The organism is Bradyrhizobium sp. Ses1, from assembly GCF_059512365.1.
Window position 1 is genome coordinate 1 of the sequence record NZ_JCAMOQ010000044.1, and the last position, 57671, is coordinate 57671.

The 57671-nt window shown below is 59.2% G+C and carries 34 protein-coding genes and 14 pseudogenes; 40 read left to right on the plus strand and 8 right to left on the minus strand.

Translation table 11 applies throughout. The annotated features are described in order from the left end of the window. Positions 1-1510 precede the first annotated feature (1510 nt). The 18 genes and pseudogenes from AC5ZG5_RS34155 to AC5ZG5_RS34240 all read left to right on the plus strand — a co-directional run bounded on the left by AC5ZG5_RS34155 (position 1511) and on the right by AC5ZG5_RS34240 (position 18777). Positions 1511-2986, plus strand: coding sequence for a coproporphyrinogen-III oxidase family protein (locus AC5ZG5_RS34155; protein WP_456645414.1), 1476 nt, complete (start codon positions 1511-1513; stop codon positions 2984-2986). A gap of 19 nt (positions 2987-3005) precedes the next feature. Next, positions 3006-4196, plus strand: a complete 1191-nt coding sequence (locus tag AC5ZG5_RS34160) for a hypothetical protein (RefSeq protein WP_456671239.1) — start codon at positions 3006-3008, stop codon at positions 4194-4196. An 80-nt stretch (positions 4197-4276) separates the two neighbouring features. Next, positions 4277-4807, plus strand: coding sequence for a GNAT family N-acetyltransferase (locus tag AC5ZG5_RS34165; RefSeq protein WP_456645412.1), 531 nt, complete (start codon positions 4277-4279; stop codon positions 4805-4807). Positions 4808-5294: 487 nt separating this feature from the next. Beyond that, positions 5295-6372: pseudogene (locus tag AC5ZG5_RS34170) on the plus strand (hydrogenase small subunit). 21 nt (positions 6373-6393) lie between these two features. Next, the gene (locus AC5ZG5_RS34175) at positions 6394-8184 is read left to right on the plus strand and encodes a nickel-dependent hydrogenase large subunit (RefSeq protein WP_456645411.1); all 1791 of its coding nucleotides are present in this window, start codon (positions 6394-6396) and stop codon (positions 8182-8184) included. 10 nt (positions 8185-8194) lie between these two features. Next, entirely contained in the window at positions 8195-8926 is a 732-nt protein-coding gene (gene cybH, locus AC5ZG5_RS34180; protein ID WP_456645410.1) for a Ni/Fe-hydrogenase, b-type cytochrome subunit, read from the plus strand. 12 nt (positions 8927-8938) lie between these two features. Beyond that, positions 8939-9517: a HyaD/HybD family hydrogenase maturation endopeptidase gene (locus tag AC5ZG5_RS34185; protein WP_456645422.1), complete on the plus strand. Its 579-nt coding sequence runs from the start codon at positions 8939-8941 to the stop codon at positions 9515-9517. A 16-nt stretch (positions 9518-9533) separates the two neighbouring features. Beyond that, positions 9534-9825: pseudogene (locus AC5ZG5_RS34190) on the plus strand (HypC/HybG/HupF family hydrogenase formation chaperone). Between the two features lie 205 nt (positions 9826-10030). Then, a complete protein-coding gene (locus AC5ZG5_RS34195; protein WP_456645421.1) occupies positions 10031-10444 on the plus strand; it encodes a thioredoxin domain-containing protein in 414 nt (137 codons plus the stop codon). Between the two features lie 29 nt (positions 10445-10473). Beyond that, a pseudogene (locus AC5ZG5_RS34200) lies at positions 10474-11327 on the plus strand (hydrogenase expression/formation protein); the annotation flags it as partial. Between the two features lie 308 nt (positions 11328-11635). Next, a pseudogene (gene hybE, locus AC5ZG5_RS34205) lies at positions 11636-11980 on the plus strand ([NiFe]-hydrogenase assembly chaperone HybE); the annotation flags it as partial. A gap of 79 nt (positions 11981-12059) precedes the next feature. After that, a complete protein-coding gene (locus AC5ZG5_RS34210) occupies positions 12060-12632 on the plus strand; it encodes a hypothetical protein (RefSeq protein ID WP_456645409.1) in 573 nt (190 codons plus the stop codon). Continuing rightward, positions 12625-12966, plus strand: coding sequence for a hydrogenase maturation nickel metallochaperone HypA (gene hypA, locus AC5ZG5_RS34215; protein WP_456645408.1), 342 nt, complete (start codon positions 12625-12627; stop codon positions 12964-12966). Before AC5ZG5_RS34210 ends, hypA begins: the two co-directional genes overlap by 8 nt. Beyond that, a pseudogene (gene hypB / locus AC5ZG5_RS34220) lies at positions 12966-13924 on the plus strand (hydrogenase nickel incorporation protein HypB). The gene hypA and the pseudogene hypB overlap by 1 nt, the downstream one beginning before the upstream one ends. Beyond that, a pseudogene (locus AC5ZG5_RS34225) lies at positions 13921-14765 on the plus strand (acylphosphatase); the annotation flags it as partial. The pseudogenes hypB and AC5ZG5_RS34225, both read left to right, overlap by 4 nt. Before the next feature lie 360 nt (positions 14766-15125). Further along, positions 15126-16459: pseudogene (hemN, locus tag AC5ZG5_RS34230) on the plus strand (oxygen-independent coproporphyrinogen III oxidase). Positions 16460-16882: 423 nt separating this feature from the next. Beyond that, a pseudogene (locus tag AC5ZG5_RS34235) lies at positions 16883-17008 on the plus strand (isocitrate lyase/phosphoenolpyruvate mutase family protein); the annotation flags it as partial. Between the two features lie 317 nt (positions 17009-17325). Beyond that, positions 17326-18777, plus strand: coding sequence for a carbohydrate porin (locus AC5ZG5_RS34240; protein WP_456645407.1), 1452 nt, complete (start codon positions 17326-17328; stop codon positions 18775-18777). 1002 nt (positions 18778-19779) lie between these two features. Here AC5ZG5_RS34240 and AC5ZG5_RS34245 read toward each other — a convergent pair. The 3 genes and pseudogenes from AC5ZG5_RS34245 to AC5ZG5_RS34255 all read right to left on the minus strand — a co-directional run bounded on the left by AC5ZG5_RS34245 (position 19780) and on the right by AC5ZG5_RS34255 (position 24078). Continuing rightward, positions 19780-20718 carry a TauD/TfdA dioxygenase family protein gene (locus AC5ZG5_RS34245; RefSeq protein ID WP_456645406.1) on the minus strand — a complete coding sequence of 313 codons (939 nt, stop codon included), beginning with the start codon at positions 20716-20718 and terminating at the stop codon, positions 19780-19782. A 421-nt stretch (positions 20719-21139) separates the two neighbouring features. Continuing rightward, positions 21140-22327, minus strand: a pseudogene (locus AC5ZG5_RS34250) (IS256 family transposase); the annotation flags it as partial. 779 nt (positions 22328-23106) lie between these two features. After that, complete coding sequence (locus AC5ZG5_RS34255; protein ID WP_456645405.1) at positions 23107-24078, minus strand: IS481 family transposase; 972 nt, start codon at positions 24076-24078, stop codon at positions 23107-23109. Between the two features lie 58 nt (positions 24079-24136). Between AC5ZG5_RS34255 and AC5ZG5_RS34260 the strand changes: the two are divergent. Together AC5ZG5_RS34260 and AC5ZG5_RS34265 are read left to right on the plus strand one after the other, a co-directional pair. Continuing rightward, positions 24137-24382: pseudogene (locus AC5ZG5_RS34260) on the plus strand (transposase); the annotation flags it as partial. A 562-nt stretch (positions 24383-24944) separates the two neighbouring features. Continuing rightward, the gene (locus AC5ZG5_RS34265; protein ID WP_456645404.1) at positions 24945-25136 is read left to right on the plus strand and encodes a hypothetical protein; all 192 of its coding nucleotides are present in this window, start codon (positions 24945-24947) and stop codon (positions 25134-25136) included. A 560-nt stretch (positions 25137-25696) separates the two neighbouring features. Here AC5ZG5_RS34265 and AC5ZG5_RS34270 read toward each other — a convergent pair. The 3 genes and pseudogenes from AC5ZG5_RS34270 to AC5ZG5_RS34280 form a co-directional block, all read right to left on the minus strand. Continuing rightward, positions 25697-26086: a response regulator transcription factor gene (locus tag AC5ZG5_RS34270; protein ID WP_456645403.1), complete on the minus strand. Its 390-nt coding sequence runs from the start codon at positions 26084-26086 to the stop codon at positions 25697-25699. 91 nt (positions 26087-26177) lie between these two features. Further along, positions 26178-26858 carry a response regulator transcription factor gene (locus tag AC5ZG5_RS34275; protein ID WP_456645402.1) on the minus strand — a complete coding sequence of 227 codons (681 nt, stop codon included), beginning with the start codon at positions 26856-26858 and terminating at the stop codon, positions 26178-26180. After that, positions 26855-29528, minus strand: a pseudogene (locus AC5ZG5_RS34280) (PAS domain S-box protein). Before AC5ZG5_RS34280 ends, AC5ZG5_RS34275 begins: the two are co-directional and overlap by 4 nt. A gap of 925 nt (positions 29529-30453) precedes the next feature. Here AC5ZG5_RS34280 and AC5ZG5_RS34285 point away from each other — a divergent pair. Together AC5ZG5_RS34285 and AC5ZG5_RS34290 are read left to right on the plus strand one after the other, a co-directional pair. Beyond that, positions 30454-32546 (plus strand): annotated as a pseudogene (locus AC5ZG5_RS34285) (prolyl oligopeptidase family serine peptidase). A 456-nt stretch (positions 32547-33002) separates the two neighbouring features. Continuing rightward, positions 33003-34364: pseudogene (locus AC5ZG5_RS34290) on the plus strand (glycoside hydrolase family 127 protein). A gap of 136 nt (positions 34365-34500) precedes the next feature. Here the strand turns inward: AC5ZG5_RS34290 and AC5ZG5_RS34295 are convergent. After that, the gene (locus tag AC5ZG5_RS34295; RefSeq protein ID WP_456645401.1) at positions 34501-35613 is read right to left on the minus strand and encodes a hypothetical protein; all 1113 of its coding nucleotides are present in this window, start codon (positions 35611-35613) and stop codon (positions 34501-34503) included. A gap of 982 nt (positions 35614-36595) precedes the next feature. Here AC5ZG5_RS34295 and AC5ZG5_RS34300 point away from each other — a divergent pair. The 3 genes and pseudogenes from AC5ZG5_RS34300 to AC5ZG5_RS34310 form a co-directional block, all read left to right on the plus strand. Beyond that, entirely contained in the window at positions 36596-36979 is a 384-nt protein-coding gene (locus tag AC5ZG5_RS34300; RefSeq protein WP_456645400.1) for a hypothetical protein, read from the plus strand. A gap of 582 nt (positions 36980-37561) precedes the next feature. Further along, positions 37562-39784: a hypothetical protein gene (locus AC5ZG5_RS34305; RefSeq protein ID WP_456645399.1), complete on the plus strand. Its 2223-nt coding sequence runs from the start codon at positions 37562-37564 to the stop codon at positions 39782-39784. A 23-nt stretch (positions 39785-39807) separates the two neighbouring features. Further along, a pseudogene (locus AC5ZG5_RS34310) lies at positions 39808-39999 on the plus strand (helix-turn-helix domain-containing protein); the annotation flags it as partial. Between the two features lie 998 nt (positions 40000-40997). On the opposite strand, the gene AC5ZG5_RS34315 reads toward AC5ZG5_RS34310, so the two are convergent. Continuing rightward, positions 40998-41912 carry a xanthine dehydrogenase gene (locus AC5ZG5_RS34315; protein ID WP_456645398.1) on the minus strand — a complete coding sequence of 305 codons (915 nt, stop codon included), beginning with the start codon at positions 41910-41912 and terminating at the stop codon, positions 40998-41000. Positions 41913-42419: 507 nt separating this feature from the next. On the opposite strand from AC5ZG5_RS34315, the gene AC5ZG5_RS34320 reads away from it, so the two are divergent. From AC5ZG5_RS34320 to fdxB, 15 genes are all read left to right on the plus strand, one after another. Beyond that, positions 42420-42572, plus strand: coding sequence for a hypothetical protein (locus AC5ZG5_RS34320; RefSeq protein WP_456645397.1), 153 nt, complete (start codon positions 42420-42422; stop codon positions 42570-42572). A 1073-nt stretch (positions 42573-43645) separates the two neighbouring features. After that, a complete protein-coding gene (locus tag AC5ZG5_RS34325) occupies positions 43646-43840 on the plus strand; it encodes a 4Fe-4S binding protein (RefSeq protein WP_456645419.1) in 195 nt (64 codons plus the stop codon). 10 nt (positions 43841-43850) lie between these two features. Further along, complete coding sequence (locus tag AC5ZG5_RS34330) at positions 43851-44036, plus strand: hypothetical protein (protein ID WP_456645396.1); 186 nt, start codon at positions 43851-43853, stop codon at positions 44034-44036. Further along, positions 44030-45526, plus strand: coding sequence for a Fe-S cluster assembly protein SufB (sufB, locus tag AC5ZG5_RS34335; RefSeq protein WP_456645395.1), 1497 nt, complete (start codon positions 44030-44032; stop codon positions 45524-45526). The genes AC5ZG5_RS34330 and sufB overlap by 7 nt, the downstream gene beginning before the upstream one ends. 61 nt (positions 45527-45587) lie before the next feature. Then, positions 45588-46340, plus strand: a complete 753-nt coding sequence (sufC, locus tag AC5ZG5_RS34340) for a Fe-S cluster assembly ATPase SufC (protein ID WP_456645394.1) — start codon at positions 45588-45590, stop codon at positions 46338-46340. A 19-nt stretch (positions 46341-46359) separates the two neighbouring features. Continuing rightward, a complete protein-coding gene (sufD, locus tag AC5ZG5_RS34345) occupies positions 46360-47697 on the plus strand; it encodes a Fe-S cluster assembly protein SufD (protein WP_456645393.1) in 1338 nt (445 codons plus the stop codon). Beyond that, positions 47694-48941: a cysteine desulfurase gene (locus AC5ZG5_RS34350; RefSeq protein WP_456645392.1), complete on the plus strand. Its 1248-nt coding sequence runs from the start codon at positions 47694-47696 to the stop codon at positions 48939-48941. Before sufD ends, AC5ZG5_RS34350 begins: the two co-directional genes overlap by 4 nt. Positions 48942-49849: 908 nt before the next feature. Next, a complete protein-coding gene (gene nifD, locus AC5ZG5_RS34355) occupies positions 49850-51352 on the plus strand; it encodes a nitrogenase molybdenum-iron protein alpha chain (RefSeq protein ID WP_456645391.1) in 1503 nt (500 codons plus the stop codon). A gap of 71 nt (positions 51353-51423) precedes the next feature. After that, positions 51424-52983, plus strand: a complete 1560-nt coding sequence (gene nifK, locus AC5ZG5_RS34360) for a nitrogenase molybdenum-iron protein subunit beta (protein WP_456645390.1) — start codon at positions 51424-51426, stop codon at positions 52981-52983. Between the two features lie 94 nt (positions 52984-53077). After that, positions 53078-54742, plus strand: a complete 1665-nt coding sequence (gene nifE / locus AC5ZG5_RS34365; protein ID WP_456645389.1) for a nitrogenase iron-molybdenum cofactor biosynthesis protein NifE — start codon at positions 53078-53080, stop codon at positions 54740-54742. A gap of 8 nt (positions 54743-54750) precedes the next feature. Then, entirely contained in the window at positions 54751-56157 is a 1407-nt protein-coding gene (gene nifN, locus AC5ZG5_RS34370) for a nitrogenase iron-molybdenum cofactor biosynthesis protein NifN (RefSeq protein ID WP_456645388.1), read from the plus strand. After that, complete coding sequence (gene nifX, locus AC5ZG5_RS34375; RefSeq protein ID WP_456645387.1) at positions 56154-56549, plus strand: nitrogen fixation protein NifX; 396 nt, start codon at positions 56154-56156, stop codon at positions 56547-56549. Before nifN ends, nifX begins: the two co-directional genes overlap by 4 nt. Positions 56550-56557: 8 nt before the next feature. Beyond that, entirely contained in the window at positions 56558-57028 is a 471-nt protein-coding gene (locus AC5ZG5_RS34380; protein WP_456645386.1) for a NifX-associated nitrogen fixation protein, read from the plus strand. A 9-nt stretch (positions 57029-57037) separates the two neighbouring features. Next, complete coding sequence (locus AC5ZG5_RS34385; RefSeq protein WP_208829873.1) at positions 57038-57238, plus strand: CCE_0567 family metalloprotein; 201 nt, start codon at positions 57038-57040, stop codon at positions 57236-57238. Between the two features lie 13 nt (positions 57239-57251). Beyond that, on the plus strand, positions 57252-57551 hold the full coding sequence (fdxB, locus tag AC5ZG5_RS34390; RefSeq protein ID WP_456645385.1) for a ferredoxin III, nif-specific: 300 nt from the start codon (positions 57252-57254) through the stop codon (positions 57549-57551). Positions 57552-57671: the final 120 nt, after the last annotated feature.

A 57671-nucleotide genomic window follows, 5' to 3' on the forward strand; every position in this document is an offset into this window, starting at 1 on the left:
GTCTGGACCAAGAAAAAGGTCCGTCAACGCCGCTTCACAGGGCGCCGTATCACTCAGCTCTGATTCCGGGTACTAGCGAACGACATCGTGACCTGCCTTCAGGAGACGCAAGCAAGCCTTGCGCAAGGCGAAATGGTTTCGTGACGCTATTCCTCTTCTGCTTCCGACGTTCTTCGTAGGCTTCCGGACATGTTCCGCCGTGCTCGCAAGGCACAATCATAACGGCGTGAGCGTCATCCGCCGCGCGCATCTTGGATTCGTGCCACTCACTTCCCTAAGCGGTGGGCAAAGGCCTGACACCAGACTAGAGCGCCCTCAGTAAAGCCCTGAGGCCAGTTTTCTGGGCAAGGCGTGAGGGTAGAAGCATTCGCAGGAGCTCACTGCGACGGAATCGACGCGCGCGCATCAAGGTAGTGCCGCCGAGATTGGGTCTGCGATATGGGCCTCGTGCTGGAAGCAAAAAATGCCACATCAGAGCAATACAGCCGTGTTCGGCCATCGTCGCGTCCTTGCGCCACCGTCCGCTCGCTTACGGGCTCCCGTGGCTAAAGTTTACGGCGAACGCCTCGCTCTAAATGAACCGTCGGCCCCCGAACTCTGATGACGTAAGCTGGCGCTGTGTGTAGCAGCGTGACTCCTCCGAGGCTAACTGCCCGCTCGGCCGCCGTAAGGAGGCCGGCTTTCTAATATGGCGAGTATGAGCGCCAGCCTAGAGAGTTTGCATTTGATCTCACACTGTCGAGCTCAGGGCTAATGCTGTCCCAAAGACCACGTCCATTAAGGGCCACGGGGTTCCGGAAAGCTGATCGCATGGTCGCGCCAAACGCCGGTGCACCAGCGATCGTTGGCCACCTGGCAATTGGCGCTGTATGCCGCGGCTCAGGAGATGGTAGCGCCTCGGCCCAAAGGGCTCAATCGTTGGCTCCCGTTGAAGAGTACGTGGGGTGTTGTCCAATCACCTCAGAACCCACTGTCGAGAGACGACCATGGTCACTCGATGCTCCGTGTTGTCCTGTTCGGCCGTGTCCCGTTAAGGACGCGTATGTCCGGGAGCCGACGCGGTGGCGTAAGTATTCCGTCAATACGGCGCAAAGCACATGGTTTTCGTTCCTCAAAAAAGCCCCGCGCAAGCGGACTTTGGTGGCACGTCGATTGCTGGGACACGGAAAAGGATCCGCATGACCATGCAATCCAGTCGTCGCCGCAGGAGTTCAAATGAAACTTGCTCGATCCAAACAAGTCAGCGCCATAGCTGTACGGTTGAGTGCGGTCGGTATCGCACGCATTCGCATTAGCCAAAACATCTGCCTCTCGTCGACAATCTGTAGTCGTCTCGCGCGTCCCACCGAGCGCATCGCGACCTGCGATCGGAGCTGCGGCAAGTGGGGGGCGAATGCGGGTCGCTGATTGAAATGCGCTGCTTCAGTAACGAGCAAGAAGAAATTGATGTGGCGCGGCCGCGGCTGCCAGCGCGGCTTTCCTACACGAAAGCTAATGGAGTCCCAAAGAGATGAACACGCCCAGCTATTCCGAGGCCCTGGAATTTGCGATCGACCGCTCGTACGAGATCAACCTAGACATGTTGAGATCGCGAAATCTGCACCTGGACGCGCACAACGACTATCTCGTCGGCACATATCCTCCTCTCAAGGCAATGGGTGACCTGGATGCCGAAAGATTGTTGACTCAAGTCGCCTCGTCAATTGACCTCTATTTTCATATCCCATTCTGTAATCAATATTGCACGTTTTGCCACTTCGCCAAGGAAATCAATCCATCTTCCGAGCGAGTGGAACGCTATTTGGCGGCCTTAAATAAAGAAATGACTTGGTCGGGCGCGGCGCTTGCTGGGAGAGCTGTTGAGACTGCGTTTTTTGGAGGCGGCACTCCCTCATTTTTGACGAACCATCAACTCAAAACGCTATTTGCCATGGTTAACGAGCGCTTTGATTTGTCGAAGTCAGAAGTAAGTTTTGAGTTGCATCCCTCGCTTGTGAAGCATGCGGACGCCGCGGATCGCATCTCGACTCTACTTAGAGGCGGAGTAACCCGCTTCGTACTGGGCGTTCAAAGTCTAGATCGGGATATTTTGCGCATATTGAACCGCGGGCACGGTGTGGAGGAGGTGATACAACTCGTGACATTGCTGAATGAGATGGGCGTTGAGAATCTATCGCTTGACCTCATGTATGGGCTGCCGCAGCAAACGCTTCGGAGCTGGTACGACTCAATTATCGGGCTATTGGACATTGGAATAGAGAAGTTCAACGTATTCCCATTGATGTTTAAATCGACTGACCCCGTGGCCCGCCATTTGGCTATAGGGCGCTATCAATTCGCCGGGGCCAAGGAGCGCATTATAATGCACTTCATGGCGGAGCACATCCTCACGAAGCTCGGTTATCGCCATGGACCAATTTTCTATTGGACTAAGAGGTCGCAGCCGCACTCCGTTCAACAAAGCCGTAAATACGATTCCTGGAACGACAATAACCTCGTCCCGTTTGGGGTGGGTGGATTTGGCTACATGAGCCAGTGCCAGTTCTACAACGAGGCAGATCTAGATCGCTATCTACGTAGGGTCGAAGCCGGCGAGAAACCAGTGTGGAAGGGGGTTGTACTGTCCCAGGACGACCTCATGCGCCGAACATTAATGTTTGCCTTGCGAAGCAGCGGAGTGCTGCTCTCCCGCTTCGAGCGCGAATTTGGAGTATCGATAGAAGAATACTTTTTCGGCGAGCTTGAAATCTTAAGGGAGGCAGGCCTCGTTCGCATTTCAAACGATGGCGTGCTTTCGTTAACCGACGCCGGAATTATCAACTCGGGCGCTGTATCGCTGCTATTTTTCTCTGAGAATGTACTTGAGCGGGTCGCGTACAACGATAGCAGGATAACAGACAAACGAACGGATCTAATCGAAAAGCACGACTACTCGCCCGCCGCAAGATATGGGTCGAGTGCAGAAATGCAAGCTGTTTTTCGATGAAGTGGGGGAGCGCTCGCCTATGGTCGCTACGTTGTCCTTTTCCACTCCGGAACAGCGGCGCCATCGGGCGCGGCAGATATTTTCTCATCTGTCCGATAGCTTCGATCGGGGGCAACGGCAACGGCCGCTTGGGCTTCTCAGCAATTTTGTCGCCGATCAACTGCCGCACTGCATTGCCGAGATCAAAGGCAGTGAACGGCCAGATGAAGCGGTCAAGGCACTTGGACGTAGCATTAATGCGATGATTGCATCGGCTGACCATGATGGACAGCTGCTGAAGTTGCCGGATCCCGACTTCGCCGTCGCTAAGACAGACGTCCAATATCTCGTCAATTGTGCTTATCAGATGTCGGCGTTTGCCGGCCTTGATCCCGTGCAGGCGGAGTTGACGGTGGGAGAGGCGCTGAGCCGTCTCGCCCGCTTAAGCTGCCAGCGACAGCCTAGCATTGAGGTCCTCTCCTATGAAGATATGATCCTGACGAATCCAGTGCAGAGCGATCCTCGCATATATTGCCTTGGCGCCGCCGGGGTCGAGGAGCGAGACTTTTGCTTGGGTCATCAACTCATCGAGAGCGAGCTAAAATTGGCAATCGCAGCTCTACTTGAATTGCGTGATGCGGCTGACGCGGACGCTCATCAATGTCTTGCGCTATGCTTGGAACGCCTTGAGTCAGCGAACTATGTTCTGGCCCGATTTTTTGAACATATGTCGCCCGACCTATTTAGCCAATTTCGTGTGTTTTACGGAAAAAACCCTTACAAGAATAGGCTTGGCCCAAGCGGTCGGTTTTCTGCCCGGGTCGTGGCGGTCTCAGTGCTACTGGTCGGCGAAGAACTCTTTCAGCAGAAGCCGCAATTCTATAGGGATTTGTATCGGCTGTCCGAATACTATCCGCAGGGAGGCATTCACGAGGTATTCCGCTGGTTGTCACCAGATGACAGAGGCGCGGAGCCCACGCCAGGTTGGCTGGAAGGGAAAGCGGACTTTCCTAGGTTTGCAACCATTTCGCCCGTCATCGAACGCTATGGTGGAGAAATCCGAAGGCTGCGCGCTTCGTGTGTTTGTGCGCTGGAACAGTTTACCCGGATGCACCGTACTACGGCTTTGAAATATACGGTTGAGCCGGGTCGTCCAATTGTCGGAGTCGAGGCTTCGGAAAGTGTTGAGGCTGTCCTTTCACAGCGGCTGTTAACGGCGGCGCGTCCATAGCCGGCGGTATTTGGCTAGGTAAAACATGTAGTGATGCTGAGAGGCGCAGGCATCCGACACGGGTCCAAAGGTGGCGTTCGATGTCTCAGGACGAAGTGATGTTTCGTCAATTTGAGTCAGGGGATACTGATGATGTGTGGCATCTGCATAGAAGCGCATCGGAGGCGGTTGGTGTGTGTGGCCCGGAAGGAGCGTGGGAGGATGATTTACGAAATATTGGAGAAGTATACATCGCGTCTGGCGGAGACTTCGTAGTTGCGCATATTGGTTCCAAGCTCGTTGCCATGGGTGGATTGAAGCTTATTGACGATGACGTCGCAGAGCTGAAGCGTATGCGGGTCGATCCCGCCTTTCAACGGCGAGGGCTTGGGAGGAGGATTCTTAGTGAATTGGAAACGCGAGCCGCCGCCCTGGGATTCAAGCGGATAGTACTCGACACGACAAAGATCCAAGTAGGGGCTCAAAGACTTTATGAAGCCGCTGGCTACGTTCGCCGTAAGGAAGGGATGTTACACGGATATGAAGTGATCTTCTACGATAAGCGGCTTGTCGGCCGGGATGAGCCACGTCACATAATCAACGAGGTTGTGAGCCTGGAGAATCCGCGCTAGCCCTGTAGGGACCTGGCGTCGTGAAAGGCTGAAGAAGGTGAAGGCGCTGGATTTCGGCGGGCGTCGACTGAGGAGAAGCGCGGGCGCCGCGGAAGAGCGGAAACGAGATCGACGAGTAAAGACCTGGCGATGCCCCCATCGAGGTGAGGGTTAGCCTATCAGACCGTGTCGAACAGCGACATGGTCATGCAGACGCTGCGATTACCAGGACTTCATACGGTGGTTCCGCGCTGCGTGATGTGTACGGCGTACTGATGGCATAGTCACTGAGCTGCAGCCGAAGCTTACTTGCCGCTTCTGATTGAATTCGTTCCATTTCATCGTGTCTCCTCGCCCTTGCGTGACAAGTCAAGCGCTTGGCGTCTGCAGACGACTTGGTACCTCTCATGTGTTCCAGGTCTGGTGTTGGCGTGCTTCTTGCTATCCGAACGTCAGCAACTCGTCGTAGCCGAGAATAGAGTACATGGAAGGGTTGGTGGATGGGACAATGGAAACGTTTTACGGCGTGATCAGACGCCAGGGCATCACGCGTCGCAGTTTCCACAAGTTCTGCAGTTTGACAGCAACGAGCCTAGGGCTCGGCCCGCTCGCTGCAAGCGATATTGCCAACGCACTGGAGACCAAACCGCGTGTGCCCGTGATCTGGATGCACGGGCTCGAATGCACCTGCTGCTCCGAAAGCTTCATCCGCTCGGCCCATCCGCTCGTCAAGGACGTAGTGCTGTCGATGATCTGGCTGGATTATGACGATCCAATCATGGCGGCGGCAGGACATCAGGCCGAAGCCATCCTCGAGGAGACGCGCACCAAGTACAAAGGCCAGTATGTGCTTGCCGTTGAAGGCAATCCGCCGCTGAACGAAGGCGGCATGTTCTGCATTGATAACGGCAAGCCGTTCGTCGAAAAGCTCAGGGCGATGGCGGAAGATGCCATGGCGATCATCGCTTGGGGCACTTGTGCGTCTTGGGGATGCGTGCAGGCTGCCAAGCGCAACCCGACTCACGCGACGCCAATCGATAAGGTGATCACGAACAAAACGATCATCAAGGTGCCCGGCTGCCCGCCCATCGCAGAGGTCATGACCGCCCTGCTGACCTTCATCACCACGTTCGGAAAGCTTCCCGAGCTCGACCGCCAAGCCGTCCAAAGATGTTCTATTCCCAGCGCATCCACGACAAGTGCTATCGGCGTCCCCACTTCGACGCCGGCCAGTTTGTCGAGGAGTGGGACGACGAGTCCGCGCGCAAGGGCTCCTGCCTTTACAAGATGGGCTGCAAGGGCCGACCACCTATAATGCCTGTTCGGCCGTTCGGTGGAACGGCGGCGTCTCCTTCCCGATCCAATCCGGTCATGGCTGCTTCGGCTGCTCCGAAGATGGGTTCTGGGACAAGGGCTCAGTTTACGATCGACTCTCGGCTATCAAACAGTTCGGCGTCGAGAAGAACGCTGATCAGGTCGGTATGGCCGCTGCTGGCGGAGTCGGCCTAGCCATTGCCGTGCATGCGGCGGTCACGGCCGCGAAGCGGCTGAGCCGTAAACCAGTCCGTCCAGCTCAAGAAAAATAATCGATTCAGGGGAGACCAACGATGGGCGCCCAGACACCCAATGGGTTCAAGCTCGACGATGCAGGCAAACGCATTGTCGTCGATCCCCTGACCCGGGTCGAGGGCCACCTCCGCGTTGAGGTCAATCTCGATTCCAATAATGTGATCCGCAACGCAGTCTCGTCCGGAACTATGTGGCGCGGCATCGAGACGATCCTGCGTGGACGCGATCCTCGTGATGCTTGGGCGTTCACCGGGCGGATTTGCGGCGTCTGCACCGGCACGCATGCGCTCACCTCGGTGCGCGCGGTGGAGAACGCGCTGGGCATCACCATTCCCGAGAATGCCAATTCGATCCGCAATATCATGCAGCTCTGCCTGCAGGTGCACGATCATCTTGTGCACTTCTATCATCTGCACGCGCTGGATTGGGTCGACATGATTTCCGCCCTCAACGCCGATCCCAAGGCGACCTCTGCGTTGGCGCAGTCGATCTCGTCCTGGCCGCTGTCATCCCCAGGCTATTTCAAGCATCTGCAGATCAGCCTCACCAAGTTCATGGAATCAGGGCAGCTCGGCCCGTTTAAGAATGCCTATTGGGGGCATCCAGCCTACAAGCTTCCGCCGGAAGCGAACTTGATGGCCGTGGCGCATTATCTGGAAGCGCTCGACTTCCAGAAGGACGTCGTCAAGATCCACGCCATCTATGGCGGCAAGAACCCGCATCCGAACTGGCTGGTTGGTGGTGTGGCCTGTGCCATCAATGTCGACGGCACCGGCGCGGTGGGCGCCGTCAACATGGAGCGGCTGAACCTAGTGTCCTCGATCATCGACCGCTCGATCGAATTCGTCGAGCAGGTTTATCTGCCCGACGTTGTGGCGATTGGCTCGTTCTACAAGGACTGGCTCTATGGCGGCGGTTTGTCGGGCAAGAGCGTGATGTCCTATGGCGACATTCCCGAGAACGCCAATGATTATTCCGCAAAAAGCCTGAAGCTGCCGCGCGGCGTGATCCTCAATGGCAATCTCAGGGAAGTGCTGCCGATCGATCACGGCGATCCCGAGCAGATCCAGGAGTTCGTCGCCCATTCCTGGTACAAATATCCCGACGAAACCAGGGGACTACATCCCTGGGATGGCGTGACCGAGCCGAACTTCCAGCTCGGGCCCAAGGTCAAAGGCACTAGGACCAACATCAAGGAGCTCGACGAAGGCGGCAAATATTCCTGGATCAAGACGCCGCGCTGGCGCGGCAACGCCGTAGAGGTGGGGCCGCTGGCGCGATGCATCGTAGGTTACGCGCAAGGCAAAGCGGAGTTCAAGGAGCCGGCCGACCAGCTGCTGAAGACACGCGATCTGCCCTTTGCTGCACTCTTCTCGACGCTAGGCCGCACCGCGGCGCGCGCGCTCGAATGCCAGTGGGCCGCGCACCAGATGCGCTATTTCCAGGACAAGCTTATCGCGCAGATCAAGGTGGGTGATACCGCTACCGCCAACATCGATAGATGGAAGCCGGAGAGCTGGCCGAAGCAAGCCAAGGGCTACGGTTTCACCGAGGCGCCGCGTGGTGCGCTCGGGCACTGGATCAAGATCAAGGAGACCAAGATCGACAACTACCAGTGCGTCGTGCCAACGACATGGAATGGCTCCCCGCGTGATCCCAAGGGCAATATCGGTGCATTTGAAGCCTCGCTGATGGATACGCCGATGGCTGATCCGGAGAAGCCGCTGGAAATCCTGCGCACGATCCATTCCTTTGATCCATGCCTGGCCTGCGCGACCCACGTGATGGGGCCGGATGGCCAGGAACTGGCAACGGTCAAGGTCCGGTAGGGAGGTGGCGTTGCAAGACAAATCTCCGCGAGCGCTAACCGCCGCTGTAGCACCCAACGCGGTAGGCACCGGCCGCAATGTCGAGCGTGACGTCGTCTACGTCTATGAGGCTCCGGTGCGGCTGTGGCATTGGATCAATGCCGCCGCAATCCTGGTTTTGGCTCTCACCGGCTATTTCATCGGCACTGGAATACCGACCATGCCGGGACAGGCAAGCGACAATTTCCTGTTCGGCTATATCCGCTTTGCGCATTTCTCCGCAGGGTATGTGCTCACGCTCGGCTTCCTCTTGCGCATCTATTGGGCGTTCATAGGCAACCCGGCTGCCAAGCAGATTTTCTACGTGCCGCTCTGGCGGAAGAGCTATTGGGGCGAGATATGGCATGAGATCCGCTGGTACGCTCTCATTGCGGCCAAGCCTAGGAAACGTGTCGGGCATAATCCGCTAGCCCAGCTCACGATGTTCTTCATGTTTACGCTGACGATTGCCTTTATGATCATCACCGGCTTTGCACTGTACGCGCAGGGAGCCGGAAACGACAGCTGGCAATACAAGCTGTTCGGCTGGGCGTTCTCGTTTTGGCCGAACAGCCAGGATGTCCACACCTGGCATCATCTCGGCCTGTGGGTGATCGTGGCGTTTGCGCTCGTCCACCTCTATACGGCGGTTCGCGAAGACATCGTGTCCCGCCAGAGCATCATCTCCTCGATGATTTTGGGCGAGCGCGAGTTCCGCGACTGATGGGCGATGCAGATGCTAACTCCGGAGAATACGAAGCGAATCCTGGTGCTCGGTATCGGCAATATCCTCTGGGCCGATGAGGGGTTCGGCGTGCGAGTGGTGGAGCAGTTCCATCACCGTTATGCTGTGCCTGATAACGTCACAATCCTCGACGGCGGCACGCAGGGGCTCTACCTTGTGAATTTTCTCGAGGAGGCCGATTGCCTGATCGTGTTCGATGCCATCGATTATGGACTCGCGCCCGGGCATTTGAAGCTCGTGCAAGATGACGAGGTGCCGCAATTCACCGGCGCCAAGAAGATGAGCCTGCATCAGACCGGTTTCCAGGAGGTCCTAAGTGCGGCCGACCTGCTTGGCCGCTGCCCGCGAGAGCTGGCTCTAATCGGCTGTCAGCCGCTTGATCTGGAGGATTGGGGCGGGCCGCTGACCGCTCCGGTGCGTACTCAGATTGCGCCTGCGATCGAACTTGCGTGCAAATTGCTGGCGCACTGGGGTTCTCCGGCAAAACTGCGGACCGTGCCGCTGCCGGAGCGCCTGCTCGCGAATGATGTAGATCATGCGAACTATGAGACGAGGGGGCAACCGATCTAGCGGCTCGCGGATTACCATGTGCCTTGGCTTGCCAATGACCATTGTTGAGACCGACGTCATGTCGGCTCTTTGCGAGCATGGCAATGAACAGCGGCGTGTCTCAGTGATGCTGCTGTCCGAGCCGCCGGTCGGCGCCAAACTTCTTGTCCATATCGATACCGCGGTGCGCCTCTTGGATGACGACGAAGCGCGGCTGATCGCGGACGCGCTCGACGGCCTTAATGCGGCCCTCAATGATCACGATTGCGGCCGCTTCTTTGCGGACTTGATCGGCCCGCGAGCCGCAACTGCCCGAGCACCTGCGCTAGCCTGGTGCTGCTTGCGGATACTGCCTTGCCCATGCGTGCCACTATCCACGCAAACCAAATTTCCTGCCGAAAAAGCTTTACGCGTAATATGTCAAGTGGCGTTGCACTGCTGATCCGACCGGGAACGCGATGCGAAGGACAACGATTGGCACATGCTTTGCTAACATTCATCCAGCAGAACCATCGACAATCAGAGAGGCCGCTGATGGAGTTCCAGCCAGAGAAACGTGATCTGACGCGGCTCCGTCCGTCCGAGGTAGGGACCGCAAGCGTCGCTATCGGTTCGGCTGCGGCCGATGCCGAAGGTACGGTCGCAGTGCTGTTGTCGGACGGCGGTTCCGCACGTCGGCCCAAGGCGATCGGCATCCCAATCTTACTTCCCGAACCGGTCGACACGCTTCACGGGCGCCTGGTCGGAGCGGTGATCGCGCGCGACGCTGAAGGTGAGCTGGACCTGCGGTTCGGCGTGCGCGTGCAGCCGAGGCCGACCGTTTCCCGCCGGCGCGAGACGCTCGGCCTGATTGCCAAGACCAAGCAGATCTATATCGACCGCATGTCGAAGCTCATTGGTCGCCCGCGAGCCAATGGCACGTCCGTCCTCAAAAGCGTCATCCCCTAGCACACAACGGAACGTCGTATCATGAAACAGGTGTCTGGGTCGCGCCCGACAGCCGAGCAGCCGGTGAGCGTGTTTCCCATCGTCGAGGAAAGTCTCGGCATAGTCCATAGCGCGCTCACGGCTGCAGGTGCGTTCGCACAACCCGCTTCGCTCAATGGCGTCGAGCTTGCAACGAACTGTCCGAATGCCATCGCGCTGTTGTCTTCCGTCGCAGCTGCCGTTGCCGGCCAGAGAGCGCGAGGTGCCGACGCGGCTGTTTAGGCTCGGTAACCTCACCGATCTCGAGCGCAAGCTGATTGCGGACGTGCTTGGGGAAGGCGAGGTCGCCGGCTTCGTTGCGCTGCCGTGTGGCTCTTTGGCGCAAATCCAGGAATCGGCACTTGCGGGAATCTGGCGTGTGCGTATCGAGACGGGCGCCGCACACGAATATGTCGAGGTCGGCGCGATCCCGGAGATCGTGCGTCGCGCCGCTACCGACCTCACGTTGAGCGATCTCATGATCGGCGCGGCGCCAGACGGCGCGATGAACGTGCTGCCGGTGCTCGCGGAAATCCGCGAGCGGGCGCTGACCTGGCGACCGGGTATGCGTTCGCAGATCATCAACTTCACCCTGCTGCCGATGAGCCCGGCCGACCTGGCGTTTCTGCAGCAAAGCGTCGGCAACGGGCCGATCCAGCTCATCTCGCGCGGCTATGGGACCTGCCGAGTGCTTGCGACGGGCATCCGGAACGTCTGGTCCGTGCAGTTCTTCAATGCCCTGGACACTATCATTCTGGATACGCTGGAGGTCGGCGGCGTGCCGACCGTTGCGCTCGCTGCCGAGGAGGATTTCTGGGATTCCGCCGAACGCCTTCAAGAAATCATCAAAGTCTACTTCGAATGATGAGCTTCGAGAATTGTGGCGTCTGGAACGATCTCGCTGACGGAGCGTGCATGGAGTGCGGCATCTGCTGGATAGTCCACGACGCGGCTGAGGGGATGAGGCCGCGCAGATTGCGGCGGGAATACCTTTCGCCGTCTTGCCCGAAAATGGGCGTTCTCCAAATTGCAACTCGCTAGCCTCGAACTTCATGGCGATTGAAGATGACCGCTGACTTCGAACAGCATCCCCGCAGGAGCGGGCACGCCGATGCGTCCGCCGCTTGGGGCGAAATGCTCGCGGCAGCCTATCGGGATATCGCCGATCGCACCATGCGCGAGCTGCCGATCTTTAACGAGGCCTTGAGCGTCGAAGCTGTCGGCTTTCGCGCGCTCGAGGGCAGGGTCGTCGGCGTGGTGGTCACGCCATGGTTCATGAACGTGGTCACACCCGTGCGTGACGGCACTTCGCCATCGTCTCTGGACCTGGGATCGAGGCTGCGCTTGCGATTTCCGGCCGGCCACGTCGAGTTCACCGTCTGCGAGCTCGCGGCCGTGGGCTCGATCGCGAGCTGCTCACTGTTCTCGCCCATGCTTGAGTTCGACGATATGGTGTCCGCTCGCGCGACCGCCGAAGTAGCTCTCGCGGCGCTGATGTCTCCGGCCAACCGCGCGGCATCACATGAGCCCGATGCGCCACATATCAGTTCGATCGACCGCCGGCATTTTCTGCTGGGAGTACTGACCGAGCCTGCGCATGAGCCTCGCCGTCCGCAACCAGATCGATGTTACCGTACGGCTTGCTGGCAACGCCATTGCCGCGATCGAAATTCTGCCGCGGGCGCGGCCCCCATTGGCGCGGCTGTTCGCCGGCAAGCCGCCCGCTTCACTGCTCAACGTACTATCCCGAATCTTCTCGTTGTGTGCCGCCGCGCACCAGGTGGCATTCCTGTCCGCGAGCGAGGCAGCCTGCGGCGAGGAGATCAGCGTTGCGACACGGCAGCATCGTATCGCCTTGATCGTTGCCGAGCGGCTTGCGGAATTGCTGCGGAGCCTGTTTGTCCGCTACTTCGCGCTGGATACCGCCAGTGTCGCAGCGATCCGCGCCCTGATGGACGCGGTATCGATGCTTCTTGGCAGCACAGAGCCCAGCGGCGGCCAGGTTCCGACCGAGTGGAATTTCCATGCGCGCGGACCGGTTGTCCGCGGCCTGCAGGGCGCGGTACTGACGGCGAGACAACAGGGAGAGGGCGCGGTTCGGGCGATGATCGCATCGTTCGACCCTTGCGTCGGTTTCACACTCAATTTTCGCGAAGTTGGCGATGCATGAAATGGCGTTTTGTGAGGGCATCGTCGAGATCGTCGAGGAGGAGGCGCGGCGGCGATCATTTTCCAAAGTGAGGACTGTGTTTCTGGAGATCGGAGCGCTGAGCCATGTCGCTCCCGAAGCGATGAAGTTCTGCTTTGGGGCCGTTGCCGCGCGGACCATCGCCGATGGCCCCGCTCTCGAGATCGTCGAATTGCCTGGCGTTGCCTGGTGCATGGCCTGTTCAAGGAGCGTTGAGATTGCCCAGCGCTATTGTGCGTGTCCCTGCTGCGGCAGCTATCAGCTGCAGGTGCCAGCGGGCGAAGAGATGCGAGTGAAAGAGTTGGAGGTCGACTGATGTGTACCTTATGTGGCTGCAGCGAAGGAACGGCCTCGATCGAACGCGCCCACGGGCAAGTTGCGCAAGCCAAGGGCAATCAGCATGATCATGCGTATGATCATTACGGTCACCAGCATGATCATGTGCATAGCGGCGAGGATGTGCATCATGCTCACCACCATCACGACGGCCATTATCACGTTACAGATCATAGCGGTCAGCATGCTCACGGCGGAGGGTCGCTTGTGGATTGCGGGGCCGATCCGGCCGGCTTGAACGTGGCGGGCATGAGCAACGAGCGGGTCATTCAGATCGAGCGCGACATCCTCCACAAGAACAACAGGATCGCGGCCGAAAACCGCGCGCGCTTTCTGGCCGATGACCTGCTCGTGTTTAATCTTGTTTCCGGTCCAGGCGTCGGCAAAACCTCGCTGCTCGTCCGCGCGGTGTCTGAGCTCAGGGGAGCCGGCCGGTTGGGGTCATCGAGGGCGACCAGCAGACCTCGAACGATGCATATCGCATTCGCGCGACCGGCGTGCCCGCAATCCAGATCAATACCGAGAAGGGCTGCCACCTCGATGCGGCGATGGTCGCCCAGGCCTTTCACCACTTGCCGCCGCTCAACGGGGGTATTCTCTTCATCGAGAATGTCGGGAATCTGGTCTGTCCCGCGGCGTTCGATCTCGGCGAGGCCTGTAAGATCGTGGTGTTCTCGACCGCCGAGGGTGAAGACAAGCCGCTCAAATATCCGGATATGTTCGCCGCATCGTCGCTGATGCTGATCAACAAGATTGATCTGGCGCCGGTTCTCGAGTTCGATTTGGCCCAGACCATCGAATATGCGAGACGCATCAATCCGAAGATCGAGGTGCTGACGGTTTCGGCGCGTACGGGCGAGGGCTTTACCGCGCTCTACGCTTGGATCCGGGAGCAGGGCGCGCATCAGAGGCATTCAGTCGAGGACGCAATGCGATGATCGCGAGCAGAGACGCCATGATCCGCGATGGAACGCGGTTGTGCGTGCGCGTCAGTGGTGCCGTGCAGGGCGTCGGCTTTCGTCCGTATGTTTATCGTCTCGCTACGCGCTACGGGTTAACCGGATTCGTCGCGAACGATCCCGATGGCGTGATCATCGAGATCGAGGGCGACCGGACGTCCGAGTTTATGGCCGCTTTGCCGCTCGAAAGGCCTCCATTGGCGCGGATTGACCACATGTCCGTTCAGGAAATTGGCTTGCTTGGGGCGAAAGACTTTTCGATCCGCGCCAGCGAAAGCGGAAGGGTGTCGACGCGGATCGCCGCCGATACCAAGACGTGCCAGCAATGTCTCGATGAGTTGTTCGACCCGAACAGCCGCTATTACCTTTATCCCTTCATCAACTGCTCCCATTGCGGCCCACGCTATACTATGGCCGACGGCTTCCCTACGATCGCCGCAACACCGCAATGAGGGAGTTTGCAATGTGTGCGGCCTGCGCGAGCGAATATGCCGATCCGGCGAGCCGGAGGTTTCATGCTGAAGCGATTGCGTGCCCGACATGTGGTTTTCGGCTCAGTCATGGTGTCAACGACATTGCCGCGGCGATCGCCAGCGGCCAAATCGTCGGCATAAAATGAGTTGGCGGCTACCAGTTGCTTTGCGACGCTCGCAACCAAGACGCCGTGCAGCGATTGCGCAGGAACAAGCAGCGCGACCAGAAGCCGTTCGCGGTCATGATTGGTCTTGCAGAGCAGGTCAGCGAGATCGCGGAGGCGAGTGTTGCCGAGCTCGCACTGCTCGAATCCGTCGCTCGCCCAATCGTTGTTTTGCGTTCGCGCAAGCGCAGTTCTGCTATTTCGTTCAGGAGCTGGACCTGGCGTTCCTCATCAGTCACTCCTTCCGCCTCGACGTGTCGATCAAACCGAAGACGCGGGATACCGCTCGAAAGCGGAACGAGGCGCAGATCAATCGTCGACATGACGTCCGCTTCAACGTCAGTCATTTGATAAATTCCTTTCCCTGGGAAACATCAAAATCAATGTCAGGGAGTGACTATCACCCCCGCTAACGGGTCGCCGTAGCATCGACATCGACGGGACGCAGATTTCGCGCGTGAAGCGAAGCGATTGATATAGCGCAAAGACACAGGAGAGCGCAGCCGTTAGGTTGGTTCTGGTATAAGCATGGGACAATAACCGTTGCAGACCTCAATCCTGCAAAAGTATTGCGATGCGCGCCTGCCTTGGTACACCATCTATCCAACTGTACCGGAGTTCTCCACGGCGATTGGCCCCACCGATTGTGAGAAATGGCTGAGGTGCCTGGCGGCTGAGGAATCCGTATCGCTGTATCTCCACATTCCGTTCTGCCGGTCGATCTGCTGGTATTGCGGCTTCCCTACGACCATCACTCGCCGGCATGCGCCGATCCTGAATTATTTGTCGGTCTTGCGTGAGGAGATCCGTTTGGTCGCGGAGCAAGCTCCGCAAGGACTGCCCGTAAGCGACGTGCACTTCGGCGGCGGAACGCCGACCGTCATCGAGCCAGCGGAGTTCCTGGCCCTGATCGAACTCCTGCGTCGCCGCTTCGCGTTCAGGAAATCGGCTACGATCGCCGTCGAGATTGACCCGCGCACGTTCACGGTCGAGATGGCCGAATCCTTAGGAGCAGCGGGCATGAACCGCGCGAGCCTCGGCGTGCAGAGCTTCGATCCTATTGTTCAAAAAGCGATCAACCGGGTCCAGCGTGAGTCGCAGACGGCCGCTGCCGTCGAAAATCTGCGCGAGCACGGAATAAGCCGCATCAACCTCGACCTCATCTTCGGTCTTCCTAATCAGACGGTGCGGTCCTGCGTCGAAAGCGCGACAACCGCAGTGGCCATGCGCCCGGACCGGCTGGCGGTTTTTGGCTACGCGCACGTTCCTTCCTACATGAAACGTCAGCGCCGGATCGATGAGGCGGCGCTGCCGGACAACGCGGCCCGCGCCGAACAGGCCGCGGCCGTGGCCGACACGCTGGTCGCTGCTGGCTACAGTCAAATCGGGCTCGACCATTTCGCCTTGCCGGACGACGAGCTCGCGCTGGCGCAGAAAGCCGGCCGCCTGCGGCGTAACTCGCTGGGTTACTCAGCCGATACCTGCAAAGCCCTGATCGGCTTCGGCCATCGGCCATCGGCCGTCTCGGCGAGGGTTACGTCCAGAATGAAGTGGCAACTCGCTCCTACAGCCGGCATATCGGAGCTGGTTGTCTGGCGACGTCGAAAGGCTACCATCTCACCGATGAAGACCGCGTGCGAGCCGCAATCATCGAGCGGCTGATGTGCGATTTGGAGGCCGACGTGCCGGCAATCTGTGCCGCCCACGGGTTTAGTGGGATCCCTTTTCTCGATTCAGCTGAACGCTTGGCGATGCTCGCCGAGGACGGGATAGTGGAAATCGAGAAGGGTTTCATCCGCGTGAGGCAGGAGCACCGGTTTGTGACGCGCGCTGTTGCTGCCGCATTCGACGCTTATCTGGACCGCTTACCCTATTAGTACAACAAGCGAGCGTGAGCGGATCCAAAAGCATCACCGCTCCTTTCGTGCGCTTCGGCCGAGAGGTCGGCGGGTACAAGGCTGAGTGGCTGCAGCGCTCACGAGTGACCGACGCCCGATTTCCACCGGACGATGCCAGCTTCGCCACAGCTCGTTTAGATGCCGGGACAGTCTCGCCCCGCGCGGCATAGTAAACAATCCGCGTATCCACAGGGGACGCCCTGCGTCCAGTCAACTACCAACCTTAGCAGTTGGTCGTGATGAGCGCACATGGCAATCGGTTGCCAATGAACGTCGCGCGGGTCGAACGTTAAGCAATTCGGGGCTGTAACATGGGTTTGGCAGCGCCAACTCACCGGATGGAGGTGCTAATGCGTCGCCTGCCGCTATCAAATCTGCTCCAACCGCGATCTCTCCTTTCGTATGGAAGTCCATGAATGCACTTTCTGGTGCGATCGGCGAGCGCGCAGGCTTCAAAGGTCTCTGGGCTTCGGGCCTATCGGTTGCCCGTCTCTCGGCTACCGCGATGCCAACGAAGCGCCGTGGAGCAACGCGTCGGGGCTCGCGTGGGAGCCTGCGCCTTCCTTTCTGACGAGGGCTATCTTGCCCGGCCGCCTTTAAACGCCAAAAGCTGCGGCTGAGCTCTGGGCCGATTAGGCCGGAGCCGCAATCCATTCAAGATTATCAATACGGACGCGTAGTTCACTATGCATGGTTGCTTTGTTGTGGCTGCATCAATTCAGATATACTCGGCTACGGCACCGGTTTTCAGCTTTCGACCAACTACGAAGCAAAGAGGAGTTGCTATCGCACTCTCCCTAGCAGCGAGTCTCGTCGGTAGTCCGGCGCTCGCACAAACTGCCAACGTGCCTAATCCAAGAAACGGCATTCCGGATGAGGTTGCTAAAAGAAGGCTTCAAAGGGAGTCTGATCCAGCCACGAAATTCCGAAGCCGCCGCCTCAAACGAGCAACGCTTCTCGTCGATGGCTCGGCGCTAGCACAAAGTGCCGGTTTGCCTACCGCAAAGGGCGACAGTGCGGATGAAGTCGTTAAGATCAGAACTCAAAAGGAGATCAACCCGTTCGCAAAGTTCGAGAATCTCCGCGAAAAAGGTATGTGGCTCAATATACCTGGTCCTGCGGATACGATAGATCAGGATAAAGGCGGCGCTAGACCCGCGCTGGCAGACGTAGGGATCGGTTATGTTGGCGGGACAGTAAACAGCCTTGTAGACAATCAATTCCCAAATGCAGCGAGAACCAGCATCGCCAATCAACGATATATGGGCCAGAATCCCACATTCAGCACCGTAAATTTCATGATTGTGACCTACGATTTCAGCCGTTTTGGAATTCCCGATGGTCAGATCATTGTGGGAGCAGAGCAGCAATACTGGACATGGGAACCCGGCGGGCCAGATAGATTGGGAATCAACACAATTGCCTACTACCAGACGTTCTTCGACAGGACACTCGAACTCAAGATGGGTTATCTCAGAAATGTAAATGAGTTCGCAGGCACATTGGTCGGAGGGAATGCAGGAGCAAGCGTTATGGCCCCCTCGTCGAACATCCTGTATCAAGCAGGCATGAGCAATAATGCCGCGCCTACGCCAGCTCTCAATGTTAAGTACAATTTCGATGATCGCCTATATAACAAGTTCTCAATCCAGCGCTCACTCAGTCCAGACGGACAATCTGGGGAGATAACTGAAAATCCAACAGGCCTAAACTGGAGAACGGCCAACGCCGGCATTCTTTTGCTTGATGAAATGGGCTACAAAAACAAAGCTGCTCCGGGCGTACCCGAGACCTGGTTGCGGGCTGGCGTTGGTTTCAATAACAGCAGCTACAAGAACTTGCAGTACCCGCAGCAAGCCAGAGACAACGCGAACAGCGTCTACTACGTCGCTGCAGACAGGCAACTTTGGCAGTCTGATCTCCAGGGCTCGGCGTATCGTGGTATCTATGGCGGGTTCTCTGTAATGTACGCCCCGCCTGACCTAAACAGAGTCAGTCAATATTACGAACTTCGTCTTTATGCGAAGGGACTGTTTGACAGCCGGCCCAGTGATCAGATTGTTATTGTCGCGACTAACACCGTCTGGAGCAACTATGCAGTGGAGGCTGCCTTGGCTGAAGGGAATCTCGTGCATCGCGACAGCACAGCGATCTTAGGAACCTATACCGCGCATCTGGCACCCGGGATATATGCGAGCGTAGGACTGGCATACATCAACAACCCGACGAGCATTACACACACACGCGAAACGGGACATGCGTTGAACTTGTTGGTGTCTACGTCGATATTCTTCTAAGTCCTCAAAGTTGGGGCGCGAACTCATAAACGGGCGCAGTGCGGATCAAGATGCTTTTTTCTGTCCGCTGTGCTCCTGATGCAAAGGCGAATATTGCCTATATTCCGAGTGGGCCACTGCAGCGAAAGTGCCCACGATATCGAGTTGAGGGCGCGGACGTCCAATAGAGCATGCTGATGGAGCTACCTAATGGCTGGTAGGTATCTGCATGCAGAGTGGGGAGAGGAGATATCGTAGTGGGCAACCGCTAGCACCCCAGCTGGAGGAGCAGCGCCCAACGCTGCGTGATGCCGGACAATTCATCCCCAAGTTGGCAAAACGCGAGCGCGACAGGCCGGAGCCTCAAGATTATCATGATGGAGGTCGCAAGTTCGTACAGAGCCTCTATATGTCGATTTTGAGATCTTCGGCACCTTTCTTCGTTGCGTCGCCCGCTAGACCAGGTGCGCCTATCTACGCTCGGGGCGGTTTGAACGCGCCGACGAGACAGTTGGCCGGAATTGACGACATTCGTGTGGATGGTTGTGGCCGCTCTCCGCACGTCTTGCAGAATCGGAAACGACCCGGTCAGCGACCGCGCCTGACGGCGCAAGTGTATATCAGGCTTCGGCGCTGACCTTCGGCCCGTCGATGTTCGCCGTTGCAGAACGGGCGCAAAGCCCGGCGGAAGTACTGCTGCTGCTTGCATTCCTTTGCTTAATCACGTACTTGCTCTCCGCTCCGCCCCCAGAACAGAACTAATCGGCTTGTTAGAGGTCGGGACTCACGCTGATTAGGTTCTCTAGGACGAGAGGCCCCCTCCACAGTGCAAGTGGCCCAGCCGTGCTGCATAACGAATCTCCCGTTCCGTGGGGCAAGCGCGATCACTACTGAACGCCTGAACCTTCAGAGCGGCTCGCGGAAACCAGATCTTCGTCAGACCCGCGCGGGCCGCTTGACTGAGCTACCATAGGCAACCAGCGCGCGGATGAAACCATCTACACCCGTCCGATCTCTACTGATTTACGAACGCGCTAGGTGACCTTCATAGGCGCTGCCTGTGGCCTTGACGCGCGTTACACTGCGCCGGCCATCAACGCTGACGGGCACGTCACCATCAATGGTGGCACGACGAACGACGCGGTGCTGGTCGCCATAATCATTGACCGCATAATGGTGCGTGGCGCGGTTGTCCCAGATCGCGACATCGCCCTCCTTCCAATTCCAGCGTACGGTGTTCTCGGGCGCGGTGACATGAGACTGGAATATATCAAACAGCTTTTGGCCGTCATATTTGGGAATGCCAATAAAACGCTGCACCAAACCGCCGAGCACTAGCGTCCGCTCCCCGGTCTCGGGGTGGACACGTACCACGGGATGCTCAGTCTCGAAGATCGTTTTAGTGAAGACCTCGTCAAAATGCTTCTTGTCGACCTCGCGGACACGGGCCATTCCGGCGTAGTCGAAGAGGTTGCTGTGAACGGCCCAGAGCTCGTCAGCAATCCGTTGCAGCGGTGGCGGCAGGTCGAGATAAGCGGCCGCGGTGTTCGACCAGATCGTATCGCCGCCAAATGGCGGGATCACAACGGCTCGCAGCACCAAAATCTTGGGATAGGCATCGGCGAAGGTCCCATCTGCGTGCCACACATCGGCCCGGCCACCGCCGCGCGCGGAGTTAAGCTCGAGAAGCGATGTCGTTCCTTTGCTAACACCGAGCATCGGATGTGGCACCAGTTTCCCGAAACGGGCAGCAAACCGCTCCTGCTCGGCGTCATCGAAATGATCTTGGTCGCGGAAGAAGATCACCTTGTGCTCGAGCAGCAAGCCGTTGATTGCAGCGATCGTCTGGCCCGGCAAATCGCCCGAGAGCTTGAGATTTTTGACTTCGGCGCCGATGCGCGCTGCGCGTTTGAACACATGGGCACGCGGAATGACGTTATCGATCAAAGCCGCTGCACTCATGGCGTTACTCTCCAATTTTGCGGTCTTCGCCAGATAAAGCTATTCAGCTGTCCCAAGAACCGGTGAACGCTAATTGGGAATTATCAAAATCCGCACCGTTGGTGCGTTCTTCGTGCGAGGCAAAATCGGGGCGGACGGAGGGTGACGTGACGGGGCTTCATAGGCAGACCTGGCGCTCGACGAGTGATCCTCCAGCAAGCACCGTGCCAGTCGCGGAAATCGAGCTGGAATGGTTACCGACCGGCAAGAGCGCTAAAGGATCGGGGAAAATCCGCGTGGCCCGACCGCATTGGGGCCAATAATTCGTCTGGACGGCCTTTGAGCTCGATGGCAAGCAGTTCTGTGCGTCAAGTTCAGCAAAATCGGTCATGGGATCCGGCCAAGCCATCCCCTTGGTGGGCCTGAGCATCGTCAGGCCGCCCCGGCGTAGCGTCTCCTTCTTGTGCTCCTTCAACAGATCCATGTTCAGATAGCGATGGTCCTCGAGCCAGGCCTCGTGGCGCTCGACGGTGAGCGCCCGCACCAGCCTTAGGCAGCTCTCGGCATTGGGGAAGATGCGCACCACATAGGTACGCCGCCGGATCTCTTCGTTGAGGCGCTCCAGCATGTTGGTCGACTTCATGTGCTTGCGGTGCACCAGCGGCAGACGGAAGTAGGTCAAGGTCTCCTCGATGTTGTCCTCGACCCAGCCGGTGAGCTTGGGGTATTTGCCGCCCCATTTGCCAAGCCAGGCCGCCAGATCGCGCCGCACCTCGCCAAGATCGCGCCGGTCGTACATCCGGCGCAGCTCGAGCAGACAATCGTCGTCGACCTTGCGCGGCACATAGTCGAGCGCATTCCTGAGGAAGTGCACATAACAGCGCTGCCAGAACACGCCGGCGAGCACTTCGGCGATCGCCTTCTTCAAGCCGGGATGATCGTCGGAGACGACAAACTCGACGCCATGCAGGCCGCGCGCCTTCAACGCTTCTAAAAACTCCTTCCAGCTCGACCGGCTCTCCCGGTTGGCAAGCTCGACCGCAAGCACCTGGCGCCGGCCTTCCCAGTCGACGCCGATCGCGATCAGCACCGCCTGGCTCGCAATGATCCCGTTGTCCCGGACGCGCTCGTAGCGGGCGTCCAGGATCAGATACGGGAACGGCTCCTTCAGCTTGCGCTCGCAAAAGGCCTTCAGTGACGCATCCAGCCGCTTGTTGATCGCGCTGATCGCCGAGGCCGAGAACGCATGGCCCACCAGTTCCTCGGTGACCTGCTTCACCTTCCGCGTCGAGACGCCTTGCACGTACATCTCGGCCAAGGCCGCAACCAGCGCCTTCTCCGAGCGCTGATAGCGCTCGAACAGCTCGGTCGAGAACCGCCCCTGCCGGTCCTGCGGCACTTTCAGCTCGATCTTGCCGGCCCGGGTGATCAGCGAGCGGGGATAGTAGCCGGAGCGATAGCCAAGCCGTCCCTCGCTGCGCTCGCCTTTCTCCGCACCCACCGTCTCCGTCATCTCGGCTTCGAGAATTTCCTGCACCGCACCCTGGATCAGCGGCTTCAGGAACTCCTTGTCCGACCTCAACAACTCTTTGACTGCAGAGACGTCCGTCCTAATCTTCGTCACGGTCATGGCGGGTCCAAGCTCCTCTACGAGCGGTGATCTTCGCAATCACCGGACTTACCATGACCGCTTCAGCCTCTCAGCTTTTGCAGAACCTTCCGCACACTACCTGGCAAGCCGCATCCTCGTGCGAAGCAGCAGAGCCTACGGCTAGGTCGGGACCACGGCTCAGGGCGGATGATCGTCACGCTTCCGCTCGGCTCAGCACGAGAGACGGCGATCATCATATGAGTTTCCACTTTCAACATCAGGCACGTCAGGTTCAAGACGGAGAGGTCGGAAATGTGACAGCCGGCAGCGTCAAGGAAGGCATGCCGGCCGCTACGCCTGCTTTCTCTCGTGAAGCAAGGCACATCACCAAGTTCCCGGGCCATCGCGCACCCTGAGCTCGAATTGGTGCCAGCTGTCATTCCCAAGCTGCTCCGGTGATACCCGACTGCCTCTGATCGCGTGGCCTGTTCCCCCGTGAGCGAGTATGTGGCCTATACTCGATTGGGCTTGGACGCGGCTGTAGCATTGGGCTCGCGGTCATGACCGATCACGCAGCCAATCGCGCCAAGACCGACAACAAAGTACCGAGGGACATGGACATTCGGCTGCGCCCGATTCACGCTGCCGTTCCGCCCAACGCGTGCGTAGGTCCAGATCGAGTCGCGGGGGTGTTGGTCGATAATACCGCCGGCGCATGGTTTGCAGCCATCTGGGAGTAATCGAAAACCCGCTCACAGGAACATCGCGGTCGACGTGTCGCGGGTCAATCGATGAAGAGAACCGTGACCCGCGAGGTGCTAGGTGTTTAGTCCCGGCATTTGCTGGAGCGGGTTGAGTTTGAATCGTTCGGGCTGGGAAGTCCAGCATTTGCAGATGTATTCGTAGGGCGTGAGGCCCTTCAGGGTCTTCAGCCGCCGAGCGTAGTTGTAGGCGGTGATGAAGTCGGCAAGGTGGGCTTCGAGCTGATCGTGTCGATCGTAATGGTAGCGTTGGACGGTCGCTTCCTTGATCGTGCGGTTCATGCGCTCGACCTGGCCATTGGTCCAGGGATGCTTGATCTTGGTCAGCCGATGTTCGATCCCGTTTTCCCGGCATCGCATATCGAACATATGCGTCACGTATCTTGCCGTCGGGCCATCCGCATAGCGCGGCGGGAAGGTGAACTGGATCCCATTGTCGGTGAGCACCGTGTGGATCTTGTAGGGGACGGCCGCGATCAGAGCTTCGAGAAAGGCCGAGGCTGAGGTCCTTCCCGTCTTCCTGACCAGTTGCACGAAGGCGAACTTGCTGGTGCGATCGATTGCGACATAGAGGTAGAGCTTGCCTTCAGCGGTCTGGAGCTCGGCGATGTCGATGTGGAAATAGCCGATCGGATAAGCCTTGAACTTCTTCTTCGAGGGCTTGCCACCTTCGACCTCCGGCAATCGGCTGATGCCGTGGCGCTGGAGACAGCGATGCAGGGATGACCGCGTCAGATGCGGGATGGTCGGCTGGAGCGCATAGAGGCAATCGTCGAGTGGCAGCAGCGTGTGCCGCCGGAAAGCGACGATGATCGCCTCCTCCTCAATGGAAAGGACAGTCGACTTGGCTTCCTTGGGGCCAGTCGAACGATCGACGACGGTCTCGCGCTGCTTCCACTTCGCGACAGTCTTCTGGTTGATCCCGTAGCGCTTGGCGAGGGCTCTCAGGCTCAGGCTCTCTTGACTATTTTGTATTGCTCGACGGACTGCCTCCGTCGTGGTGGCGCAGCCGTGTAAAACCTGTCCCATAGCGCATCCTTCGAATCGTGCGACAAGAATGCACCATCAAAGCTTGGGACTGAACAGCTACGACGGCGACGGCTTTCGCGCCGAAATCGTCAATCGTGGTGCGAAGCCCGTCATTCCAAACAAATCCAACAGGGTGACCCTCCACAACTTCAGCAAGCGCGCCTATAAAGGGCGCAACGTCATCGAGCGTTGCTTCTGCCGGCTCAAGGATTTCCGGCGTGTCGCAACTCGTTACGACAAACTCGCCAGAAACTTCTTGGCCGCCGTCCACATCGCCGCAGTCGTCGCCTATTGGATCAATTGAGTCTGAACCCTAGATTTCTGTCTCGCAAGTTCGTAGCATGATTATTGCAGGAGGTTTGGGTATCCTGATCGAAGGACATACCCGATGCGCACCGAGCGGCCTGAGGCGATGCTGACGATTTCCAGCGACGAACGCAGCGCAGCTCACGACCATAACACGGTCGCGCCTCGCTCTCTGCGGCGCTGACGCTGGACTGTGAACGTGAGCCGGCTGACGCGCTCCGCTTCGGCACATTCACTTCACGGCAATTTAGGCCTCATCGTGCTAACAGGACGAACGCTTCGCCTTGCTCATCGGTCAGCGGGCAATCAGGCGGGGGTTGTCCGATTCCACCACCGATCTCATCACAAAATCGGCCACTTTATCCGTATCCACGCTGCAAAGTCACGCTCGCTCGTGTGGACCGCTATCGGCGATTGCGTTCTCAAACTCGCGCTACCCTGTCAACGAATTTCTGGGACAGCGCACTAGAGGTCTATTCGATGATCTATCCCTGCTGGGATTGGGGCATTGCGATCCCCCGCTTTCCGGAAGGTCGAAAGCAATGGAGGAGGTTGCTCGCATGAATGACGGGCTTCAAGAGGCGAATGACGCGGCTACCGTTGAGGAGCTGCTCGGACTGCTGATCAGCATCCTAGTGTCAGTAAAGCGGCTTCCGCGCGGCGCAGAACGAGATGCAGTATTACGGCAGGTAGCGGAATTTCAAAAACGTCTAGGCGTGGTTCTGCTGGAGCGGTGTTACGATAAAGCCTAGCAGAGCTCTCATTGCCGTGGTGGTGCAGGCGCTGCCTACGGATAATCTGCCTCAACTCGCGACAAAGCCGCGTAATCGCACAAGATATCCGATCTCGCCTTGATGCTGACTATTCCGGGCGAATGCTACACGCACTCCATCGGCCGGCCCAGTTGAATGGTTACACTCAGCAATCTGGGCCAAGCACCGTGATGGAGCGCGCCTTCATCAGAGTCAAACTTTCGCCGCGAACAGGAGCGCCTGCCGAGATCATCGCTGCTGTTAGCAATGCCTGAGATATGGGCCTCCTCTAGGGTGGCCACGACCAGTTGAAACTGAGGTTAGTCGAGCAAGTGGCTTCGTCGTAAATCTCAAAGCGTTCGCGACCGTAGGTGATGGAGCCCCGCCGCAAGCCAGTGACGAATACCGAACGAAAAATATCGATAGGGGAGCCCGATCGCCAACGACTGGTTACGAGTTGCGATGCGAGGCCGAGGTCTTCATCGACGTTGCGGTGTTGCGAAGCGCGCGGTTCCGCCCACAGATCAGCACCGAACTGAGCAGACTGCGTGCTCATCGTCTCACGCGTTAGCTCCGCCGCGATGCTTATCCAGTGCGGTATGTAGGCACCTGATCAGGTGCTGTCCTGCGAATGGCTTGGCCAGGAAGCAAATCGCTCCCGCGCTCAGCGCCCGGGCGCGAACGCGATCATCGGGAAAGGCAGTGATGAAAATGAATGGAGCATCGCAACCTTCGGCCCGCATATGTGTCAGCAGGTCCAAGCCGCTCATAGCCGACATCTGGACGTCCGCAATCACACACGATGTTTCATTCAGGTGTGGCGAGCGCAAGAACTCCTCGGCGGATGCAAATGTATGGACGATGTAGCCGCGGGATTCCAAAAGATTATTTATGGCAGCACGGACGGAGCCGTCGTCATCGACCACGGAAATGAGCGAAGGCGTGAACAAAACGACCCCTCCTAACGCAGCAAAGGCGATTGCCGAAGCATAGTCGGCTGGGTCAAGGGTGGGCTTGAGAGATGAAATTGTATAGTCATACTTAGGCTTGTTCCGGCCGGTTGGGACGAATTCCCAGGGGCTCAGCCATTCTGATTAAATCGGCCAGCGACCGTGCGCCCATTTTCTTCATTACCTGTCCGCGGTAGATCTTGATGGTAATTTCGGCCAGCCCGAGCTCTGCGGCTATCTGTTTGTTCATCAGCCCAGCAGTGACCAGTTTCATCACGGCCTGTTCGCGTGGGCTTAAGGCCTCAAACGAGGACTGCAGGTTGGCAACCGTCTTCTCAACCTCCCGCCTTTTGCGATCCCGTTCGGTCGCGGCGACCACGGCGTCAAGCAGCTCCTGATCGCGAAACGGCTTGGTGAGAAAATCGACCGCTCCGCCCTTCATGGCCTTGACGGTCATGGGAATGTCGCCATGACCAGTGATGAAAATGATCGGAATGCGAAGGCTCAACTTGGCGAGCTCAGTCTGCAGCTCGAGGCCACTCAATCCCGGCAGCCTGACGTCAAGGACCAGGCAGCTGGCAACATCCGGAAGCTTGGCTTGCAGCATTTCTTGCGCCGATCCGAACGCAACAACGTCCAAGCCTACCGATCGAAAAAGATTCGCGAGCGAACGACGCATCGAGACGTCGTCGTCGATCACGAAGACGAGCGCTCTTCCGCTCGGCTTCTCCGCTTGCGCGCCTCCGCGCGGCGAGTCACAGCGCCCGGTCACGACACGACCTCTTCATGCAACGGCAGGACCAATTGAAACGTCGCGCCCGGCTCCTGCTTGCAGGCAATCGACAGGCTCCCTCCGTGAGCCTCCACGATCGAACGGCAGATCGAAAGGCCCATTCCAAGGCCGGTTGATTTGGTGGTGAAAAAGGGGTTGAACACCTGGTCAGCGTGGTCCTCGGTGATCCCAACGCCGCAATCTGTCACGGCGAGGTGCACGCCTCCCAGATCGTCCTGGGATGACCGGATCACCAGTTCGCGCGGCCGGTCTCTGACTGTTTGCATGGCCTCAATCGCGTTCATCACGAGATTCATGATCACCTGTTGCAGTTGAACCCGGTCACCCAGGATCATGGGGAGGGCCGCCGCCAACTCGGTTCGCAACGACACCTGGTGGCTGACCAGCTCGCGAGTCACCAGCGCGACAACCTCCTTGACGATCTCATTGATATTGAGCGGCACCATCTCGATCTCGCTTTTCTTGGCCAGCGTGCGGATGCGGCGAATCACCTCGCTCGCCCGGATGGCGTCCTCGATGATCCATTCCACTGAGCAGCGCGCGGCGGAAAGATCAGGAGTTTCGCGATCAAGCCAACCCAGACAAGCCTCGCCGTTGGCGACAATGGCGGCCAACGGCTGGTTTATCTCGTGCGCAATGGAGGTAGTCATCTCGCCCAGCGTCGTTACGCGTGTCACGTGCGCGAGCTCCGCCTGTGCCTTCCGCAGTTCTCGTTCAGCCTGATCTGCGCGGATGGTTGCGGTGATGTCAGTGCTGACGCCGCGATAGCCGAGGAAATTGCCGTCAGCATCAAAGAATGGCTTGCCGCTGGTCCGGACGTAAATTGGAGATCCGGTCCGGGTGACGGTGCGATAGATGAAATCGCGAAATGGAAGTCGCGCGTCGACTGTCGCCTGATGCTGCCGCCACTTCTCAGATTCCGCTTCGACATCGCCCGCAATTTCGCAGCGAAGCAGCCCGACGACTCCCGTGGCCAGAATGCTTGCTGCGCTGGTGTGCCCCGAAAAGCGGGTGACCCGGTGGTCCGGCCCGGTCTCCCAGAGCCAGTCGGAGGCCGTTTCGGCGTAGTCGCGAAAGCGCTGCTCACTTTCGCGCAAGTCAGCAAGAGCCTTTTCCAGCCGTTCCCTAGCTGCGTATTGCTCGGTGACATCCATATGCGTTCCGATGAGCTCGCTGACGTTGCCATCGCTGCCGACCACAGCGTGCGCAACGGAATGTATGCGCCTTATCGCGCCTTCTGGAAGAAGGATTCTGAAATCATATTCGAAGTGCCCTCCCTTGTCTTCGATAGCCTGGCGCGGCACTTCCCGAAGCCGCGGCAAGTCGTCTGGATGGATGCGCGACCGGATGGTCTCTATCGATACAGTCTCTTCCGGATCGAAGCCAAACAGACGATCGACTTCGGCGGAGCGATACACAAATTCGAGACGGTGGACGTCCCAGGACCAGCTGCCCGTGTGACTGAGACGCTGGGCTTCGGCCAGATAGGCCTCGCTACGGCGAAGCTGCTGTTCCGCCTCCTTTGCAGCCGTAATGTCCGTCACTGCCCCGACAAGCTCGATATCGCCAGATGCGGTTCTGATGGCTCGTGCCAGCGCGTGGAGGTGCTTCACCGAGCCGTCCGGCAACAGCAGTCGGTATTCGTGCTCGAAATCCTCTAGGTTTCGGAGCGCTCGATCAATGGTCTGTCGCACGGCAGCCCGATCTTCTGGATGGGCTCGATCAATGACGAGTTGCGGGTTCGGCTTTGTCGCCGGATCGTGTTGGAAAATGCGAAAGGTCTCCTTTGACCAGATGACCTCGCCGGTGGCGACGTTCCAGCCGAAGCTGCCGGTGCGGCTCAATTCCTGCGCCTGGGCCAAATGGGCTTCACTCCGCCGCAGGGCAGTTTCCGTCCGCTTTCGCTCGGTGATATCTTCGCAGGCGATGAGGATGATGAGCTGGTCGTCTGCCCAATGCATGGCTTTGGCGTTTTCCCGCACCCACAGCACCGAGCCATCCTTCTTGACCTTCTGGATGTCCCAAGTGTGCGATTGGCCGACGGTTTCAACGCATAGCCCAAGGCATTTGCGAACAAGGGTAAGATCTTCTTCCAGAAAGACCTTCAGCACGGAATGCCCGACAAGCTCCGAGGGCAAATAGCCGAGCTGTGTTGCGCCCAATGTGTTCACGTTCAGGACCGTTCCGGCGGCATCGACCATGAAGTACATGACCGGATTATGCTCGAAGACTTCGCGCCACCATTTCTCCCGGTCTCGCAACTCAACCTCGCTGCGCCGGAGCCTGGCTGCGGCCTCAAGCGTGGCCTCCCTTTCCCGGCGGACTTTTCGGATGAGGTGAGTTCCGACAAGCAAGGCAACAAGGAGAATCACAACCACCGGAAGATCTTGCGGAGCATCGAACGCAAGATTGGAAGTAGGGGGCGTAAAGAAGTAGGCCAAAACAGCGATGGACAAGGTGGAAAGCACGGCAGATACAATGAGGCTGCCCATAGCGAAAACCGCAAGACCACTACCAACAAGAGAACGCCGTCGCGGCGAAATGGGTATGAAAGTACAAGGAAGTTGTCACCAGCGCCAGGACAATGCCACCAAAAACACGCTGCGCGACTAAGCGTCCGAACTTGGTAAGGGGTCCGAACTTGGTCAGGTGCACCAACTTGGTAAACCAGTTTGGCCTAAATATATAACCTATTGCAAGGATCTGGAAAACTATACTAACGTTTTGACTCGGCTTTGCTTCCGCTCGTCCTGAGGTCCGCCGCTGCCGGTTGCGCGATGAGGCCGTATTTCAAGCTAATTGAGCGACAGATCTCAATCGTTCACGCCTAGCGACTTCCGCGCTTTTATGACGCCAAAAGAACGGTGTCCCTGAGAAGTTAGCCGATCGAGGCGGCCCATCAAAGCCTTTTTAGAACCCATACGGCCAGCGCGCATAGGACCGGCACAGCGCTCGGCCAGGCCGGCACTTCGACTGAAGGGGACCTTTAGGAAGGTGCCGAATGTTGGCAATCATCCTAAATCTAGGCCGCCCTACGGGCACGAGCGAGCCTTTCGCGTTGCCCCGCGGGATCCGCTCGGTAGGTTCCCCAGCGCGTGGACTCAATTGATCCTAGCCAGACGGGCGAGGGTGATGAAAGCAAACGTCGCTGATGTCGGTGTAGCTCGTACCGCAAGCGCCTCTTTGCGCGGCAAGAATGGTCTCGGCTCTCAGCAACCAAGTTCTCGATCTTACCCTGATCCAGAGGTACGGACGTTGCGAGCGCGGCCACTTGGGGTGGGGCGGTGTCGCCCAGGTGCTCGGCAGTCGTCCCCCAAGGCAAGGAAAGCCGAGCTCGCATCGAGATGAAGTTGCCACGGGCAGTTTGGGGTCGAAGCCTTGAGGATGTGCGTCGTGGCCAGATGCGTAAGAGCGCGCCCAGTCAACTACCAACTTCAGCAATTGATGGAATTGACGGACACGTGGCAATCAGCATAACGGCCGCCACATCAAAGAACTGCGGATGCAATATATGAAAAGCTTTGATGCGATGCCGTGTCGGGAGTGCGCGTCAATGGCAGCGGTGGAGTGAAGAGTGGTCAAAGCAGGCGCGACGACAACGTCGCAGGCTGGAAAGCCGACGCTTTCCGCTCCAGACGATGATCCCTATCTATGGTTGGAACAGATCGAAGGCGCGCGAGCGCTGAAATTTGTCGAACAGCAGAATGGCAAGACGCTGCAGGTGTTTGGGGGCGTGGCATTCGAGCGGGATCGCGACGCGCTGACCTCGATTTATGATCGACCGGACAATATCGCCTACGTCAGCCGGCGCGGCGGCCATTTCTACAATCTCTGGAAGGACGCCAACAATCCACGCGGCTTCTTGCGACGAACCACTCTGGAAGAATTTCGCACGCCGAAGCCGTCATGGGAAGTTCTGCTCGACGTCGATCAGCTCGCGGTCAGCGAAGGCGAAGACTGGCTTCTGAAGGCGACGGTCTCGCTGGCCGGGAATCATAGCAGGACGATTTTGAGCCTATCGCGCGGCGGCAGTGATGCCGTCACCTGCGTGAGTTCGATACCGACGCGAAGACCTTTGTCCGCGATGGCTTCGTCTTGCCGGAAGCCAAGAGCGCGGTTGAATGGATAGATCCGGATACGCTGGTGCTGTCGAGCTCTCATGGGTAGGGCATGGCGACGACCTCCGGCTATGCGCGTACAGTGAGGCTATGGCGGCGCGGTACGCAGGCCGATCAAGCGCCAGTGATCTTTGAGATCGTAGCCGATCATGTCGGAGCCGGCTGCAACGTCGACCACACCGTCGTGCCGCCACGGCTGTGGTTGGTCGATCAGGTAGACGCCTTCAATTGTGCCAACTGGCTCGTCGATGAATCCGGTGCTACGACGAAGATCAATCTGCCAAGCAATATCCGGATCCTCCTCCATCGCGACTGGCTTGCCATCAGACCGCGCGAATCCTGGTCTGTGGCGGGGCAGACCTATGCCGCGGATACGGTGCTCGTCATCTCTTTGGCCGCTTTCCTTGAAGGCAACCGTCAGTTCGAGGTTCTTTTCGAACCAGGCCCACGCCGGGCGCTGCAGGGACTCTTTTGGAGTGCCGGCAAGCTCGTGCTTTCCATTCTCAACGAACTGCGGCCGCTCTTCGAGATCTGCTCGCCATCCGATAAAGGGTGGAGCCGCGCGCAACTGCGCGGGCTTCCCGACATAGGGGTGGTCCCGTCTGGCCCCTTGATAGCGATCCATCCGAAAGCAATGGCGACCTGCTCGTCGATAGCCAGGATCCGCTCACGCCAGCTTCGCTTATGCTGGTCCAGAATAACGTCGGCAGTCCGACCGTGCTCAAGCAGGCGCCCAAGACCTTCACCGCGGATGGGCTGGTGGTTACCCAACACGAGGCCATTTCGATTGATGGCGAGCGCATCCCTTACGTACAGACCGGCCCGGCCGACGAGACGGGCGATGCGCCCGTCCATATGAGCGGCTACGGCGGTTTTGGGATCTCGGTGAGGCCGTTCTACAATTCAGCGCTTGGCAAGCTTTGGCTCGAGCGCGGCGGCACCACGGTCCAGGCGAATCTACGCGGCGGCGGCGAGTTCGGCACGCGCTGGCACGATGCCGGCCGGCTCGGGGGGAAGAAATTGTCGCACGACGACTTCGCTGCCGTTGCCGCCGATCTCGTGCGTCGTGGCGTGACGGAGCCGAAGCGGATCGCGGCCCAGGGCGGATCGAACGGCGGCATCCTTCGCCAATATGCTGACGCGCTATCCGGAACGCTTCGGCGCGCTGTTCTGCACGATCCCGCTGATCGACATGCGCCGCTACACCAAGCTTCTGGCAGAGGCAAGCTGGATTGCAGAATATGGGGACCCGGATAAGCTCGAGCACTGGGAGTGGCTCAAGACCTATTCCGCATATCATGCCGCCAAGCGCGGCCAAAAATACCCGCCAATCCTGATCGCCACTACGCGGCGGGACGATCGTGTTCATCCTGGACACGCGCGCAAGATGGCCGCGAAGCTCCAGGCGATGGGCTACGAGGCCTTTTTCTACGAGCCGGCGGCGGGCGGACATGGTTACGGCCGGGACAACAGGGAGCGGGCCGGCTTCGAGGTGCTGGGCTTTCGATTCCTGAAGAGCACGATCGGCTGGCTTGACGACGAGGCTTAGTTAGGCGGCCCCTGCGCTTGTGATCCCACAAACTCCAGCGTGATTGTTGCATGAGATTTCAGCGGTAGGAGATTGGAAAGAAGCTCGGTTTGACCAGCCCTTTCTGAGCCCTACGTTATCCAGCGGCATGGGGGGCAGCCTTTCCATTTCTAACGTTTCAATGTTCGCATGGAGAATACGATTGCGCAGCCGCCAATTTCGAGGCGGCAACCTCAACAACGCGATCATGGCGAGCTGGCTTGCCTGAGCTAGGCGCCCCGTTCGCCACACACGAAGGAGAACGAGATGAATCAGCGGGATGTGGCCGAAGTCAATCTTCACGACCTACAGGTCTCGGATCCGCTGATTGGGAATGCCAGCAATTGGTGAGGGCCGTGGCGATTCCCTATCAATGGGACGCGCTGAACGACCGCAATGCCGAAGCGACACCGAGCCACGTGGTAGAAAACTTCCGTATTGACCGCCGGACGTGCGAATGGGGAATTCTACGGCACGGTTTTTCAGGACAGTGATGTCGCAAAATGGCTAGAGGCGGTTGCTTGGTCGCTGTGCCAGACACCCAATCCGGACCTGGAGAAAGCCGCCGATGAGCTGATTGAATTGATGGCGGCCGCCCAATGCGGCGACGGCTATCTCAACACTTATTTCATGCTAAAGGCGCCTCAGGAGCGCTGGAGCAATCTAGCCGAATGCCATGAGCTTTACTGTGCCGGCCGCTTGACTGAAGCTGGCATCGCTTTCTTTCTGGCTACTGGCAAACGACGCCTGCTGGAGGTCGTTTGCAGACTTGCTGACCACCTCGCCACAGTTTTCGACCCGGAGCGCGATCAGCTACACGGCTATGATGGCCATCCAGAAATTGAACTTGCATTGACGCGCCTCTACGAAGTGACGCAGGAGCAGCGATATCTGACGCTAGCCAATTATTTCGTGGAGCAACGCGGCACCGAGCCGCACTTCTATGACATAGAACACGAGAAACGCCGGCAATCCTGCGACGTCAAATCACATGGCATGCCCTGGACGGTGAAAAATAAGGCCTATAGCCAGGCGCACCTGCCAATTTCGGAACAGCGGACTGCAACCGGTCATGCGGTGCGTTTTGTATACCTCATGACTGCGGTCGCTCATCTCGCGCGTCTGCGTCAGAACGAGCAGCACCGCCAGGCTTGCCTGCGGCTATGGCAAAACATGGTGTAGCGCCAGATCTATATTACCGGCGGTATCGGCTCGCAAAGCTTCGGCGAAGCGTTCAGCAGCGATTACGATCTGCCGAACGATACCGCGTACGCGGAAAGTTGCGCGTCGATTGGCCTGATGATGTTGGCGCGCCGTATGCTGGAGATGGAAGTGGACAGTCGCTATGCCGACTTGATGGAGCGCGCGCTCTACAATACGGTCCTGGGCAGTATCGCCTTCGATGGGCGTCACTATTTCTATGTTAACCCGCTCGAAGTTCATCCCAAAACGCTGCGGTCCAATGGCATCTACAATCATGTCAGGCCGGTGCGGCAACGCTGGTTTGGCTGCGCGTGCTGTCCGCCGAACATCGCACGCCTTTTCACATCGATCGGTCATTACATCTATACGCCATGCTCCGACGCGCTCTATATCAATCTCTACATTGGCAATAGCGTGGCAGTATCGGTCGGCGGGCATACGCTGCGGTTGCTCATGAGCGGCAACTATCCGTGGAGGGACGAGGTGGAAATCGCCGTGGAATCTGCACAGCCGATCGCCCACACGCCTGGTCAGCCATCTCCGGTTCTGTGCCTTTCGCTGATCCGGCCGGAAAGTCAGCGCTCTTGCCGCGCCTAGGCCCGCGACGTCATCATTACGGCCAAACTTGATCGTACCTTCGGATCGGACGCGCACGCGTTCGGCACGCTCGACTTCTAGATAACTGAAAGCAGGCGCGCCACCCCCGGCCGATTCGACCACAGGCGATAGCTCGTCAGGACTGCGAAGATTGATGGCTGGAATCCGAGGGGCAAGGAGTTCGAGAGTCCGCCATCATCTCGGGCGTATCGGAGCTGACCCTTGCTTTCTTGATGCGCGGACCATCTTGCGGTGCGTCAGCCGTGTTCGGATTATCTACGCTGGCTGTCCGATAGTCAGCTAGATTGCCGCCCAGAAACAAGACCTCGGTCTCCTCGGTCGGTATTCCCCTCACCCAATCTCGCAGCTCCTCATCTCCGGGAGCATGCCCACGCTCTAGAATATCGTTGATTTTTTTGATCGGCCAAGCGGTGACGCTTGGTACCGTGTAGGTGTGCAGCTTCTTAGCATTCTTTGCAATCGCGTTCGCGCCATTCTCACTGTCGTCCTTTGAAAGGAGCAGTCGTGAGGGGTCCTGGGACAATGACACAAAAGCACTCTCTCTAAGGCCTTTGGTATGCCATGCAGCGAGGCGCGCCATATCAATTTCGTCCTCTCTTTCGTCGTCCGAGCAGATAGCAGCCTTTGAAACATGCGGGCTCGCGTGAGCACGCAAATCCGCTAAGGAACGCACATGCGCGATGGCACTCACCTCCTGCTCTAGGAGGGGCTCGCAATCGATGTCCTCGTTCTGAAAACGGCGCAGCGGCAGATACGATGATGCCACTACGTCGTCGAAGATGCGGTCGCCGTCAACACTGCCGGCAGAAGATCCGGTGGTTCGTGGCCACTGTACTGCTCGCTGCGCAGCGAGTTTGATCTCGTTCTTCAGCGCCTTAACGTTCGCTCCGGTTAGCGATGCGGCAAGTTCGGCGCGCCCCCTGACAAAGGATGCGGCCGGGCACCGCTCGCTTTCCTGGATAGCGCACGCTCTCAGATTGCCCTTCGTCATGGTCGAGGGTGATCCAATCCCGGAATCCATCAAAGCGACAGCTGAATCCGATGTTCGGTGGATTGGCCGCAACTCACTCAGCTGCTGCTCAAAGTTCGCTTGATCCGGGGACGGGTGTGCGGGTGAGCTGGTTTGTGCGCTCAGGTCGCCCGGCTGTTGCTGCGCCCGCTGCTGCTGCCGCAGGAGATCGTCAGCTTCAATGGAGTCTTTTGCGGTGTTTGGTGGATCGATATTCATCTGTTTCCCTCCAGCATGGGTCATTTCAGGCTTTATTTTCGTAGGGGCGGCTTTCGAGAAGCTGACGAGTCAGGAAGGAATGCGACCGACGCCCAACTTTTCGGGCGCTTCCCCGCTCGGCTGCCGTCGCTGCGGAGGAGAGCGTCCCACGAACCTGCGTACACCAGGTAATCCCGCGTCTTTGGCGCGTCTAATGGGGGCATAGGATAACGTTGCGGCTGTGTAGCTCCTCTGCCAATAGTTTAGCTGCCGCGGGTGGTGTGCTGGCAGCCATGCTGCCCCCATGCGAGGCGGCTGGAAGTCGCGCAGAGCCTCGGAACGAAGCCGCAGTTAGCAACGCATCGCGGCTGAGACTTGAAGGAAGCGAAGACTTCTGCGCACACAACCGGCACATCGAATCTGCCGAGCATCTGCTCCGGCCCTTTTGTTGGGGGGCAGCTGCTACCAGCAGGAGCGTAACCGGCGGCGCTGGCCCACCCTTTGCCAACCAAGCGGACGGCTCGTTGGCCTGCAACAGCACCACCTTGAGAACAGTGCGGGCAGAGGGCTCTCTCCTCTCCAGTCGCGCTCGCCATCGTGGCGCGCCGCGGCGCCTGCGGCCCAGGCACCCTGCAAGATCTATCGAGATCAGCCGCAGCGCAAGCATCGGCCGGCAAGGCTCATGATTTTGATTTCGACTTCAGGATGATGACCTGCACGGCCATAGGGCAATCCGCTGCCCATACTGGGCTGCTAGTGGAGCGGCAAACGGTGGTTGCAATTGCTTTCACTTTCCCGGCTCAAAACTCTCTCTTGGTCATAGCAGCCTTTCTTCGGCAGATACCGATGCTGCTGCGTCCGCAGAAAGAACGCTTTGGCCATTGGCTCATACTCTATTTTCTCTAAACCGCGTCAGCTTCTCGAAAGCTAACGGTAGTAGCGTGGGGGTAGAGAGCGAACGCTGCTGCTCAGATATGCGAAACGGCGCCAACCGGACGGGAACATGGCCCCATTTAACAATATCAACCCGTTCGACGGAGATTTTGCTGCCCACAACTCCACGGTCCAACAGCCGCAACAGCAGCAAGCGGAATTTGAGCAGCACTTGGGTGAGGTGCCACGGGTCGATGCCGCAAATGCCGGCAGAGAGCTTTTTGATATCTCTGAGGAAGACGATCGCCTCATCCAAGTAGCGGCCGATGCAGCCCGTGATCGGCGGGCGCCGCGGAGCACCGTCACCGTAGGCATTTATGATCGTCGTCTTCGCAAATTGGCTGATGCGCTCAAGCGTTCTGGCCAAACTATTGCTATGCTCGATGACGAGTCGTTGCTCGATCGCGCTAAGCGGCTGTTTCCAGGTAATCGTCCCCGCGTTGTCAATGCTTAGTCGATATCGTGAGCCCGGTGCCGGCGCTCGCCCCATTACAACACATTATCGCGCGTCCAAAGAAGACGAGCGCCTCATCAGGGCGGCGGCCGAAGCAGGCTTTGGTCGAGCGATCGACCGGAAAACCGCCGAAAATTATTCTAGCAATCTTCGCAAGTTATCTGCAGCACTCCGGCCTTCCTCGATTGCTATGCTCGGTCACGATTCGCTGGTCGGCCACGCTAAGAGGTTGTTTCCGAGCGACAACAAACTCATTTATGCGGTGAACAGGCTTCGTGACTACCGCGAGAGCGCCGGGCAGGGCACTTCGCGCGAGGAGGGAGGCAGTTCGCGGTTGCCATTAGAGCCGGCCACCCATGCGCCCGTGCAAAGTTTCGGTCAGGAGCAGCTTTTGGGTAGTGCCGCGGATCGGGGCGGCCCGGTGCTGGCCGACAGATTCGATGCGCCGGAGCTTTGGCAGGGAATGGGTTCAGCCGCCCCCTGGCCCGTGCAAAGTGTCGACCAGGAGCAGCCTTTGGATGCCGCGGATCGGGCGGCGCGGTGGCAGCCGACAGATTCGATGCGCCGGAGGTTTGCCAAGGAATGGGTTCAGCCGCCCCCTGGCCCGTGCAAAGTGTCGACCAGGAGCAGCTTTTGGATGCCGCGGATCGGGGCGGCGCGGTGGCAGCCGACAGATTCGATGCGCCGGAGGTTAGGCAGGGAATGGGTTCAGCCGCCCACTGGCCCCTGCAAAGTGTCGACCAGGAGGAATATTTGGATGCCGCGGATCTGGACCCGCTGCCAGCCGACCCATTCGATTTCGCCTCAACGAACTGGGTGCGTCAACAATCGGGCAGCGCGGGCCCGCAAGAGAGCTTACCGGCGCCCCCGTCCGCAGATGCGGCGGCCTTTGGGTGGCAGCTGAGCGAGATTGGCAATTCAGGCGGCCGCATGCTGATGCAGGCCCCTATCCATCACGTGGGTGCATCGCCATGGGCGGCGCAGCCCATGATGCAGGGGAGCGGGCACGAATACATCCCAGTGCCGGATGGCGCAGGCGGTGAGGCGATGCTGGGCGCCTCGGCGCTGCAGCCGGGTCAGTCAATTGGGGTTTATGTAGATGGCAGCGCGCGCCCTCTTTATTCCGAAGACGCGTCCCTTATCTTGGGACTTGAGGAGGCGATCATCGGGTCCAATGGAGAGCATCTTCTCAGCTTGGGGCGTTGGCTCTTTGAAAACAACAAGCCGAGCATTGCTGCTCGGTTTTACGACGAATCGCTGACCCAGGATGTCGAGGAGTTCGAGAGAAACGGTGGTCCCTCGTCCGTCGTTACGGCATTAGCTCATCTCAAGGCCTCCTTGTCGGCGGGCGTTGCCCCGCCGATTGTAAGACGCGCTGTCCTCAATCCTTATCCCGACGACGCGGCCCTCATCAAAGCGTACAAAGCAGCGCCTGCGGAAGGGATCATTCAAGATACCGTCAGCGGTTATGCAAAACGTCTTAGAAGGTTCAGCGACCACCTGCGCAAAAACAACAAGCCGACGATTGCTGCTCGCCTTTACGACAAGTCGCTGGATAAAGATGGCAAGGACTATAAGGAATCCGGTGGGCCCGACATCGGTGCCGCACTGGCTCATGTCCGGAAGTCGCTGCCGCGCGCCGGAGCGTTGGAACTTGGGCAGCACAGTGCCCGCGTTCCTTATCCCGAACACGCGGTCGCGAGGCGCGTCGGGGACGCCGCTGCGCAGCACAGCGTGTCGGAGGGAGCTGTCAGCTGGCCAGAGGTCCTCCTCCCTGCGGAACGTCACGATCAGGATGTGGTTTCGGGCATGATGGACCAAGCCGACCCCTCTTCGCCTCTCGAGCCAACCGCGCGCCATCACCGGGCACCGGATCCCGGAGATGCCGTTCACCCCTTGAACTGGCCCCACGATCACCAGCCGGCTCCGGACGAGCTGACCGGGAGCAATCTTCTGCCAAGAGAAGAGGTCCGCATCGGTGAGGATTACATGAGGCAATTGAGACCAGCGAAGAGGCAGAGGGCGCTAAGCGATCCGCAAGGGGATGCCTTTGGGCGGCAGCCGAGCGAGATCGGCAATTCAGGCGGTCGCGTGCTGATGCAGGCCCCCATTCATCAACCGGGTGCATCGGCATGGGAGGCGCAGCCCATATTGCAGGGGAGCGGGCACGAATACATCCAAGCGACGCATGCCGGACGCGGTGGCTCAATGCCCTCGGCGGTGCAGCCGGATCGTCCAATAGTGGTCTCCGACGGTCGCGACAAGCGGCCGCCTTATTTCAACGATGCGACTGCTATCGAAGGGCTGAGGTCGGCACTCCGCGCGGGTAACGCCAAGGAGAGCACGGTCACGCGCAATGTAAACGCTCTTTTCGCCTTTAGTCGTTGGCTCCTTCAAAACAACAGGTCGGGATTTGCGGCTCGGCTTTACGATCCGCTGCTGAAAGATGATCTCAACGAGTACGAGAGCAAGGGTGGTTCCTCATCCGTCGCTAGGGCACTAGATCATCTCAAGAAGTCGGCGAGTGGAGCCGCGCCAACGGTGGGCCGCGCTGTCCTGAATCCTGATCCTGACGACGCGGCGCTCATCAGAAATTACAGAGCGGCTCTCATCAACGAGTACGAGGCAGCGCCTGCGACCGGGCTGGCTCCAGATACCGCTCGCTGTTATGCAACCGCTCTTAACGGTTTCAGTCAATACCTGCGTGAAAACAACAAGCCGAGGATTGCGGCTCGGATTCACGAGGAGTCGCTGGATAAAGACGTCGAGAGCTATAGGGCGTCGTCCAATGGTGAGCCAAAGTGATGATGGAAGACGGTCCACGGTGGTGGATCAACGGCAAGAACCCGCTGCAATACGGTTTCGATTTTGGCTTGTGGACGCGGCAAATCGTGCGCGAACTGGTGGAGCGGGAATTCGGCGTGAGGCTGAGTCTGGCGTCGATCGGGGGGATGCTGGCGCGCTTGGGATTGAGCGCGCAGAAGCCATTGCAACGCGCCTATCAGCGTGACCCGGAGGCACCAGCTTTGGTGCGTTCCTTCTTCAAGCATCCAGATGTCGCCGATATTTCTGACCTATGAGTAAGTGAGATCAGATCCGTGCGGAACGACATTTGGCGTTGTCGTAGGTTGCTTCAAACCGGGCTGCCCGATGCGGAGCGAAAAATGGTCGAGAAGCGCCTGGTTGAACAACGTTCCGCCTTTGAACGGCTCTTGGCGACCACATTTCCTTTGACGTTGAGGCTTCGAAATCAATTCGGACCTGCGCCGCTTAAGTAATCAACCGAAGAGCTTTTGAACTCCTTGTCAATCGAGAGCATCTCGTGACTGGGAGTGGCTTGTATGCGACACCTCCGGCAAAGTTCAGATGGAGTAGGAGAAATCTCCAATCGCCGCAACACATCGCGGCGAACGTGGGTTAGCTCGCGCCTTACTTATGATGTCGGCTGAATGCGGCTTCTCGCGCAGGATCACGTTGGGAGTGTCGGTAGTGGCGCCGCGACGCCCGGGCCTTGGTGGTCGATGCGCGCATGGATCTTCGTCGAGAGTCCTCAGCAGTGTCCTTCCACAGACGGCGACCTGCACTGTTTGGCCCTTGAGGCATGCTGATGCACCCGCACGATCGAGCTGTCGATCATCCGAGCCTTGCCATCAAAAGCCTTTAACCGCGCCATGAGTCTGTCCAGATGCCAGCCTTGCGCCAGCGATTGAACCGATTGGAGGCGGTCGTGTCGTCCATACACTCGGGCAAATCCCGCAACGGCGCTGCGCATCCTCAGCATCCAAAAGATGCCATTCATGAGCCATCGATTATTCTGCGGCTGCTGGCCGCTTCCGTCCCTTCGGCAGCACTGGCCAATGACACTCGCTCGAATTCCGTTCGGTTGTGGCGAATGATCAAGACTCGATCGAGGACTTGAAACGTCTCCCGCTGCTTTCCGCCATAGTTGAGTACAGAACCTGGGCGACGCAGGTCCTAGCTCGATGCTCGCTCCTCACCGACCGTGTTTCGGCCGTCTTCAAAGATCCTGCTTACGAGCTGTCACGCTGGACAGCGTGTGCATGGTATGACAATTCTTCCTGCGACGACCTGTCCGGTCGACAAGTTCCGCCGCACCTCGGCGGATCGCAGCGAGTGTGGCCGTAGCGATTGCCCTGCCGCGGCTGTCGATTCCAGTCCATTGTGCCAACCGGCCGCGCGGATCGATCTCCAAGAGCTTGACGCCGGCATGAACATCGCTGCCGTTACGCACGATGCCGCGCAGCACACCGTCCCGCGAGGCCAACACTGGCACGCCGGAGAGATGGCCGAGTACGAGGTCTTTGTAGACGCGCGTGCCGATTTCGACCGGCGTCCGCCAATGGCCGGCGAAGCTTGAGTAGACAAAGCGTTCCGCGCCGAGAGCACCAAGTCGGCTCGCAATGCCATCAGCAGTATCGGTCCACCCGTCCCCCTCGACGAGGCCTATCCTGGCCGGCCGGGTTTCGACTGCGATGTGGCAGTTCGAGGTTGCGGAAAAGCCGGGACCTATGCCTATCGTCCACGGAGCCAGCCGGCGCAGATCGGGCGTGATCCGGCGCTTCTGCAGACGCGCATCGATCAGCACATCGATCTGACAGATCGGCAACAGGTCGAGAAGACCCAGCCAGGAGACGAGGACCTGTCCTCGCCTGCTGCAATTGCCGCGAACCGCTTTAAGCACCTGCATGACGTCATCGACGCGTTCACCGACGACATCTTCTATCTGCGCGCTGCCGGCAAACAGCGCGTCATGAAAGGCCATCTTGCGCCGGATCACAGGCGGATCGGGATCATACGAGAGCACCGCGCAGTTGTCGCCGCGTGCAAGCTGGACAGCTATGGCGGACGCTATCTCGTTGGTGCCGAGAACGATGGCAAAAAGTTCTTTTCGGTGATCAATTCGTGAAGACATTCGAACTACCAATCGAAGTGTCGTTGTGGTGCCACTATCGACAAAATACTGCCGCTCCACAGTTGCGATGAGCTGGAGCAAGAGCCGGGCCAATGGCCAGACCGACCAGCCATAGATTGCCGCCGCAACTGGTCGAAGTGTGCAGCACGCGCTTTCCGCCCGAGAGCAACCCTCGGCTCGTCTCAAATCCGCCAATCTGTTGCCAACGCGACATTGCGCAAAATCGGGGGCTATCCGCGTTGCTCGCGCTGGCCTCCTCGGCGCTTCCAAAGATCCGCGCGTGTCGTCCATCATTGCTCGAATGGCAATGATGTAGAGCTCGGCGGCACGCCAAAGGGTCGATGGGGTGCTGGACGACCGCGCGCCATTCCGGCCATCGATTCCGACATCGCCCCGTACCTATGCTAGCTAATCTGATCGGCAAACCATGAAGCTGCGCCGCCTGGTTGTGCGCGACCGCAGAGCCATGGATGGTGGAGAGCTATTGGCTCCAGAAGAGGCTGTCAGGTGAAGCCCACCCGCGACCGCAAGCAGGTCCAGTTCAAAGGCAACATCGGCAACAGTTCCCCGCCCCACGCTGCCAGCTCCAAGATTGCGGTCGTTGCCAAGTCCGACGCGATCGTACTGATGCGGGGTGGTTCCGCGATTGGCAAGAGCTAGTCGTCAGGGCGTGCACGAGCTGTCGCCGCGCGGCGAGGGACCCTTTATTAAGATTTGCTTGGCGCTGCCTGAGACGGTGCTGGAATGGGACTATCCGCCTTGGTGAAGAGGTCTTCACCGGAGCGCTGAATTCGCGCAGGGAATGATTCGAGCCGGCTGACAAGGCAACGCTGCTTCTCGACGATCGGTGAGATCGCGCCACCCCTTGCAGAGCCTCCTCTGTGTCCTGCAGCGGCAGCCGTTCCAGCGCGTTGGCGATACTATCAACGTCGACGTACTGTCATTGACCCCAGCAACCGCAATCCCGAGGAGGCGGTGGCGCGAAACCCAGTTTCGCGCAGATCTACTATCGCATTAGCGCCGTGCCCATCCTGTTGCGACCCTTTGCGCCAGAGGCGCAGGGACATCCCGCCTGCTCGCGGCCGAGCTCTTGGAGAATTTCTATGGCGAGAACGGTCGTGAATTGAGCTTCGATACCAGTTGCGAAGGACGTGCAGATGAATTGCCCCGGCAATGGCGCGAGCTCGCGCGTGCAGCGGAGCGCGACGCTGGCCCAGGAACCTGCGATCATCAGGGCCGGCCGACCTTGCCGGCTGCCACGGCCAGCGTCTGTCGGCGATGCCGTGGAGATGCGGATCGGATGAGCCTCCACTGCGGCAGCTGCCAACCGTCCCGCTGTCGCCGAAGCTCCGGGGTCGATGAAGACGGCCGACCGGGTCACCGCACATCCGAGTTCGAATGTCTGCAAGTTGCGGCCGAGTCCGGATGAGCGACGGGGACTTGCGAGCGGCACAAAGAGGACCGACCGCCGCCGCGTCATCATAGCCATGGAGAAGTCGGGCGGCGTGAAGGCGAAGGTGGCTCGCCCATTCGGCGACCCCCAAATCGGCTAGGCGCGCAAGAAGTGGCGCATCCAGATCAAGCGCCTGTGACCCGAGTGTCGCGGTCGCGACACGCTGTCCGGCCTAGGACAGGCGGGAGACGGAAAATAGCCGAGATAAATCAAGGCTCGACGTTTGGCACGAGCCTTGAAGGAAAGCCGTCGCGCATCGCCTGCCAAGGAATCGGAGTTTATGGCTTACAAGATAATCGCCTCCCAGTGCACCGTCTGCGGCGCATGTGAGTTCGAATGCCCGAACGCAGCAATCAGCCTCAAGAACGACATATATGTAATTGATCCGAAGAAGTGCACCCAATGCGAGGATCATTGCGACACGCCGCAATGCGCCGTTATCTGCCCGGTGCCCGGCACGTGCGTGCAGGGATAAGGAGTGGCCGATGAGCGGGTCCGCTGCGCGCAGCAAGATTGAAGCGCGATCGGTGGCCGCCTTTCTGATGGGCGGCCTCGCTGGCCCCGAGCTGCGGGTGACTTACGCGATCGCGTATGCGGCGAAGGGCGCGCGCCGCGGCCGTCGTCGGGCATGGCCGGAGTCCTTGCGCGAGCGGCGGAGCGGGCAATGGTAGCCGCACAAGAGACGGTCGAGCGCGTCAGGCGCATCGACGTCGATCAGTATCGATATGGGTTCGAGACGCTTATCGAATCCGAAAAGGCCCCCAAGGGGCTGTCGGAAGATATCGTCCGCTTCATCTCAGAGAAAAAGAACGAACCGGCCTGGATGCTGGAATGGCGCCTGGAGGCGTACCGCCGCTGGCTGACCATGACCGAGCCGACCTGGGCGCGCGTCAACTATCCCAAGATCGACTACCAGGACCTCTATTATTACGCGGCGCCGAAGCCGAAGAAGACGCTGTCGTCGATCGACGAGATCGATCCGGAGATTCTCAAGACCTACGAGAAGCTCGGCATTCCCTTGCGGGAGGTCGCGATCCTCGAGGGCGTCGAGCCGCCTCCGGGCGGGGAGCCGTCGGAGCAGCGCAAGATCGCGGTCGATGCCGTGTTCGATTCGGTGTCGGTGGCGACCACCTTCCAGAAGGAACTGAAGAAGGCCGGCGTGATCTTCATGCCGATCTCGGAAGCGATCCGCGAGCATCCTGAACTCGTGAAGAAGTATCTCGGCAGCGTGGTGCCGACGTCAGACAATTTCTTCGCCACCCTGAACTCGGCGGTGTTCTCCGACGGCTCGTTCGTTTACGTGCCGCCGGGCGTGCGCTGCCCGATGGAATTGTCGACCTATTTCCGCATCAACGAGCGCAACACCGGCCAGTTCGAGCGCACGCTGATCATCGCCGACAAGGGCTCATATGTCTCTTACCTCGAAGGCTGCACCGCGCCGCAGCGCGACGAGAATCAGTTGCATGCGGCCGTGGTCGAACTGATCGCGCTCGATGACGCCGAGATCAAATATTCGACGGTGCAGAACTGGTACCCCGGCAACTCGGAAGGGCTGGGCGGCATCTACAACTTCGTCACCAAGCGTGGCGACTGCCGCGGCGCCAATTCGAAGATCTCCTGGACCCAGGTCGAGACCGGATCTGCGATCACCTGGAAATATCCGAGCTGCATCCTGCGCGGCGATAATTCGCGCGGCGAGTTCTACTCGATCGCGATCTCGAACGGCTACCAGCAGGTCGACAGCGGCACCAAGATGATCCATCTCGGCAAGAACACCTCGAGCCGGATCATCTCCAAGGGCATCGCCGCCGGCAAGTCGCAGAACACCTATCGCGGCCTTGTCACCGCGCACCGCAAAGCTACTGGCGCGCGCAACTACACCGCCTGCGACTCGCTCCTGATCGGCGATAAATGCGGCGCGCACACCGTGCCTTACGTCGAGGCGAAGAACTCGTCGGCGACGTTCGAGCACGAGGCGACGACTTCGAAGATCTCCGAGGACGTCTTGTTCTACTGCGTGCAGCGCGGGCTGAGCCAGGAGGAGGCGGTTGGCCTTGTCGTCAACGGCTTCGTCAAGGACGTGCTGCAGCAGCTGCCGATGGAGTTCGCGGTCGAGGCGCAAAAGCTGATCTCGATCTCGCTCGAAGGTTCGGTCGGATAATCCTCATCCCTGGCGGGCCTGCCGTACTGGCGCCTCGGGATGACACTTAGGAAAACTGAAAATGGCATTGCTTGAAGTGAAAGATCTGCAGGTTCGTGTCGAGGATCGCGAAATCCTCCACGGACTTTCGCTCACTGTGAACCCGGGCGAGGTGCACGCGATCATGGGGCCGAACGGCTCCGGCAAATCGACACTGTCGCATGTCATCGCCGGCAAGCCCGGCTATGAAGTCACGGGCGGACAGATCCTGTTCCGCGGCGAAGACCTCTTGGAGATGGCGCCGGACGAGCGCGCCGCCAAGGGCGTGTTCCTGGCGTTCCAGTACCCGGTCGAAATCCCCGGCGTCGCCACCATGAACTTCCTGCGCACGGCGCTGAACGCGCAGCGCAAGGCGCGCGGCGAGAGCGAATATTCGACACCGGACTTCCTGAAGAAGGTCCGTGAGGTCGCAAAGTCGCTCAACATTCCGCAGGACATGCTCAAGCGCGGCGTCAATGTCGGTTTCTCCGGCGGCGAGAAGAAGCGCAACGAGATCCTGCAGATGGCGCTGTTCGAGCCGAGCCTCTGTATCCTCGATGAAATGGACTCGGGTCTCGACATCGACGCGCTGAGGATCGCGGCCGACGGTGTCAACGCGCTGCGCTCGCCCGAGCGTGCCATGGTTGTGATCACCCACTATCAGCGGCTGCTCAACTACATCGTGCCGGACTATGTGCACGTGGTGGCCAAGGGCTCGGTGGTGAAGAGCGGCGACAAGGATCTCGCGCTGAAGCTCGAGGCCGCCGGCTACGCTCCGTTCGAGCACGCGGCCTAGAGGGCGCAAGGAGTTTTCGATGAACCTGGTCCTGTCAAAAACCGATCCCGGACGTGCGGTGGGCAATGTGTTCGTTAAGGCCAACGGACGGCTGCCCGGCGCAGGCTCTGTTGCCGACATCCGCGCGAGGGCATTCGACGCTTACAAGCGCGCCGGCTTACCGCACCGGCGGATCGAGGAATGGAAATACACCGACCTGTGCGTGCTAATGCGCCACGTCCTACCGCTCGCGCCGCAACCGGATGCGGCTGCGCTCGCGCGGGCAAGGGCTGCAGTCGCGCAAGCTGCCGTCGAGAAGGGAGCGGTCGAGGGCGCAGCGAAGCTAGTGCTCGTCGATGGTTTGTTCGCGCCCAATCTCTCCGACATCGCCGAGCTGGGCCAGAGCGTCAACGTACGCACGCTGCGCGAAGTTCTGGACGATCCAGCTAACGAGGGGAGAGGCGACCTGCTGCTGACCGCAACGACAGATGCGGTGATCTCGCTCAATGCCGCGATGGTGACCGACGGCGTGGTCATCACGGTCACCGACGGCACCGAGTTATCCCGACCGATTCAAATCGTCCATGTCGCAACCACCTCGTCGGCGTCAAGCTTCACTCGCTCGCATCTGAGGCTTGGCAAGGGCGTGCAGGCGGCCGTGGTCGAAAGCTTTATTGCGGCCGAAGGCGCCCGCAACCATCAGGCCAATGATGCGGTGATCGTCTCGGTTGGTGAGGCGGCCAATCTTGCCCATCTGCACGTCGTGGCGGACGGGGCGGACGCCACCAACATTTCCTCCGGATTTTTCGCGCTCGGGGCGAGCGCGAAACTCAAATTGTTCAGCATGATCTGTGGTGGTGCTGTGAGCCGATACCAGGCATTCATCACATTGGCGGGCGAGGGCTCCGAGCTCTCCGTCAACGGCATCAACCTGCTGAGGGACAAACAGCATGGTGACACGACCTTGGTCGTCGACCACGCTGTGCCGCATTGCACGAGCCGGGCGAATTTCCGCGCGGTCGTCGACGACTGTGGCCACTCGGTATTCCAGGGCCGCATCATCGTGCGTCCTGATGCACAGAAGACGGACGGCAGGATGATGACGCGTGCGCTTTTGCTTTCCGACGAGGCTGAAGCCGACAACAAGCCGGAGCTGGAAATCTTTGCCGACGATGTCACCTGCGGCCATGGTGCGGCATCCGGCGCACTGGATGAGACTCTGCTGTTCTATCTACGCGCACGCGGCCTTTCCGGGAAGGAGGCACAGGCGCTCTTGGTCCAGGCTTTCCTCGGCGAAGCTATCGAGGAAATCGCCGACGGGAGGTTACGCGAATTCGTGATAGTACAGGCCGAGCGCTGGCTGGAGGCGAGGGGATGAGCACGCATCCGGCGGTCGCCAACGGCGCTTACGATGTTGCGCGGGTGCGTGAGGACTTTCCGGCGCTGGCGCTGCAGGTCTATGGCAAGCCGCTGGTCTATCTCGATAACGCCGCCTCGGCGCAGAAGCCAAAGGCGGTGCTCGATCGCATGATGCAGGCTTACACGTCCGAATATGCCAACGTGCATCGCGGTCTGCACTATCTGGCTAACGCCGCGACCGAGGCCTATGAGGGCGCCCGCACCAAAGTGGCGCAGTTCCTCAACGCGCGCCGCACCGAAGAGATTGTCTTCACTCGTAGCGCTACCGAGGCGATCAATCTGGTCGCCCAGACCTTTGGCCGCGAACGCATCTCACCCGGGGATGAGATTGTTCTCTCGATCATGGAGCACCACGCCAACATCGTGCCCTGGCATTTTCTGAGGGAACGCCACGGCGTTGTCATCAAATGGGCGCCGGTGGACGACGAGGGCAATTTTCTCATCGAGGAGTTCGAGCGGCTTCTGACCGAGCGCACCAAAATGGTTGCGATCACACAGATGTCCAACGCGCTCGGCACTGTCCTGCCGGTGAAGGAGATCGTGAGGATCGCGCATGCACGCGGCATCGAGGTGTTGGTCGACGGCTCGCAAGGCTGCGTCCATCTGGATGTTGATGTCCGCGACATTGATTGCGATTTTTACGTGATGACGGGCCACAAACTTTATGGGCCGACCGGTATCGGCGTGCTTTACGGCAAATATGCGCATCTGGCGTCGATGCCGCCCTTCAACGGTGGCGGCGAGATGATCCGCGAGGTCTCGCGTGACGGTGTCACATATGGTGATCCACCTCACCGGTTTGAGGCTGGCACTCCCCCGATCGTCGAGGCGATCGGTCTGGGCGCGGCTGTGGACTATATCAATTCAATAGGCAAGCCACAGATCCACAAGCACGAGAGCGCACTGCTTGCTTATGCGCAGGAGAAGCTGCGCGGCATCAATTCCTTACGCATTATTGGAACGGCGGCAGAGAAGGGCGCAATCATCTCCTTCGATATGAAAGTCGCGCATGCGCACGATTTTGCCACCGTCATCGATCGTGCAGGCGTGGCGGTGCGCGCCGGGACCCATTGCGCGATGCCGCTGCTCGAGCGGTTTGGCGCGCCAGCAACGTGCCGCGCTTCGTTCGCCCTCTACAACACCTATGAAGAGATCGATGCGCTGGCGGGTGCCCTTGTCAAGGCGCAGGAGCTGTTCTCATGAGGGCAGGAACGGGCCCAGAACCATGAGGCGCGTTGTGTATACGCGAATTGCCACTGCTATGCACGAACCTCATATCGCAGGACGCCTCCGCCGGCGAGTGCGTCCGCTCCTTGACGCTGATTAAGAACGACGCAGACAACCGCATACCGGCGAGCCGCTGGTCTATCCGGGCGACGCCGGGATGTGCGGCAGAGCTGGCGTTTTCTTCATGATCTCTACTACACCCGCTTGAGTTCATGGCGCACGCCGCTTCGTCATCATTCGCGCTCACGAGCCGGTTCGTCTCGAGCACAGGGCGGGTCTCTCGGCAGAGTCGAGGATCAGGTTAGTTGCGTCAACGCGTATCAGCTAGGGCAGCCTCGGCCTCGGCTGCACACGTAAGATCCTGGAGCTGAAAATCGTTCGGGCGCTGTGGCTTGAGATGCTCAGGCGCTCGAACACCCCCCGCGCGTCGGCCGCGACGATTTCCCTGGTTGGTCGACCCAATAGCAGGATGGCGGCGAGGCACGCGCAAGGCACCATCGCGGGCGAGGTGTGCACCGGTCGGGCTTCGCGACGATCCGTGAGCCAGATTGGCTGCCGCGGCCTTGCAGCTGGGTCGCTTCGTTAGATAGCTTCCGGCAGTAGGCCCCGGCAAGTATCGCAATACTCTCGCGGGATTGTGTGGAAAATCCGCGGGTGCAAAACCATGCGTGCCCGGCTTGTTTTGTTTCGAACAGGATCAAACGAGCAGGTCCGTGGACACGTTCGATGTCGGGTTTGCAACAACAGTCCGGTCTGCCGCGCGAGTGTGGCTATCTGCTTCCAACTGCGTGGATTTTTGCGTTCACGCCGCGGCTGGCATGGTCGTTGCAAACTCTTGGTCGAGAGCCGTCATCGCAACAGGAAACCTTCTGAAGGATATCAGCATGAGTCTCGCCACGACCCAGAGCATCGCGGAAATCAAAGCCCGCAACAAAGAGCTGATTGAGGAGGTGCTGAAGATCTATCCGGAGAAGACGGCGAAACGGCGCGCCAAGCACCTCAATGTTCACGAGGCCGGCAAGTCGGACTGCGGAGTCAAGTCCAATCTCAAATCGATCCCAGGCGTGATGACGATCCGCGGTTGCGCCTACGCGGGTTCCAAGGGTGTGGTCTGGGGCCCGATCAAGGACATGATCCACATTAGCCACGGTCCGGTCGGCTGTGGACAGTACTCGTGGGGCTCGCGGCGTAACTATTACGTTGGCACGACAGGCATCGATAGTTTCGTGACCTTGCAATTCACCTCCGATTTCCAGGAAAAGGATATCGTGTTCGGCGGCGACAAGAAGCTCGTCAAAATCATTGACGAGATCCAGGAGCTGTTCCCGCTCAACAACGGCATCACCATCCAGTCGGAATGCCCAATCGGCCTGATCGGTGACGACATCGAGGCGGTCTCCAGGTCGAAGTCGAAGGAATATGGCGGCAAGACTATCGTGCCGGTCCGCTGCGAGGGCTTTCGCGGCGTGTCGCAGTCGCTCGGCCACCATATTGCCAACGACGCGGTGCGCGACTGGGTGTTTGACAAGGTCTCGCCCGAGGGCAAGCCGACGTTTGAGCCGACTCCCTACGATGTCGCGATCATCGGCGACTACAATATCGGCGGCGACGCCTGGTCATCCCGAATCCTGCTGGAGGAAATGGGCCTGCGCGTAATCGCGCAGTGGTCCGGCGACGGTTCTCTGGCCGAGCTCGAGGCGACGCCGAAGGCGAAGCTTAATGTGCTGCATTGCTACCGCTCGATGAACTACATCTCACGCCACATGGAGGAGAAGTTTGGGATTCCATGGTGCGAATACAACTTCTTCGGGCCCTCTAAGATCGTGGAGTCGCTGCGCAAGATCGCCGGCTTTTTCGACGACAAGATCAAGGAGGGTGCCGAGCGGGTGATTGTAAAATATCAGCCGCTGGTGGACGCGGTGGTCGCAAAATATCGCCCGCGCCTGGAAGGCAAGAGCGTGATGCTGTTCGTTGGCGGACTGCGTCCGCGCCACGTGATCGGCGCCTATGAAGATCTCGGCATGGAGGTCGTCGGCACCGGCTACGAGTTCGGCCATAATGACGACTACCAGCGCACCGCCCAGCACTACGTCAAGGATGGCACGTTGATCTACGACGACGTCACCGGCTACGAGTTCGAACGCTTCGTCGAGAAGGTTCAGCCTGACCTGGTCGGCTCGGGGATCAAGGAAAAATATGTCTTCCAGAAGATGGGCGTGCCGTTCCGCCAAATGCACTCCTGGGACTATTCGGGTCCGTATCATGGCTATGACGGATTTGCGATCTTCGCGCGCGACATGGACATGGCCATCAACTCGCCGATCTGGAAGAGGACCAAGGCGCCCTGGAAGGATGTCCAAAAGGCGAAACTGTTAGCTGCCGAATAACGCAAAGTGACCGGCTCTCTGCCTGAGGGCCGGAGCTGATATTGATGACGATTTTTGAAAGGATCCCACCTATGGCGCAGAGTGCAGAACACGTGCTCGATCACGTCGAGCTGTTCCGCGGACCGGAATACCAGCAGATGCTGGCCAATAAGAAGAAGATGTTCGAGAATCCCCGCGATCCCGCGGAGGTCGAACGCATCAGGGAATGGGCGAAGACACCCGAATATCGCGAGAGAAATTTTGCGCGCGAAGCGCTGACGATAAACCCAGCCAAGGCCTGCCAGCCGCTAGGCGCGGTGTTCGCCTCCGTTGGCTTTGAGGGCACGCTGCCCTTCGTGCACGGCTCCCAGGGCTGCGTGGCCTATTACCGCAGCCATCTGTCGCGGCACTTCAAGGAACCAAGCTCCTGCGTCTCCTCGTCGATGACGGAGGACGCTGCCGTATTCGGCGGGCTGAACAACATGATCGATGGACTCGCCAACAGCTACAATATGTACAAGCCCAAGATGATCGCGGTCTCCACGACCTGTATGGCGGAGGTGATCGGAGACGACCTTAACGCCTTCATCAAAACGTCCAAGGAAAAAGGCTCGGTTCCAGCGGATTTCGATGTGCCGTTCGCGCACACGCCAGCCTTCGTAGGCAGCCACGTCACCGGCTATGATAATGCGCTCAAGGGTATCCTGGAGCATTTCTGGGACGGCAAGGCCGGAACAACGCCGAAGCTTGAGCGGGTGCCCAACGAGAAGATCAACTTTATCGGCGGCTTTGACGGCTACACCGTCGGCAACATCCGTGAGATCAAGCGCATCTTTGAGTTGATCGGAATCCAGTACACCGTTCTTGCCGACAATTCCGATGTGTTTGATACACCAACCGACGGCGAGTTCCGGATGTATGACGGCGGCACCACGCTGGAAGACGCCGCGAAGGCGGTTCACGCTAAGGCAACGATCTCCATGCAGCAGTGGTGCACGGAAAAGACGCTGCCGTTCATCGCAGATCATGGCCATGAGGTCGTAGCGTTCAATTATCCGGTCGGCGTCTCCGCAACGGATGAGTTCCTCATGGCGCTGTCGCGCATCACTGGCAAGGATATCCCCGAGGAATTGGCGCGAGAGCGCGGTCGCTTGGTCGACGCGATGGCTGACTCCAGTGCGCACATCCATGGCAAGAAATTCGCAATCTATGGCGATCCAGACCTCTGCTACGGGTTGGCTGCCTTCCTGCTCGAGCTTGGCGCTGAGCCGATCCATGTGCTGTCGACGAACGGCAACAAGGATTGGGAGGCAAAAATGCAGACGTTGTTTGCGAGTTCGTCGTTTGGACGGAACTGCCATGCGTATCCGGGGCGAGACCTCTGGCATATGCGCTCGCTCTTGTTCACCGAGCCGGTCGACTTCCTGATTGGCAACACGTATGGCAAATATCTTGAGCGCGACACCGCCACGCCGCTGATCCGGATCGGCTTTCCGATCTTTGATCGGCATCACCATCACCGCTCTCCGGTGTGGGGCTATCAGGGCGGCATGAACGTACTGGTGAAGATTCTCGACAAGATCTTCGACGAGATCGATAAGAAGACCAACGTTCTCGGCAAGACCGACTATAGCTTCGACATCATTCGCTGATGAGGAACGCCATGCGCGCCATCGCCGCCAAACGTCGGCGATGGCCGCAGATGGGCTGATCGTTGCGCACAAGCTCTGTTGAGAGGAAAGACGGATGAGTTCGCTATCGGCCAGGATCCAAGTGATTTTTAATGAGCCGGGCTGCGCCAAGAACGCCAGAAAGTCGGTTGCCCAGCGCAAGAAGGGCTGCACCAAGCAGCTACAGCCGGGCGGCGCCGCGGGCGGCTGCGCCTTCGACGGTGCAAAGATCGCGCTGCAGCCTTTTACCGATGTCGCCCATCTGGTGCACGGTCCGATCGCCTGTGAGGGGAACTCCTGGGACAACCGCGGTGCGGCTTCCTCTGGTGCCAGCATCTGGCGCACCGGCTTCACCACTGATATGAGCGAAACCGATATCGTATTTGGGGGCGAGAAGCGTCTCTACAAGGCAATCAAGGAGATCATCAGCAAGTACGACCCGCCTGCCATCTTTGTTTATCAGACCTGCGTCCCCGCCATGATCGGCGACGACATCAATGCGGTCTGTAAGGCGGCTTCGCAAAAGCTGCGCAAACCGGTCATTCCCGTCAATTCGCCGGGCTTCGTTGGCCCCAAGAACCTCGGCAACAAGCTCGCCGGCGAGGCCTTGCTCGAGCATGTCATCGGCACGCAAGAGCCGGACTACACCACGCCCTTCGACATCAACTTGATCGGGGAATACAATCTGTCCGGCGAGCTCTGGCAGGTTAAGCCGCTGCTTGACGAGCTCGGCATCCGCATCCTCTCCTGCATCTCCGGCGATGGCAAATATCGCGAAGTTGCCTCTTCGCACCGGGCGCGCGCTGCCATGCTGGTATGTTCGAAGGCGATGATCAACGTTGCGCGCAAGATGGAGGAGCGCTACCGCATTCCGTTCTTCGAGGGATCGTTCTACGGCATCCAGGATTCTAGCCGTTCGCTACGCGAGATCGCGCGGCTGTTGGTCGAACGCGGCGCGCCTTCCGAACTGATCGGGCGCACCGAGACGGTGATCGCGCGGGAGGAGGCGCGCGCATGGGCCGCGATCGAGCCGTACAAGCCGCGCTTTGCCGGGAAGAGGGCGTTACTGATCACCGGCGGTGTCAAGTCCTGGTCCGTGGTGGCTGCGCTGCAGGAGGCGGGGCTCGAGCTGGTCGGCACCAGCGTCAAGAAATCCACCAAGCAGGACAAGGAGCGCATCAAGAAGCTGATGGGGCAGGATGCCCATATGATTGAGGACATGACGCCGCGCGAGATATACAAAATGCTGAGGCACGCAAAAGCGGACATCATGCTCTCGGGTGGCAAATCGCAATTTGTTGCGCTCAAGGCAGCGATGCCCTGGCTCGATATCAACCAGGAGCGCTGCCACGCCTACATGGGCTATGTCGGTATGGTGAAGCTGGTTGAGGAGATCGACAAGGCGCTGTTCAACCCGATCTGGGAGCAGCTGCGTCGGCCGGTGCCGTGGGACAAGGTGGCCAAGAGCCGGCAGACCAAGGCGATCACGCAGATTGGTGCGCAGGCCGCCAAGATCGCCGCCGATCCGCAGACGACCCGGCGCTCGAAAAAGGTTTGCTTCTGCAAGGACGTCGATCTCGGCACCCTCGAGGATGCGATCCGCTCGCATGGCCTCGCCAGCGTCGAGGCAGTCCGCCAGCACACCGACGCGTTCGGTGGCTGCTGCAAGAGGCGCATCGAGGACGTCCTAGCCACCATGCCGGTTTCCTCGCCGCCTGCCATGCTGCGGGCCGCGGAATAGGACAAGTCATGGCCATTGTTACCACGCCGACGAAGGCGTGCGCGGTCAACCCGCTCAAGATCAGTCAGCCGATCGGCGGCGCATTCGCCTTCATGGGCCTGCGTGGGGCGATGCCGCTTTTGCACGGCTCGCAAGGTTGCACGTCCTTTGGGCTCACGCTGTTCGTGCGGCATTTCAAGGAGGCGGTGCCGCTGCAGACGACTGCGATGAGCGAGGTGGCGACCGTGCTCGGCGGTTATGAAAATGTCGAGCAGGCTATCCTCAACATCTATAATCGCGCCAAGCCGGAGATCATTGGGATCTGCTCGACCGGGGTCACCGAAACCAATGGCGATGATGTCGACACCTACATCAAGCTGATCCGCGAGCAACATCCGCAGCTCGCCAATTTTCCTTTGATCTTTGTCTCGACGCCTGATTTCAAGGATGCCTTCCAGGACGGCTGGGAAAAGACGGTGGCACGCCTCGTCGAGGTGCTGACGGAGGCGCCGCTGGCCGAGGCAGAGCTTGATCCCGCGCGGGTGAATGTTCTCCCCGGATGTCATCTGACGCCGGGTGACCTCGACGAACTGAGAACCATCCTGGAGGATTTCGGTCTGAAGCCATCCTTCCTGCCTGATCTTGCGGGATCGCTGGACGGACATATCCCGGACGAGTTTACGCCGACGAGCATTGGCGGCATCGGGGTTGACGAAGTCGCGAGCATGGGCCGGTCCAGCTGGACCATTGCGATTGGTGCGCAGGTGCGACGGGCGGCAGAAGCCATGCAGGCCAAGACCGGGGTGCCGTTTCGCCTGTTCGAGCGGCTCTGCGGCCTGACCCCCAACGATGAATTCATTGCTTTCCTGAGCGAGATCAGCGGCCGCCCTGTGCCAGCAAAATATCGCCGCCAGCGCGGGCAGCTGGCAGACGCGATGCTGGACGCGCATTTCCATATCGGCGGCCGCAAGCTTGCGATAGGTGCCGAGCCAGACCTCTTGTTCGACCTATCCAGCATGCTGCACGAGATGGGTGCGCAGGTCACCGCGGCCGTGACAACCACGCAGTCCCCGGTGCTGGAGCGGATCGAGACCAAGGAGGTGCTCATCGGCGATCTTGAGGATCTGGAAGAGCTTGCTAGGACGAGGGGGTGCGATCTGCTGATTACGCATTCGCATGGCCGCCAAGCGGCGGCGCGGCTGAAGATTCCATTTTACCGCGCGGGATTTCCGATGTTCGATCGGATCGGCGCGGGACACCAGCTATCCGTCGGCTATCGCGGCACGCGCGATCTGATCTTCAATATCGCCAATCTCGTGATCGCCGACCGCGAGGAAAATCACCAGCCGACGCCCGACAGCTGGCGGACCTCGAGTCGGCCCTTGAGGCCGGATGGCCTCAGCGTCATCGACGCAGCAGAGAGGTCAATTGCATGAAGGTCGCATTCGCTACCCAGGACTTGAGGCGCGTCGATGCGCATTTTGGCTGGGCCAAGAACATCGCCATCTATGATGTTGGGCCGGGCGGGCACGTATTCCTGAAGGCGGTCCAGTTCGACGGCGATCTCAAGGAGGACGGCAACGAGGACAAGCTCGCGCCCAAGATCGAGGCGATCAAGAATTGCGCCATCCTCTATGTCGCTGCTATCGGCGGCTCCGGTGCCGCCCGCGTGGTGGCCAACAATATACATCCCATCAAGGTGGGGCAGCCCGAGAACATCCTCGCCCTGGTCGAGAAGCTCGAGCGCGTGCTCAAGGGTACGCCGCCGCCCTGGCTGCGCAAGGCGCTGGCGAAGGACCAGCACCGAACGCTCGATTTCGAAGAATGAGGACGGCCATGACTGCGGCTGCAGATATCGTGCAACCAGAGAACACGCTCGATGCGCCATTCGTGAGAGAACTGGTTAAGATTTGGCGCGCCCAGGACATTCATGGCGCCTGGGACGGCAAGAGCGATCTCGATCTGCTCGAACCGTATATTCTGGATAAGGAAAAGCGGCGCGCGCTGCCGATCGTTGGCGATCCAGATCCGGATGTGGTTTGGCGGCTGGAGCTGTTCTTCAATGCGGTCGCGCTCTCAATCGAGAAAGCGACGGGTGTGATGATCCAGGCGATGCTGAAGATGCACCATGAAGGCTTTGGTCGCATGGTGTTGATCGGCGGCCGTCTAATCGTGGTGAACAAGCAGCTGCGCGATGTGCATCGCTTCGGCTTCGACAATCTCGCAAAGCTCGCCGCCGAGGGTGACAAATACGTCAAAGGCGGCATCAAGATGATCCGGAAATTTCCTGACGTTGCGAACTATTGAGGGCAGCTCATGAGCGATCTTGAAATCGTAAAAGCAGAAATAAAAAAGCTATCGGCCAAGGCGACGCAGGCCAAGATGGATCTGCACGACCTCTCGGAGGAATTGCCCGTCAACTGGACCTCGATCATGGCGGTGGCGCAGAAGGCGCACGATGCCTTTGCCGAACTCGAGCGCAAGCGCGAGGACCTCAAGGCGCTGGAAAGGGCCTAGAAGGTATCCGATCATGTCATTTGCAACGCGCGACGGCCGTGACTGGACACCGGAGTACCTGATGTCGATTGATGCCAAGAAGTGCATCGGCTGTGGCCGCTGTTTCAAGGTCTGCGGTCGCGACGTCATGACCTTGAAGGGCATCAACGAGGAGGGCGATCTTGTCGATCTGGACGACGACGAAGACGATGAGATCGAGAAGAAGATTATGGTGATGAATGACCAAGGCGCTTGTGTCGGTTGCGGCGCCTGCGCCCGGGTTTGTCCGACCAACTGCCAAACTCACCAAACCGCCGCAACGCAAGCCGCTTGAGAGCGAGCTCTGTCCGCCTTTTGCCGCGAGCAAGCGGGAGTTGGGCGGCGAAGCCATGAACTGCGCTCGGGGATAGACCCACTTGGCGCCGGGCGCATTCCCACCAGCTTGCGGATGCTG

Bases quoted from the DNA above. Each gene is read 5' to 3' on its own strand.
- AC5ZG5_RS34155 (WP_456645414.1), top strand. From the start codon at position 1,511: ATGAACACGCCCAGCTATTCCGAGGCCCTGGAATTTGCGATCGACCGC.
- AC5ZG5_RS34160 (WP_456671239.1), top strand. From the start codon at position 3,006: ATGGTCGCTACGTTGTCCTTTTCCACTCCGGAACAGCGGCGCCATCGG.
- AC5ZG5_RS34165 (WP_456645412.1), top strand. From the start codon at position 4,277: ATGTCTCAGGACGAAGTGATGTTTCGTCAATTTGAGTCAGGGGATACT.
- AC5ZG5_RS34175 (WP_456645411.1), top strand. From the start codon at position 6,394: ATGGGCGCCCAGACACCCAATGGGTTCAAGCTCGACGATGCAGGCAAA.
- AC5ZG5_RS34185 (WP_456645422.1), top strand. From the start codon at position 8,939: ATGCTAACTCCGGAGAATACGAAGCGAATCCTGGTGCTCGGTATCGGC.
- AC5ZG5_RS34195 (WP_456645421.1), top strand. From the start codon at position 10,031: ATGGAGTTCCAGCCAGAGAAACGTGATCTGACGCGGCTCCGTCCGTCC.
- AC5ZG5_RS34210 (WP_456645409.1), top strand. From the start codon at position 12,060: ATGAGCCTCGCCGTCCGCAACCAGATCGATGTTACCGTACGGCTTGCT.
- hypA (WP_456645408.1), top strand. From the start codon at position 12,625: ATGCATGAAATGGCGTTTTGTGAGGGCATCGTCGAGATCGTCGAGGAG.
- AC5ZG5_RS34245 (WP_456645406.1), bottom strand. From the start codon at position 20,718: ATGAGTGCAGCGGCTTTGATCGATAACGTCATTCCGCGTGCCCATGTG.
- AC5ZG5_RS34255 (WP_456645405.1), bottom strand. From the start codon at position 24,078: ATGGGACAGGTTTTACACGGCTGCGCCACCACGACGGAGGCAGTCCGT.
- AC5ZG5_RS34265 (WP_456645404.1), top strand. From the start codon at position 24,945: ATGAATGACGGGCTTCAAGAGGCGAATGACGCGGCTACCGTTGAGGAG.
- AC5ZG5_RS34295 (WP_456645401.1), bottom strand. From the start codon at position 35,613: ATGAATATCGATCCACCAAACACCGCAAAAGACTCCATTGAAGCTGAC.
- AC5ZG5_RS34300 (WP_456645400.1), top strand. From the start codon at position 36,596: ATGGCCCCATTTAACAATATCAACCCGTTCGACGGAGATTTTGCTGCC.
- AC5ZG5_RS34305 (WP_456645399.1), top strand. From the start codon at position 37,562: ATGGGTTCAGCCGCCCCCTGGCCCGTGCAAAGTGTCGACCAGGAGCAG.
- AC5ZG5_RS34315 (WP_456645398.1), bottom strand. From the start codon at position 41,912: ATGTCTTCACGAATTGATCACCGAAAAGAACTTTTTGCCATCGTTCTC.
- AC5ZG5_RS34325 (WP_456645419.1), top strand. From the start codon at position 43,646: ATGGCTTACAAGATAATCGCCTCCCAGTGCACCGTCTGCGGCGCATGT.
- AC5ZG5_RS34330 (WP_456645396.1), top strand. From the start codon at position 43,851: ATGAGCGGGTCCGCTGCGCGCAGCAAGATTGAAGCGCGATCGGTGGCC.
- sufB (WP_456645395.1), top strand. From the start codon at position 44,030: ATGGTAGCCGCACAAGAGACGGTCGAGCGCGTCAGGCGCATCGACGTC.
- sufC (WP_456645394.1), top strand. From the start codon at position 45,588: ATGGCATTGCTTGAAGTGAAAGATCTGCAGGTTCGTGTCGAGGATCGC.
- sufD (WP_456645393.1), top strand. From the start codon at position 46,360: ATGAACCTGGTCCTGTCAAAAACCGATCCCGGACGTGCGGTGGGCAAT.
- AC5ZG5_RS34350 (WP_456645392.1), top strand. From the start codon at position 47,694: ATGAGCACGCATCCGGCGGTCGCCAACGGCGCTTACGATGTTGCGCGG.
- nifD (WP_456645391.1), top strand. From the start codon at position 49,850: ATGAGTCTCGCCACGACCCAGAGCATCGCGGAAATCAAAGCCCGCAAC.
- nifK (WP_456645390.1), top strand. From the start codon at position 51,424: ATGGCGCAGAGTGCAGAACACGTGCTCGATCACGTCGAGCTGTTCCGC.
- nifE (WP_456645389.1), top strand. From the start codon at position 53,078: ATGAGTTCGCTATCGGCCAGGATCCAAGTGATTTTTAATGAGCCGGGC.
- nifN (WP_456645388.1), top strand. From the start codon at position 54,751: ATGGCCATTGTTACCACGCCGACGAAGGCGTGCGCGGTCAACCCGCTC.
- nifX (WP_456645387.1), top strand. From the start codon at position 56,154: ATGAAGGTCGCATTCGCTACCCAGGACTTGAGGCGCGTCGATGCGCAT.
- AC5ZG5_RS34380 (WP_456645386.1), top strand. From the start codon at position 56,558: ATGACTGCGGCTGCAGATATCGTGCAACCAGAGAACACGCTCGATGCG.
- AC5ZG5_RS34385 (WP_208829873.1), top strand. From the start codon at position 57,038: ATGAGCGATCTTGAAATCGTAAAAGCAGAAATAAAAAAGCTATCGGCC.
- fdxB (WP_456645385.1), top strand. From the start codon at position 57,252: ATGTCATTTGCAACGCGCGACGGCCGTGACTGGACACCGGAGTACCTG.